Source organism: Streptomyces sp. NPDC002835, assembly GCF_053591995.1.
The window spans coordinates 1-57,671 of sequence record NZ_JBSFUW010000012.1; the positions used below are offsets into that span (position 1 = coordinate 1).

43 protein-coding genes (1 of these 43 running past the window's edge) are annotated in these 57,671 nt (G+C 70.5%); 21 read left to right on the forward strand and 22 right to left on the reverse strand.

Annotated elements, in window-relative coordinates:
- Window positions 1–378 precede the first annotated feature (378 nt).
- From ACWD01_RS15395 to thyX, 3 genes are all read right to left on the reverse strand, one after another.
- Window positions 379–2,064 (reverse strand): ribonuclease J, encoded by a 1,686-nt coding sequence (locus ACWD01_RS15395; RefSeq protein ID WP_451161936.1) that lies wholly within the window; start codon window positions 2,062–2,064, stop codon window positions 379–381.
- A 162-nt stretch (window positions 2,065–2,226) separates the two neighbouring features.
- Entirely contained in the window at window positions 2,227–3,126 is a 900-nt protein-coding gene (gene dapA / locus ACWD01_RS15400; RefSeq protein ID WP_451161938.1) for a 4-hydroxy-tetrahydrodipicolinate synthase, read from the reverse strand.
- A gap of 214 nt (window positions 3,127–3,340) precedes the next feature.
- Window positions 3,341–4,078, reverse strand: a complete 738-nt coding sequence (gene thyX / locus ACWD01_RS15405) for an FAD-dependent thymidylate synthase (protein ID WP_451161939.1) — start codon at window positions 4,076–4,078, stop codon at window positions 3,341–3,343.
- Between the two features lie 154 nt (window positions 4,079–4,232).
- Between thyX and ACWD01_RS15410 the strand changes: the two genes are divergently transcribed.
- Together ACWD01_RS15410 and ACWD01_RS15415 are read left to right on the forward strand one after the other, a co-directional pair.
- Window positions 4,233–4,472: a hypothetical protein gene (locus ACWD01_RS15410; protein ID WP_451161941.1), complete on the forward strand. Its 240-nt coding sequence runs from the start codon at window positions 4,233–4,235 to the stop codon at window positions 4,470–4,472.
- A 172-nt stretch (window positions 4,473–4,644) separates the two neighbouring features.
- On the forward strand, window positions 4,645–5,190 hold the full coding sequence (locus ACWD01_RS15415; RefSeq protein WP_451161943.1) for a hypothetical protein: 546 nt from the start codon (window positions 4,645–4,647) through the stop codon (window positions 5,188–5,190).
- A gap of 37 nt (window positions 5,191–5,227) precedes the next feature.
- On the opposite strand, the gene ACWD01_RS15420 is transcribed toward ACWD01_RS15415, so the two are convergent.
- The 6 genes from ACWD01_RS15420 to eccD all read right to left on the reverse strand — a co-directional run bounded on the left by ACWD01_RS15420 (window position 5,228) and on the right by eccD (window position 12,315).
- A complete protein-coding gene (locus ACWD01_RS15420; RefSeq protein WP_356899563.1) occupies window positions 5,228–5,680 on the reverse strand; it encodes a tetratricopeptide repeat protein in 453 nt (150 codons plus the stop codon).
- Window positions 5,681–5,688: 8 nt separating this feature from the next.
- Complete coding sequence (gene dapB / locus ACWD01_RS15425) at window positions 5,689–6,441, reverse strand: 4-hydroxy-tetrahydrodipicolinate reductase (RefSeq protein ID WP_451161945.1); 753 nt, start codon at window positions 6,439–6,441, stop codon at window positions 5,689–5,691.
- Window positions 6,442–6,460: 19 nt separating this feature from the next.
- Window positions 6,461–7,840, reverse strand: coding sequence for a M16 family metallopeptidase (locus tag ACWD01_RS15430; protein ID WP_451161947.1), 1,380 nt, complete (start codon window positions 7,838–7,840; stop codon window positions 6,461–6,463).
- The gene (locus tag ACWD01_RS15435) at window positions 7,837–10,053 is read right to left on the reverse strand and encodes a polyribonucleotide nucleotidyltransferase (protein ID WP_451161949.1); all 2,217 of its coding nucleotides are present in this window, start codon (window positions 10,051–10,053) and stop codon (window positions 7,837–7,839) included. Before ACWD01_RS15435 ends, ACWD01_RS15430 begins: the two co-directional genes overlap by 4 nt.
- A gap of 318 nt (window positions 10,054–10,371) precedes the next feature.
- A complete protein-coding gene (gene rpsO / locus ACWD01_RS15440) occupies window positions 10,372–10,659 on the reverse strand; it encodes a 30S ribosomal protein S15 (protein WP_451161951.1) in 288 nt (95 codons plus the stop codon).
- Window positions 10,660–10,815: 156 nt separating this feature from the next.
- Window positions 10,816–12,315 (reverse strand): type VII secretion integral membrane protein EccD, encoded by a 1,500-nt coding sequence (eccD, locus tag ACWD01_RS15445; RefSeq protein ID WP_451161953.1) that lies wholly within the window; start codon window positions 12,313–12,315, stop codon window positions 10,816–10,818.
- A gap of 274 nt (window positions 12,316–12,589) precedes the next feature.
- Between eccD and eccCa the strand changes: the two genes are divergently transcribed.
- The 8 genes from eccCa to ACWD01_RS15485 all read left to right on the forward strand — a co-directional run bounded on the left by eccCa (window position 12,590) and on the right by ACWD01_RS15485 (window position 26,093).
- On the forward strand, window positions 12,590–16,558 hold the full coding sequence (eccCa, locus tag ACWD01_RS15450; protein WP_451161955.1) for a type VII secretion protein EccCa: 3,969 nt from the start codon (window positions 12,590–12,592) through the stop codon (window positions 16,556–16,558).
- Between the two features lie 76 nt (window positions 16,559–16,634).
- On the forward strand, window positions 16,635–17,213 hold the full coding sequence (locus ACWD01_RS15455) for a hypothetical protein (RefSeq protein WP_451161957.1): 579 nt from the start codon (window positions 16,635–16,637) through the stop codon (window positions 17,211–17,213).
- A gap of 57 nt (window positions 17,214–17,270) precedes the next feature.
- Entirely contained in the window at window positions 17,271–17,765 is a 495-nt protein-coding gene (locus ACWD01_RS15460) for a hypothetical protein (protein WP_451161959.1), read from the forward strand.
- Between the two features lie 16 nt (window positions 17,766–17,781).
- The gene (locus tag ACWD01_RS15465) at window positions 17,782–20,058 is read left to right on the forward strand and encodes a hypothetical protein (protein ID WP_451161961.1); all 2,277 of its coding nucleotides are present in this window, start codon (window positions 17,782–17,784) and stop codon (window positions 20,056–20,058) included.
- A gap of 86 nt (window positions 20,059–20,144) precedes the next feature.
- On the forward strand, window positions 20,145–20,660 hold the full coding sequence (locus tag ACWD01_RS15470) for a hypothetical protein (protein WP_451161963.1): 516 nt from the start codon (window positions 20,145–20,147) through the stop codon (window positions 20,658–20,660).
- 182 nt (window positions 20,661–20,842) lie between these two features.
- Window positions 20,843–21,769, forward strand: coding sequence for a serine/threonine protein kinase (locus tag ACWD01_RS15475; RefSeq protein WP_451161965.1), 927 nt, complete (start codon window positions 20,843–20,845; stop codon window positions 21,767–21,769).
- A 2-nt stretch (window positions 21,770–21,771) separates the two neighbouring features.
- The gene (locus ACWD01_RS15480; RefSeq protein ID WP_451161967.1) at window positions 21,772–23,985 is read left to right on the forward strand and encodes a protein kinase domain-containing protein; all 2,214 of its coding nucleotides are present in this window, start codon (window positions 21,772–21,774) and stop codon (window positions 23,983–23,985) included.
- Window positions 23,986–24,008: 23 nt separating this feature from the next.
- The gene (locus ACWD01_RS15485) at window positions 24,009–26,093 is read left to right on the forward strand and encodes a serine/threonine-protein kinase (RefSeq protein ID WP_451161969.1); all 2,085 of its coding nucleotides are present in this window, start codon (window positions 24,009–24,011) and stop codon (window positions 26,091–26,093) included.
- A gap of 169 nt (window positions 26,094–26,262) precedes the next feature.
- On the opposite strand, the gene ACWD01_RS15490 is transcribed toward ACWD01_RS15485, so the two are convergent.
- The 7 genes from ACWD01_RS15490 to eccB form a co-directional block, all read right to left on the reverse strand.
- On the reverse strand, window positions 26,263–26,562 hold the full coding sequence (locus ACWD01_RS15490; RefSeq protein ID WP_451161971.1) for a WXG100 family type VII secretion target: 300 nt from the start codon (window positions 26,560–26,562) through the stop codon (window positions 26,263–26,265).
- A 69-nt stretch (window positions 26,563–26,631) separates the two neighbouring features.
- Window positions 26,632–26,979, reverse strand: a complete 348-nt coding sequence (locus ACWD01_RS15495) for a WXG100 family type VII secretion target (protein ID WP_451161973.1) — start codon at window positions 26,977–26,979, stop codon at window positions 26,632–26,634.
- Between the two features lie 101 nt (window positions 26,980–27,080).
- Entirely contained in the window at window positions 27,081–28,346 is a 1,266-nt protein-coding gene (locus ACWD01_RS15500) for a S8 family serine peptidase (protein ID WP_451161975.1), read from the reverse strand.
- A 25-nt stretch (window positions 28,347–28,371) separates the two neighbouring features.
- On the reverse strand, window positions 28,372–30,174 hold the full coding sequence (locus tag ACWD01_RS15505) for a hypothetical protein (protein WP_451161977.1): 1,803 nt from the start codon (window positions 30,172–30,174) through the stop codon (window positions 28,372–28,374).
- A 6-nt stretch (window positions 30,175–30,180) separates the two neighbouring features.
- Window positions 30,181–30,654, reverse strand: coding sequence for a hypothetical protein (locus ACWD01_RS15510; RefSeq protein ID WP_451161979.1), 474 nt, complete (start codon window positions 30,652–30,654; stop codon window positions 30,181–30,183).
- 193 nt (window positions 30,655–30,847) lie between these two features.
- Window positions 30,848–32,089, reverse strand: coding sequence for a type VII secretion-associated serine protease mycosin (mycP, locus tag ACWD01_RS15515; RefSeq protein WP_451161981.1), 1,242 nt, complete (start codon window positions 32,087–32,089; stop codon window positions 30,848–30,850).
- A gap of 14 nt (window positions 32,090–32,103) precedes the next feature.
- A complete protein-coding gene (eccB, locus tag ACWD01_RS15520; protein WP_451161983.1) occupies window positions 32,104–33,630 on the reverse strand; it encodes a type VII secretion protein EccB in 1,527 nt (508 codons plus the stop codon).
- A 182-nt stretch (window positions 33,631–33,812) separates the two neighbouring features.
- On the opposite strand from eccB, the gene eccE reads away from it, so the two are divergent.
- From eccE to ACWD01_RS15575, 11 genes are all read left to right on the forward strand, one after another.
- Entirely contained in the window at window positions 33,813–35,150 is a 1,338-nt protein-coding gene (gene eccE / locus ACWD01_RS15525; protein WP_451161985.1) for a type VII secretion protein EccE, read from the forward strand.
- Window positions 35,150–35,866 (forward strand): hypothetical protein, encoded by a 717-nt coding sequence (locus ACWD01_RS15530; RefSeq protein ID WP_451161987.1) that lies wholly within the window; start codon window positions 35,150–35,152, stop codon window positions 35,864–35,866. Before eccE ends, ACWD01_RS15530 begins: the two co-directional genes overlap by 1 nt.
- A 198-nt stretch (window positions 35,867–36,064) precedes the next feature.
- A complete protein-coding gene (locus ACWD01_RS15535) occupies window positions 36,065–36,298 on the forward strand; it encodes a DUF397 domain-containing protein (RefSeq protein WP_366707719.1) in 234 nt (77 codons plus the stop codon).
- 445 nt (window positions 36,299–36,743) lie between these two features.
- Complete coding sequence (locus ACWD01_RS15540; protein WP_451161989.1) at window positions 36,744–39,743, forward strand: SCO5717 family growth-regulating ATPase; 3,000 nt, start codon at window positions 36,744–36,746, stop codon at window positions 39,741–39,743.
- Window positions 39,744–39,942: 199 nt separating this feature from the next.
- Window positions 39,943–41,817, forward strand: a complete 1,875-nt coding sequence (locus tag ACWD01_RS15545; RefSeq protein ID WP_451161991.1) for an ABC transporter substrate-binding protein — start codon at window positions 39,943–39,945, stop codon at window positions 41,815–41,817.
- Window positions 41,818–41,820: 3 nt separating this feature from the next.
- Window positions 41,821–42,870 (forward strand): ABC transporter permease, encoded by a 1,050-nt coding sequence (locus tag ACWD01_RS15550; RefSeq protein WP_451161993.1) that lies wholly within the window; start codon window positions 41,821–41,823, stop codon window positions 42,868–42,870.
- Window positions 42,867–43,832: an ABC transporter permease gene (locus ACWD01_RS15555; RefSeq protein ID WP_451161995.1), complete on the forward strand. Its 966-nt coding sequence runs from the start codon at window positions 42,867–42,869 to the stop codon at window positions 43,830–43,832. Before ACWD01_RS15550 ends, ACWD01_RS15555 begins: the two co-directional genes overlap by 4 nt.
- On the forward strand, window positions 43,829–44,824 hold the full coding sequence (locus ACWD01_RS15560; RefSeq protein WP_451161997.1) for an ABC transporter ATP-binding protein: 996 nt from the start codon (window positions 43,829–43,831) through the stop codon (window positions 44,822–44,824). Before ACWD01_RS15555 ends, ACWD01_RS15560 begins: the two co-directional genes overlap by 4 nt.
- Complete coding sequence (locus tag ACWD01_RS15565; protein WP_451161999.1) at window positions 44,821–45,819, forward strand: ABC transporter ATP-binding protein; 999 nt, start codon at window positions 44,821–44,823, stop codon at window positions 45,817–45,819. Before ACWD01_RS15560 ends, ACWD01_RS15565 begins: the two co-directional genes overlap by 4 nt.
- A gap of 121 nt (window positions 45,820–45,940) precedes the next feature.
- Window positions 45,941–46,354, forward strand: coding sequence for a YciI family protein (locus tag ACWD01_RS15570; RefSeq protein ID WP_451162001.1), 414 nt, complete (start codon window positions 45,941–45,943; stop codon window positions 46,352–46,354).
- A gap of 1 nt (window position 46,355) precedes the next feature.
- Window positions 46,356–47,501: an RNA polymerase sigma factor gene (locus ACWD01_RS15575; protein ID WP_451162003.1), complete on the forward strand. Its 1,146-nt coding sequence runs from the start codon at window positions 46,356–46,358 to the stop codon at window positions 47,499–47,501.
- 670 nt (window positions 47,502–48,171) lie between these two features.
- On the opposite strand, the gene ACWD01_RS15580 is transcribed toward ACWD01_RS15575, so the two are convergent.
- From ACWD01_RS15580 to infB, 6 genes are all read right to left on the reverse strand, one after another.
- Entirely contained in the window at window positions 48,172–49,128 is a 957-nt protein-coding gene (locus ACWD01_RS15580) for a bifunctional riboflavin kinase/FAD synthetase (protein ID WP_451162005.1), read from the reverse strand.
- A gap of 41 nt (window positions 49,129–49,169) precedes the next feature.
- Window positions 49,170–52,559 carry a serine protease gene (locus ACWD01_RS15585; RefSeq protein WP_451162007.1) on the reverse strand — a complete coding sequence of 1,130 codons (3,390 nt, stop codon included), beginning with the start codon at window positions 52,557–52,559 and terminating at the stop codon, window positions 49,170–49,172.
- A 262-nt stretch (window positions 52,560–52,821) separates the two neighbouring features.
- The gene (truB, locus tag ACWD01_RS15590; protein WP_451162009.1) at window positions 52,822–53,721 is read right to left on the reverse strand and encodes a tRNA pseudouridine(55) synthase TruB; all 900 of its coding nucleotides are present in this window, start codon (window positions 53,719–53,721) and stop codon (window positions 52,822–52,824) included.
- The gene (gene rbfA, locus ACWD01_RS15595) at window positions 53,718–54,185 is read right to left on the reverse strand and encodes a 30S ribosome-binding factor RbfA (protein WP_451162011.1); all 468 of its coding nucleotides are present in this window, start codon (window positions 54,183–54,185) and stop codon (window positions 53,718–53,720) included. Before rbfA ends, truB begins: the two co-directional genes overlap by 4 nt.
- A gap of 27 nt (window positions 54,186–54,212) precedes the next feature.
- Window positions 54,213–54,506 (reverse strand): DUF503 domain-containing protein, encoded by a 294-nt coding sequence (locus ACWD01_RS15600; RefSeq protein ID WP_329462723.1) that lies wholly within the window; start codon window positions 54,504–54,506, stop codon window positions 54,213–54,215.
- 141 nt (window positions 54,507–54,647) lie between these two features.
- Window positions 54,648–57,671: the 3' portion of a translation initiation factor IF-2 gene (gene infB, locus ACWD01_RS15605; protein ID WP_451162014.1), read on the reverse strand. The gene runs 63 nt beyond the window's last position; 3,024 of the gene's 3,087 nt are visible here — the last part of the coding sequence; its start codon lies beyond the right edge, outside the window; it ends in the stop codon at window positions 54,648–54,650.

Below are 57,671 nucleotides of genomic sequence, written 5' to 3' on the forward strand. Positions count from 1 at the left end.
AGGAACGGACGCTTCCTTTGTACTCACCCTCAGGTCTCCCTGTGGGCTTTCCTCCGGGCGCTTCCCTTCGGTCTTGCGTTTCCGACTCTATCAGACTCTTTCGTGTCCGATTCCCGGCCGACGGGGTTCTGCTTTGCCTTTCAGGATTCCGCTTTCGCGTTTCCCTTTCCGGCGGCTCCGACTTTATCAGAGATTCTGAGTCGGAATTCCCCGCCCCCTCCGGGCATCACGACGCACACATGAGTGTGCGGGGTTCCCGTTCGGGCGGAGACGTAAACGTACTGGAGCGGGGCGCCCCGATGCAAATCGGGGGCCCCGCTCCGGTGTTGGCACTGCCTGAGCAGCGCCCGAGCAGCTTCGAGCAGTGCCCGAGCCGCGTCAGACCTCGACCACGACCGGCAGGATCATCGGACGCCGGCGGTAGGTGTCGGAGACCCACTTGCCCACCGTGCGACGGACCAACTGCTGCAACTGGTGCGGCTCGGCGACCCCGTCGGAGGCCGACCTGGCGATCGCGTCCTCGATCTTCGGCATGACCGCCGAGAACGCCGCGTCGTCGATGCCGGACCCCCTCGCATGGATGTTGGGTCCGCCGACGACCTTGCCCGTCGTGCTGTCGACGACGAGGAAGACGGAGATGATGCCCTCTTCCCCGAGGATGCGGCGGTCCTTGAGCGCGGGTTCCGTGACGTCACCGACGGACAGGCCGTCGACGTACACATAACCCGCCTGGACCTTGCCGACGATCCTGGCCTTGCCGTCGACGAGGTCGACGACGACGCCGTCCTCCGCGATGACGATGCGGTCCTTGGGGACGCCCGTCAAAGCGCCGAGCTCCGCGTTGGCGCGCAGATGGCGCCATTCGCCGTGCACCGGCATCAGGTTCTTCGGCTTGCAGATGTTGTAGAAGTACAGCAGCTCGCCGGCCGACGCGTGCCCGGAGACGTGCACCTTGGCGTTGCCCTTGTGGACGACGTTCGCGCCCCAGCGGGTCAGGCCGTTGATCACGCGGTAGACCGCGTTCTCGTTGCCCGGGATGAGGGACGAGGCCAGGATCACCGTGTCGCCCTGGACGATCCGGATCTGGTGGTCGCGGTTGGCCATCCGGGAGAGGGCGGCCATCGGCTCGCCCTGGGAACCGGTGCAGACCAGCACGACCTGGTGGTCGGGCAGGTCGTCGAGGGTCTTGACGTCGACGACGAGTCCGGCCGGAACCCGCAGGTACCCCAGGTCACGGGCGATGCCCATGTTGCGGACCATCGAACGCCCGACGAAGGCGACGCGCCTTCCGTACTCGTGCGCGGCGTCCAGGATCTGCTGGATGCGGTGGACGTGGCTGGCGAAGCTGGCCACGATGATGCGCTTCTGCGCGTTGGCGAAGACCGTGCGCAGCACGTTGGAGATGTCGCGCTCCGGCGGCACGAACCCGGGGACCTCGGCGTTCGTCGAGTCCGAGAGCAGCAGATCGATGCCCTCCTCGCTCAGCCGCGCGAAGGCGTGCAGGTCGGTGAGGCGCCCGTCCAGCGGCAGCTGGTCCATCTTGAAGTCACCGGTGTGCACCGCCAGGCCCGCGGGCGTGCGGATGGCGACGGCCAGCGCGTCGGGGATGGAGTGGTTGACCGCGATGAACTCGCAGTCGAACGGACCGATGCGCTCGCGATGGCCCTCGGTCACTTCGAGGGTGTACGGGCGGATGCGGTGCTCCTGGAGCTTGGCCTCGATCAGGGCGAGGGTCAGCTTGGAGCCGATCAGCGGGATGTCCGGCTTCAGGCGGAGCAGGAAGGGGACGCCGCCGATGTGGTCCTCGTGGCCGTGCGTGAGCACGATGCCGTCGATGTCGTCGAGGCGGTCCCTGATGGTGGTGAAGTCCGGCAGGATCAGGTCGATGCCGGGCTGCTCCTCCTCGGGGAAGAGGACTCCGCAGTCGACGATGAGCAGTCGGCCGTCGTACTCGAAGACGGTCATGTTCCGGCCGATCTCACCGAGACCGCCGAGCGGGGTGACGCGCAGGCCGCCCGTCGCCAGCTGGGGCGGGGCGCCGAGTTCAGGATGCGGATGACTCAAAAGACTCTCCTCACCATGTACGCCTCCGGCCATGGGGCACGTGGCGTACATGACATTCATGCCACTTGCTGTTGTCTTGTCCGGCCGGGTCCGTCGGCCGACCGCTGAGGGTCGGCCGGTGTCGCGTCGGCCGGTCTTCGCCTATTCAGTTGTGAAGTCTGGTCAGAGCTGGACGCCGCCGGCCGCCAGGTCGAGCTTCAGCTGCGCGGTCTCCTCGGGGGAGAGCTCGACGAGGGGCAGCCGCAGCGGGCCGGCGGGCAGCCCCTGGAGGGTCAGCGCCGCCTTGGTGGTGATGACGCCCTGCGTGCGGAACATGCCGGTGAACACCGGGAGCAGCTTCTGGTGGATCTCCGTGGCCTTCTGGACGTCTCCGCCCCGGTACGCGTCCAGCAGTGCGCGCAGCTCGGGGGTGACGACGTGGCCCACGACGGAGACGAACCCGCAGGCGCCGACGGAGAGCAGCGGCAGGTTGAGCATGTCGTCGCCGGAGTACCAGGCGAGACCGCTGCGGGCGATGGCCCAGCTGGCGCGGCCCAGGTCGCCCTTGGCGTCCTTGTTGGCGACGACCCGCGGGTGGTCGGCCAGCCGGACGATCGTCTCGGTGTCGATGGGCACACCGCTGCGGCCGGGGATGTCGTAGAGCATCACGGGCAGCTCGGTCGCGTCGGCGATGGCCGTGAAGTGACGGAGCAGGCCCTCCTGCGGGGGCTTGTTGTAGTACGGGGTCACCGCGAGCAGGCCGTGCGCGCCGGCGCGCTCGGCGGCGCGGGCGAGCTCGATGCTGTGGCGGGTGTCGTTGGTGCCGATTCCGGCGACCACGTGGGCCCGGTCTCCGACCGCTTCCAGGACCGCCCGTACGAGCTGGTCTTTCTCCGCGTCGCTGGTGGTGGGCGACTCGCCGGTGGTGCCGTTGACGATCAGGCCGTCGTTGCCTGCGTCCACCAGATGGGCGGCCAGCTGCTGGGCGCCCGCGACGTCAAGTGCGCCGTCCGCCGTGAAAGGCGTGACCATGGCGGTGAGGACCCGCCCGAAGGGGGTCTGCGGAGTGGAGATCGGAGCCATGGGTAACACGCTACTCGCTGCTCAGCGCCGGATGTCCCCTCGGGGGACGTGACGTACGACGTGGCATGCGGAGCCCGGCACTGCCTGCTCGGGGGTTCAAGCAGTGCCGGGTCCGTTTGATCAGCCTAGATGAACTTCTCGAAACGCCGCAATACGGACACTTCACCGCGCCCGCCGTACATCTGTGCCCTACGAGGCCAGGCGCGCCTGCACCCTATGGGGCGATTCGTCCGTTGGCGTTGAACGCGGCGTACGTGAGCGGCATGAGCTTCGCCCAGTGCTGCTCCATCTGCTCGCCGACCATCTCGATCTCACGTTGTGGGAAGGACGGGACCTTCGCCAGCTCGTGCTGGGTGCGCAGCCCGAGGAAGTGCATCAGCGACCGGGCGTTGCACGTGGCGTACATCGAGGAGTACATGCCGACGGGGAGGACGGCCCGGGCCACCTCGCGGGCGACGCCCGCCTCGAGCATCGCGAGGTACTGCTCGTACGAACGGCGGTACGAGTCCTCCATGGCCTCGGTCACCACCTGGTGCTGCTTCGGGTCGCCCTGGACGAATTCGTACTTGCCGGGACGCCCCTGCTGCACGAGCTTCCGGTCCTCGCCCGGAACGTAGAAGACGGGATCGAGCTGCCGGTAACGGCCGGACTCCTCGTTGTACGACCAGCCCACCCGGTGCCGCATGAACTCGCGGAAGACGAAGATCGGGGCGCTGATGAAGAAGGTCATCGAGTTGTGCTCGAAGGGGCTGCCGTGGCGGTCCCGCATCAGGTAGTTGATGAGCCCCTTGGAGCGCTCGGGGTCCTTCGAGAGCTCGTCGAGGGACTGCTCGCCCGCGGTCGAGACACGAGCCGCCCACAGGACGTCCGAGTCGCTCGCAGTGTGCTTCACCAGTTCGACGGTGACGTCGCTGCGGAACTTCGGTTTGTCAGTCTGGGGTGTGTCGGTCACCGACGGGTCCTTCCAATGGCTGCGCTCCGGGCGGCGACCACTCTAGACCAGATTCCGCGGCGCTCTTTGCGCGGAAATGGCACCAACCAGCGGCTTCGTACGTCTGTATCTGTAGTAGTCGTACCCGTCACGATCTCTCGAGGAGAATCACCTGATGTTCCACCGGCGAGAAGCCGTCCCCTTCGCGTTCGTCTCCGAGGCCGACGCCTTCCGCAGCAACGTCACTCCCCCGCCCCGCGTACGTGCCAGCCGTTCACAGCTCCTGGGCAGTGTGCTCGTCGGGCTGATCGTCGTGGGCGGGCTGGCCGGGTCGCTGCTCTTCGGGCTGCCCGCGCTGGAGACGGACCGGACGCCGGGGCACTCCCAGACGTCCGAAGCGTCCCAGCGCCGCTGACGTCGCCATGAGATATACGGACCGTCTGACGGCCCATCGCATGCCGCCGGCGCCGCACGACGGCTCCCGAAGCACCCCCATGGCCCCCCTGGGGTGGTAGGCAACCGGCCGCCTCGGTAGCCTCACCCGGGCACAGCCCAACCGAGTGTGCTGGTGAGTGAGGATCAGAGTCGTGCCCCTGCCCTTTCTGACGGCCGACCGTGCTTTTGACACGCAAACGGACGACGTCGCGCTGCCTTTCGACGATCACGACCAGTGGCGGCGACCGTACCGCCCCGGGCCGTGGCGGGTGGCGGCCGCCGCACTGCTGCTGCTGCTCGCCTCGTTCGTGCTGATCGCGGCGATGATCATCGCCTTCGCCGGGGCCATGCCCGCTGCCGGCGCGTGCTTCCTGCTCGGCTTCACGGTGATCGTGGCCGCGCTGAGGCTGCTGCGCATGGGTGTCTGGGTCAGCCGGCACGGACTGCGGCGCGTCGCCTTCTTCATGACGAGCACGACGCAGTGGCGTCGTACCTCGGAGCTCCGCACGGTGCAGCAGCCCGTGCGCTGGCTCGGGCTGCCGCGCACGGTGCAGGGTCAGGCACTGGTGCTGGCCCGGCACGGCGAGCCGCTCACCCTGCTCACCGACCACAACGCCGACTTCCTGTCGCGCCCCGAGGCCTTCGACCGCGCCGCGGACACCATCGAGGCGTGGGGCGCCGAGTACCGCAACAGCTGACCGGCACCCGCCCCGGGAGCCCGCGCGGTCGACGGCGTCAGCTGGGGACGGGCCTGCCGTCGTGCAGGGCGATCGCCCGCTGCATCGCCCGCCGGGCCCGCGGCGTGTCACGCGCGTCGTGATAGGCGACGGCCAGCCGGAACCAGCAGCGCCAGTCGCCCGGCGAGTCCTCGGTCTCCGCACGCCGCTTCGCGAAGACGGCGTCCGCCGAATCACGGTCGATGCGCCCGCCGGGCGTCCGGACCAGCTCGTCGACCGGCAGCCCGCCCTCCGCCTCCAGTTCCGCGGCCAGCCGGTTGGCCCGGCTGACGAACTGGGTGTTCTTCCACAGGAACCAGCCGCCGATCACCGGCAGGATCAGCACGGCGAGCCCGAACGTGACCGTGAGCGCGGTGCCCTGCTTCAGCAGCATCACGCCCCGGCTGCCGACCAGGACGAAGTAGACGACCAGGACGGCGGCCGTAACGAAGTAGGTGATCTTTGCGCGCATGGTCCGTCTCAGCCGAGGTCGAGGAAGTTCTCCAGGCCGAACGTGAGGCCGGGAGCGGACACCACGCGGCGGACGCCGAGCAGGATGCCGGGCATGAAGCTGCTGTGGTGCAGGGAGTCGTGGCGGATCGTGAGCGTCTCGCCCTCGCCGCCGAGCAGGACCTCCTGGTGGGCCAGCAGACCGCGCAGCCGCACCGCGTGCACCGGGACGCCGTCGACGTCCGCGCCCCGCGCGCCGTCCAGTGCGGTGACCGTGGCGTCGGGCTGCGGCGCGCAGCCGGCCTCCGCGCGGGCGGCCGCGATGAGCTGCGCCGTGCGGGTGGCGGTGCCGGAGGGGGCGTCCGCCTTGTTCGGGTGGTGCAGCTCGACGACCTCGACCGACTCGTAGTAACGAGCGGCCTGCTGGGCGAACTTCATGGTGAGGACGGCGCCGATGGAGAAGTTGGGCGCGATGAGCACACCGGTCCGCGGGGAGGCCGCGAGCGCGGTGTTCAGCTGCGTGAGCCGTTCGTCCGTCCAGCCCGTCGTCCCGACGACCGCGTGCATTCCGTGGCGTACGCAGAAGTCCAGGTTGGCCATGACGGACGCCGGGGTGGTCAGTTCGACGACGACCTGGGCGCCGGACTCCACGAGGGACTCGAGCTCGTCGCCGCGGCCGAGCGCCGCGACGAGTTCCATGTCCTCGGCGGCCTCGACCGCTCGTACCGCCTCGGAGCCGATCCGGCCCTTGGCGCCGAGAACGGCCACACGCAGCTTGCTCATCGCTTCGTTTCCTTAGGGGTTAGGAGACCGCTTCGTGGAGGCGGTCCGCCTGCTTGTCCTTGAGCGGGCCGATGACCGACAGCGACGGGCGCTGCCCCAGTACGTCCGCGGCCACCGCGCGCACCTCGTCGGGGGTGACCGCCGAGATCCGGGCGAGCATCTCGTCGACCGACATCTGGGAGCCCCAGCACAGCTCGCTCTTGCCGATGCGGTTCATCAGCGCGCCCGTGTCCTCCAGGCCGAGGACCGTGGAGCCGGAGAGCTGACCGATCGCGCGGCCGATCTCCTCGTCGGGCAGCCCTTCAGAGGCGACCCGGTCGAGCTCGCCGCGGCAGATCTTGAGCACGTCGTGGACCTGGCTGGGCCGGCAGCCCGCGTACACGCCGAAGAGGCCGGTGTCCGCGAAGCCCGAGGTGTACGAGTACACGCTGTAGGCGAGGCCGCGCTTCTCCCGGACCTCCTGGAAGAGGCGTGAGGACATCCCGCCGCCGAGGGCCGTGTTCAGAACGCCGAGGGCCCAGCGGCGGTCGTCGGTGCGGGCGAGGCCCGGCATGCCGAGCACCACGTGCGCCTGCTCCGTCCTGCGGCCCAGCAGGTCGACCTTGCCGGCCGTGCGCAGCACGCGGTTCCCGCCGCGGGGCGACGTGGGCACGGCGTCCGTACGGGAGAGGGCGCCGGCCTTCTCGAAGGCGCGGCGGACCTGGCGTACGACCGTGGCGTGGTCGACGTTGCCGGCGGCCGCGACGACCAGGTGGGTCGGGTCGTAGTGCTTCTTGTAGAAGCGGCGGACGCGGTCCGCGGTCAGCGCGTTCACCGTGTCGACGGTGCCGAGGACCGGGCGGCCCAGGGGCGTGTCGCCGAACATGGTCTGCGCGAACAGGTCGTGGACGCAGTCGCCGGGGTCGTCCTCGGTCATCGCGATCTCTTCGAGGATGACGCCGCGCTCGGCGTCGACGTCCTCCTGGAGGATCAGCGAGCCGGTGAGCATGTCGCACACCACGTCGATGGCGAGCGGCAGATCGGTGTCGAGCACCCGCGCGTAGTAGCAGGTGTACTCCTTGGCGGTGAACGCGTTCATCTCGCCGCCGACCGCGTCGAGGGCGGCGGAGATGTCCAGCGCGGAACGCTTCTTCGTGCCCTTGAAGAGGAGGTGCTCGAGGTAGTGGGTGGCGCCGCCCAGCGACGGCGTCTCGTCGCGCGAGCCGACGTGCGCCCAGATGCCGAAGGTGGCGGACCGTACGGAGGGCAGGGTCTCCGTGACCACGCGCAGCCCGCCGGGGAGGGTGGTGCGCCGGACGGTGCCGATGCCGTCCTTGCCCTTGAGGAGTGTTTGGGTACGGGCGACGGCCCGCGCCTCCGAGGAGGTGCGGGCCGTCGCCTGCGAACTACGGGACGTCACTGGTCGGTGTCGTCCTTCGTGTCGTCGCCCTCTTCGCCCTCGACCACGGGGATGAGGGAGAGCTTGCCGCGCGAGTCGATCTCGGCGATCTCGACCTGGACCTTGGAGCCCACGGCGAGCACGTCCTCGACGTTCTCCACGCGCTTGCCGCCGGCGAGCTTGCGGATCTGCGAGATGTGCAGCAGGCCGTCCTTGCCGGGGAGCAGGGACACGAACGCGCCGAAGGTCGTCGTCTTCACGACGGTGCCCAGGTAGCGCTCGCCGACCTCCGGCATGGTCGGGTTGGCGATGCCGTTGATCGTGGCGCGGGCGGCCTCGGCCTGCGAGCCCTGCTGGGCACCGATGTAGATGGTGCCGTCGTCCTCGATCGTGATGTCGGCGCCGGTGTCCTCCTGGATCTGGTTGATCATCTTGCCCTTGGGGCCGATGACCTCACCGATCTTGTCCACGGGGATCTTGACGGTGATGATCCGCGGGGCGTTGGGGGACATCTCGTCCGGGACGTCGATGGCCTCGTTCATCACATCGAGGATGTGGAGGCGGGCGTCGCGGGCCTGCTTCAGCGCGGCGGCCAGGACCGAGGCGGGGATGCCGTCGAGCTTGGTGTCGAGCTGGAGCGCGGTGACGAAGGTCTTCGTACCGGCGACCTTGAAGTCCATGTCACCGAACGCGTCCTCGGCGCCGAGGATGTCGGTGAGGGCCACGTAGTGCGTCTTGCCGTCGATCTCCTCGGAGATCAGGCCCATGGCGATACCGGCGACGGGGGCCTTGAGCGGCACACCGGCGTTCAGCAGCGACATGGTGGAGGCGCAGACCGAGCCCATGGACGTCGAGCCGTTGGAGCCGAGAGCCTCGGACACCTGGCGGATCGCGTACGGGAACTCCTCGCGCGTCGGCAGCACCGGCACGATGGCTCGCTCGGCGAGCGCGCCGTGGCCGATCTCGCGGCGCTTGGGCGAGCCCACGCGGCCGGTCTCACCGACGGAGTACGGCGGGAAGTTGTAGTTGTGCATGTAGCGCTTGCGGGTCACCGGGGAAAGGGTGTCCAGCATCTGCTCCATGCGCAGCATGTTCAGGGTGGTGACGCCCAGGATCTGGGTCTCGCCACGCTCGAACAGGGCGGAGCCGTGCACGCGCGGGATCGCCTCGACCTCGGCGGCGAGCGTACGGATGTCCGTGATGCCGCGGCCGTCGATGCGGACCTTGTCCTTGATGATCCGCTCGCGGACGAGCTTCTTGGTCAGCGCGCGGTAGGCGCCCGAGATCTCCTTCTCGCGGCCCTCGAAGGCCGGGAGGAGCTTCTCGGCGGCGAGCTCCTTGATGCGGTCGAGCTCGGTCTCGCGCTCCTGCTTGCCCGCGATGGTGAGCGCCTGGGCGAGCTCGCTCCTGACCGCGGCGGTGAGCGCCTCCAGGACGTCGTCCTGGTAGTCGAGGAAGACCGGGAACTCGCCGGTGGGCTTGGCAGCCTTGGCGGCGAGGTCCGACTGCGCCTTGCACAGGACCTTGATGAAGGGCTTCGCGGCCTCGAGACCGGCGGCGACGATCTCCTCGGTCGGCGCTTCCGCGCCGCCCTTGACGAGCTCGATCGTCTTCTCGGTGGCCTCGGCCTCGACCATCATGATCGCGACGTCGCCGTCCTCCAGGACGCGACCGGCGACCACCATGTCGAAGACGGCGTCCTCGAGCTCGGTGTGCGTCGGGAAGGCGACCCACTGGCCCTTGATCAGCGCGACACGGGTGCCGCCGATCGGGCCGGAGAAGGGCAGGCCGGCCAGCTGCGTGGAGCAGGAGGCGGCGTTGATCGCGACCACGTCGTACAGGTGGTCGGGGTTGAGAGCCATGATCGTCTCGACGATCTGGATCTCGTTGCGCAGGCCCTTCTTGAAGGAGGGGCGCAGCGGCCGGTCGATCAGGCGGCAGGTGAGGATCGCGTCCTCGGAGGGCCGGCCCTCACGGCGGAAGAACGAGCCGGGGATCTTGCCGGCTGCGTACATCCGCTCCTCGACGTCCACCGTGAGGGGGAAGAAGTCGAGCTGGTCCTTGGGCTTCTTGGAAGCGGTGGTGGCCGACAGCACCATGGTGTCGTCGTCCAGGTACGCCACGGCGGAACCGGCGGCCTGCTTGGCGAGGCGGCCCGTCTCGAAGCGGATGGTGCGGGTGCCGAAGGCGCCGTTGTCGATGACGGCCTCGGCGTAGTGGGTCTCGTTCTCCACTATGGGTTTCTCCTACGTGTTCGTCTTTTCGTCCGTCGGCCCGTGTGGCCGGGGACGGTGGTGGAGGAGAAGCGCCCTGTGTGCGGGCCGGTCTTCGATCGAAGCACCCGGGGATGTGTCCGGGGGCCACTACCGAGGACCGGCGGCGAAGAGGCGGCCTCTCGCTCATGAGTGTGTCGTTGTGCGACCAGACTAATTGGCGTCCGGCACATCGCGCACGTACAGCGGCGTGCGCGACGGGTACTGCGGGTCCGGAAGGTCCGGCGAGTACGGCAAAGGGAGCGGCCCCATCGCGGGAACCGCTCCCTTCACGGCGACTTACTTGGCGCCGGCCGCACCGCGGCGGATACCGAGCCGGTCGACCAGCGTACGGAAGCGCTGGATGTCCTTCTTGGCCAGGTACTGCAGCAGACGGCGGCGCTGACCGACCAGGATCAGCAGACCACGACGGGAGTGGTGGTCGTGCTTGTGGGTCTTGAGGTGCTCGGTCAGGTCCGAGATACGGCGGGAGAGCATCGCGACCTGAACCTCGGGGGAACCGGTGTCGCCCTCCTTGGTGCCGAACTCGTCGATGATCTGCTTCTTCGTAGCGGCGTCGAGAGACACTCGGTACTCCTCTTGGTGTTTCGATGCGCCCGCGAGTGCCCCTGGTCTCTGTCTCAGGGGAGCTTCCGTGACTCGGAGGCGAAGGCCGATGGGCGCTGCACCCGGGGTGATCCGGGGCGCGTACACAGACGGCCGTCACACAGCGTACCAGTCCGTTTAAGACGTCAGCGCACGGATGGAGTGGTAGACGTCGAAGACGGCGAGGCACAGCGGCACGAGGGTCAGCAGCACGAAGGTCTCCGCGATCTCCAGGAAGCGTCCCCAGAACGGGGTGACTCCCTTGCGCGGCACGATCAGCCCGATCGCGACGATCAGTGCGGCGACCCCGGCGATCGCCGCGGTGAGCCAGACCGTACGGATGTCCAGCGCCCCGGAGTCTCCCTGCAGCGCGTCGCGGAACAGGGCGGTGGGCGGGTTCAGCGTGAGCCCCAGGCCGAGCAGCACGAGCGCGCCGAGTCCGGCCGCGAGAGCGCAGCCGACCTGCGCCGTGTAGCGGAACAGATGGGCCCGCATCAGCATGGCGACGCCGGTGGCCAGGGCCAGCAGCTGCCCCCAGACGTTGTCGGAGAAGCCCAGCACCGCGGCGGAGCCCACGGCCACGAGCGCGCAGCCCCCGACGAGACCGAGCAGCAGTTCGTGGCCGCGCCGGGCCTGGGCAGCGATCCGCCTGGCGTCGACGGGCCCCTGGGGCGCGGGGTCGTCCCCGTAGTCGCCGACCGTCGTGCGGGGCGGTTCGAAACCGATGGGGAGGCGGGCGAAGCGGGTCGAGAGCCCCGGCAGGAAGGCGAGGGAGCCCACGGAGAGCGGGGCGCACACCGCGGCCGTCTCGCTCGGGGTCATCCCCGTCATGATCGCGACGAAGGTCACCAGCAGCCCGACGGCGGAGGCGAAGACGAATGCCACGAAGGGGCCGTCTCCGCCGGGAGAGACGATCACGAGGATCACGGAGACGACCAGGACGGCCGCGCACGCGAGCAGGAACTGCAGCTTTCCGATGCCCTGCCCCTCGGCGAGCGGCAGGAGCCCGGCCCCGGCGACAGCCGCGTTCGCCATGGCACCGGCGCCGAGGGCGACGGCGGAGTCGCGGTCGTCGTAGACGCGGGCCCGTACACCCGCGAGCGCCAGCAGCATCACTCCGGCCACGGCGGCCAGGATCCCGGGCAGACCGTGCATGTCGTGGCGGGGGTCGGCGTTCCACAGCACGAAGGCGAGCAGCACCAGCAGCACCGACCCGCCCAGCAGGCCGGAGGCCCGCATCAGGCCGTCGCTCCACAGGGTCCGGTCACGGGCGACGGCGGATGCCACGGCGTCCGCGACGTCGTCGAAGACGGCCGGCGGCAGCGACTCGGAGAAGGGGCGCAGGGACAGCAGCTCACCGTCGAGGATGCGCTGGGCGGCCAGCGAGCGGGACCCGTCGAGGACGCTGCCGTCGCGACGCACGAGGTGGTATCCGACAGGGGCGCCCGGCGAGGGGCTCTGCCCCGAAAGCCGCAGGATCTCCGGGTAGAGGTCGGCGACGGGAATGTCCTCGGGCAACGCGACGTCGACGCGACCGTCCGGTGCGACGACCGTGACCCGGCAGAAGCCGGTTCCGCCGCCGGACGGAGCCGTGGGAGCGGGCCGGCCGGTTCCGGTGGCCGCGGCTGGGGCCGTCATACTCACCTGCTGCTTCCCCTCGTGGTTCTCGGCGATCCTGGGCCTGGGAGGTGCATCGCACGGATCGTAGGCCAGGCAGTCGGATCGCAGGCAGTGGCGTTGCGCTCCGAATGACCGTTTTTTTGCGGTAGTTCATCGCTACGCAAACACGTCGCGCCACCCTACCGCCCGCCCGTCACCCCCTACGCAAGTAGGATCCCTCCCCGCGGATGGAACCCGTCGCCACGGGGGCGCCGATAGGAACATTTCCGTCCGGCAAGGGAATTGGTGAGCTGTGAGTCAGATCGTCGTCAAGCGCCCACCACGGGCCCTGCCGTCCGAAGTGCCCGGCGAGCAGGTGCAACTGCAACCCCCTCCCGAGCTGCCGCGAGGCCAGCAGGAGGGCGCGCTGATGCAGCTGCTGCCGATGCTCGGTATGGGCGGTTCGGTCGTCTTCTTCTTCATGACCCCGAATCCGATCATGCGGATCATGGGCATGGTGATGATCGCGTCGACGGTCGCGATGGCCATCGCGATGCTGGTGCGGTACCGGCGCGGCACACAGGGCCAACTCGCGGACCTGCGGCGCGACTATCTGAAGTATCTCAACCAGACCCGCCGCACCGTGCTGAGGACCGCGCGCCTCCAGCGGGACGCCCAGTTCTATCTGCATCCCTCGCCGGAGCAGCTGTGGGCTCTCGTCGCGGAGGGCAGCCGCGTGTGGGAGCGCCGGATCGCCGACGACGACTTCGCGCAGGTGCGGATCGGCCTCGGCAGCCAGCAGCTCGCCACCCCGCTGATCGCCACCGAGACCGCGCCGGTCGACGACCTCGAACCGCTCACGGCGGGCGCGATGCAGCACTTCCTGACAGCGCACAGCACCCTGGACGGCCTGCCGATGGCCGTCTCGCTGCGTGCCTTCTACCACCTGACGGTCAGCGGCGACGCCGAGTCCGTACGATCGGCCACCCGGTCGATGGTCGGCTCTCTCGCCTCGCTGCACTCCCCCGAAGACCTGGTCATCGCCATCGCCGCAGGCCGGGACGAGGTCTCGCAGTGGGAGTGGGCGAAGTGGCTGCCCCACGTCCAGGCGCCCGGGCCGGGCGACGGCGCGGGGAGCAGGCGTTTCATCACCACCGACTCACGCGACCTGCAGGACATGCTCGCGACGCGCCTCGAAGGCCGGCCGCGTTTCCAGGGCGGCAACCACCCGCTCCTGGACCAGCCCCACATCGTCGTCGTGCTCGACGGCCAATCGGTCCCTCCCATGTCGGCGCTCGCCGCGGCAGAGGGCCTTCAGGGCGTCACGCTCATCGAGGTCGTACCCGGCGAGCTCACCGGAGCGCGCGGCGGGCTGTCGGTGGTCGTCCATCCCGACTCCCTGCAACTGGAATCCGGACACGGCCTCGTCTACGACGGCTCCCCCGACCGGCTGAGCCTCGAGGCGGCGGAAGCACTCGCCCGGCAGCTCGCCCCGCTCCGCGTGGCCACCGGCGGGGACGACGACGAACCCCTGCTGGCCAACCTCGAGTTCACCGACCTCCTGAACCTCGGAGACGCCGCGTCCGTCGACGTCAGCCGCACATGGCGGCCCCGCTCGCAGTCCGAGCGGCTCCGTGTGCCGATCGGCGTCGGCGAGGACGGCGCGCCGGTCATGCTGGACCTCAAGGAGGCCGCCCAGGAAGGCATGGGCCCGCACGGGCTGTGCGTGGGCGCCACCGGTTCCGGCAAGTCGGAACTGCTGCGCACCCTCGTCCTCGGCCTCGCCGTGACGCACTCGTCCGAGACGCTCAACTTCGTCCTCGCGGATTTCAAGGGCGGCGCCACCTTCGCCGGCATGTCCCAGATGCCGCACGTCGCCGCGGTGATCACCAACCTCGCGGACGATCTGACGCTGGTCGACCGTATGGGTGACTCGATCCGTGGCGAGCTCAACCGGCGGCAGGAGATGCTCCGCGACGCCGGCAACTACGCCAACATCCACGACTACGAGAAGGCGCGCGCGGCGGGTGCCGCGCTGCAGCCCATCCCGTCCCTCGTCCTGGTCATCGACGAGTTCAGCGAACTGCTCACCGCCAAGCCGGACTTCATCGAGATGTTCGTGCAGATCGGCCGCATCGGCCGGTCGCTGGGCGTGCATCTGCTGCTCGCCTCGCAGCGCCTCGAGGAGGGCCGGCTGCGCGGCCTGGAGACGTATCTCTCGTACCGGGTCGGTCTGCGTACGTTCTCCGCGGCGGAGTCACGCGCCGCCATCGGTGTGCCGGACGCGTACACCCTGCCCAACGTCCCCGGTTCAGGGTTCCTGAAGTTCGGAACGGACGAGATGGTCCGGTTCAAGGCGGCCTACGTCTCCGGGGTGTACCGCTCCACCACCCACCGCGGCGCGGACTCCGGCGGGCCCCTCCCCGTCGACCGCCGGCCGGTTCCGTTCACCGCGGCGCCGGTGCCCGTGCGTTACATCGAGCCGACCACACGGACCCGCGTCCCCGACGCCCGCAGGGCGGAGGACGACGCACTCGCCGACACCGTCCTGGACGTGATCGTGCGCAAGCTGGAGGGCCGCGGCGCGGAGGCCCACCAGGTATGGCTGCCGCCGCTGGACAACCCGCCGTCGCTGGACGAACTCCTGCCCGGACTCAGCGGCGTGGCGGGCCGGGGCCTCACCCAGCAGGGCTATGAGGGCGCCGGTCGGCTCATCGTGCCGCTGGGTGTGGTCGACAAGCCCTTCGAGCAGCGCCGGGACACCCTGTACCGGGACTTCTCGGGTGCCGCCGGCCACATGCAGATCGTCGGTGGCCCGCAGTCGGGCAAGTCGACCCTGCTGCGTACGCTCGTCGCGGCCTTCGCGCTGACGCACACACCGCACGAGGTCCAGTTCTACGGTCTGGACTTCGGTGGTGGCGGCCTGTCGGCGGTCGCGGACCTGCCGCACGTGGGCGGAGTCGCCTCACGCCTCGATCCCGAGAAGGTGCGGCGCACCGTCGCCGAGGTGTTCGGCATCATGGCCCGCCGCGAGGAGTACTTCCGCAGCGCGGGCATCGACTCCATCTCCACGTACCGCCGGTTGCGGGCACGCGGTGACATCTCCCTCGAGGAGCAGCCCCACGGCGACGTGTTCCTGGTCGTCGACGGCTGGGGCAACTTCCGCGCGGATTACGAGGGTCTCGAGCAGGCTGTGGTGGACATGGCGGCACGTGGCCTCGGCTACGGCATCCATGTGATCGTCACGGCTTCGCGTTCGATGGAGGTCCGCTCCAACCTCAAGGACCACCTGATGAACCGGCTCGAGCTGCGGCTGGGCGACACCATGGACTCCGAGGTGGACCGCAAGGTCGCCGTCAACGTCCCGAGCGGTGTGCCCGGCCGGGGTCTGACGCCGGAGAAGCTGCACTTCATGGCGGCCGTGCCGCGCATCGACTCCATCAACTCCGACAGCGACCTCTCCGAGGCCACTGCTGCGATGGGGCAGGAGATCAATCGCCACTGGACCGGCCCGACCGCCCCGAAGGTGCGTCTGCTGCCGCGCGAGCTGCCGGCGCAGAGCCTTCCGCCGGGGTTCGCGGAGCCGCGGCGCGGAGTGGCGTTCGGCATCGACGAGGACAATCTGGAACCGGTCTTCGCCAACTTCGACCGCGACCCGTTCTTCCTGGTGTTCGGTGAGAGCGAGTCCGGCAAGTCGAACATTCTGCGGCTTCTCATCAAGCAGCTGACGGAGAGGTACGACGGGAACGCCGCCAAGTTCTTCGTGATCGACAACCGGCGTGCGCTGCTGGACGTCACCCCGGCCACGCACCTGGCCGAGTACGTCCCCATGTCCAACAACATGGATCACCACGTGGACGCGCTCGCGGAGCTCATGCAGCGCCGCACACCGTCCGCGGACGTCACGGCCCAGCAGCTGCGCGACCGGAGCTGGTGGCAGGGCCCGTACGTCTACGTCGTGGTCGACGACTACGACCTGGTGTCCACGTCGAGCGGCAACCCGCTGGCCAAGCTCACGGAGCATCTGCCGTTCGCCCGTGACGTGGGCGTCCGCTTCATCATCGCCCGCAACAGCGCGGGGGCGAGCCGCTCCGCGTACGAACCCTTCATGCAGCGCATGACCGAACTCGGCGCACAGGGCCTGCTGCTCTCCGGCGACCCGCACGAGGGCGAGGTGCTCGGCGCGCGGATGAGGCCGATGCCTCCGGGCCGGGGATTCTTCCTCTCCCGGCAGCGGGGCACGCCACTGGTGCAGACGGGATGGCTGGGGGACCCCGAGTGAGCGGCTGCTTGCTATTCGGGCCCTTGTTTCGGCAGGGTTCTCCGATACCGAAGACGCGTGCGGGGAGGCAGGCGGCATGAAGGCGCTGGCCCTCTTCATGGCGGTGTTCGGCCTCGGGTTCGTGGCACTGGGGTTCGCCAACCACCGTGCGATCTGGTGGCGCTTCCAGGCGCGCCGGTACGCCGACCCGGCGGCCCACGAACCGTCGGACGCCGGCTTCGCCGTCCATCGGGTCCTGTGCTTCGCCGTCGCGGCCATGGCGTTCTGGGGTTCCTTCTCCGCGTACCGCCTCGTCACACCGGACCGGATTGACCACGACGAGCTGCTCGAACGGGTCCGTTCGGTGGCCGAGACGCTGGACGGCGCGACGAAGTCGCCACTGCCGGGCGAGGAGGACGGGTCGTGGGACGACTACATCGACCCTGAACTCCGTGGCCCTGAACGGGACGACCCCACCGCATGGCTGGCATCGCGGTCGACCGCGCTGAACCCGGACGGCAACGTGGAGCGCTACGAGGTGAGCGGCGAGGACGCCACCGTCTGCCTGACGGTGACGGCAAAGCCCTCCCGGGACCAGCCTGTTCCGGATTACATGGGACCTGTCTGGTTCGATCTGCGGGCGGAGGTCGCGGACGAGGAGTGCACGGAAGAGTGACAAAGGCCTTGTCGGGTGCCGTTCCGGCACCCGACCTACGAGGGGAAAGGCGAGCACATGGCTTGGGACGAGTGGGAACAGCTCAAGACACAGTCGGCTGAGCAGCAGTCGTCGACGCAGATGCAGCTGAACGGCGTGCCGGAGGAGGACCGACTGAACGCCGGCAGCCCTCAGGGCGACCTCACGGTGAACCAGAAGGATCTGGCGGCCATCGGCGACGAGGCGTTCAAGCTGTACAACCGGCTCTGGAAGGAAGCGCGAGTCGCGGACACGTACGCCACGGGCAGCGATCTGGCGAGCCAGGGCTTCGCTCTCGGCGGCGCCTTGACCCATGTGTCCTCGCGCTGGGACAAGCAGCTCGGTTCGGTCATGGACGCCTGCGCGCTGATCTCGAACCACATGGACTTCACGAAGAACGCGCATGCCGGCGACGAGATCTTCATCGAGCGTCACGTGAGCAGCATCTACAGCCTCGACAAGGGATTCGACGAGTCATACGCACCGCCGGGCGAGAAGAACCCGATCTACGGCGAGAAGGAAAAGAAGGACTAGGGGCTAGGGACGACTGATGGACTTCGAAGACCTTCACTCCGCCAAATTCGCGCTGCTCGACGACCTGGTCACCGACTGGTCGAGCATGCTCACCAAGTTGAAGACGCTCGAGACCGACGCCAAGGACGGCCTGCAGGGCAAGGCGCTCAAAGCGAACTGGACAGGCTACAACGCGACCGTCTCCCGCGAGTTCATCATCAAGTCCGCCGGTGAATTCGGTGACGCACATACCCAGGCGACGTCGATCCACAACATCTTGCGGGACACACGCGACGAGCTGAAAACGCAGCAGCGCCTGCTGAAGGAGGCCATCGAGCGTGGGCGGGGCAAGAACCTGACGGTCACCGCGAACGGTGGCGGCTTCACCGTACGGGAGAACCCCGACAAGAAGGCGCCCAATGGCGAGCAGGATGTCACCGGTCTCCGTGACGAGCTGCAGGGCATCCTCAACACGGCCACCGAGATCGACAACTCCGCGTCGACAACACTCAAGGCGCTCGTCGACCTCACCGACTACGGCTTCTCCGACGCCAAGTACAAGGACCGCGACACCGCCGACGCCGCACTCAAAGAAGCGGAGAAGCTCGCCGCTCTGGCGAAGAAGAAGCCGGAGGACCTCACCCCAGCCGACTTCGACGCACTCAACGCAGGGCTGAGGAAATACTCCGGCGACGAACTCTTCGCCGAACACTTCGCCACCACGCTCGGTGCAAAGGGCACGCTGAACTTCTGGGCGGGCATCAACAACCCGCACATGGCATACGACTTGGGCTCCCAGCGCGTGGACCAGTACGGCGATCTCCAGAAGCACCTGAGTCTCACGCTCGCGACCGCCACGCAGGCGGACACGACGGAGATGTGGTCCTGGAAGGGCGAGATGGTTCGCGCCGGGGACCAGCCCATCTCCAAGAACAGCCCCACCATGGGATTCCAGGTCATGAGCAACCTCATGCGCTGGGGCGACTTCGACGACCAGTTCCTCAACAGCTACGGCACCAAACTCATCGAAACGGAGAAGAGGCTCACGGCCAACGGGAGCCACTCTCCGTTGGCTTGGCAGCACATGGGGATGGACCCCCTGCTGAACCGGACAGGAACGGACTCGGGGTCCGACCCGATGACGGGTTTCATGAAGGCCCTGTCGAACAGCCCCGATGCGGCGACCGATTTCTTCAACGCCGACTTCGTCACAAAGGACGAGGACCACGAGTTCGAAGAGGACGCCGACGGCAACGGCAAGAACGAGAAGAGAGAACTCAGCAACTTCGACTACCTCTTCGAAGAGCGGGACTGGCCGCAGGACCGGACCGACAAGGGCGACGACAGCATCGCCGGCCGCAACTACATGGCACTGGCCCTGGAGGCGGCGACGACTGGCCACCCGGCGGGTGAAATGCCGACCCAGTACACGGAGCCTCACAACGAGGGCCAGGCCAGACTCATGTCGGATCTCGTCGCGTCGGTGTCGGACGACCCGAAGAGGCTCACGGACCACGCCTACATGTCCGACAGCGTCGGGCAGATCACCTCCGAGTACCTACCGGACATCAACCGCGCGCTCGCGGACGACCCGCACGGGAACACCGACAAGCTCTTCCCTCTGGCGGGCACCCAGGCCCAGCTCGACCACAAGGACGTGACCGCCCTTCTGGTCACCGTGGGTCAGAGCCCCGACGGGAACGCGGCCGTCGAAGTCGGCCAGAAGGCCTACATGGCCAGCCTCATGGACTACCACCTCAATCCGGACCTGCCTGCGGACCAGCGTTATCCGCACTCCCCCGAGGAAACGGTCCAGGCGATCGCCCGGCGTTCGGGCGAAGTGAGCGGATCGCTCGCCATCGGCATGCAGGAAGCCGTCCTGGGCTCGGCCTCGAAGGAGGCGAAGGAGTTCTCGGACTCGATCGCCCAGCAGAAGAACGCGTGGTCCGGGGCCATCGGAACCGGCGTCGGCGTCGGCGTGAGCTTCATCGCCACGCCAGTGGGCGGAGCAGTCGCCGGCGGAGTCGCCGGAACTGTCAGCAGCATGGTCCTTGAGCACATCTTCCAGCAGTCTGAGACGGATGTGTTGACGCAGGCCAGCAAGGAAGCGGGCGGTCTCTGGGAGAAGAACAAGGATTTGAGCGCGGAACACGGTCAAATGGCGGCCATCAACGCGGCCAAGGCTCACGGGCTGCCTTACGAGGACCAGGTGGCGGACTGGACCCTGGAAGGGCGCGACGACGGTTTCAACGACGCGGCCACCAATGCCCAGCGCATGGCGGACCATCTCACCACGGAGGTTCCCGCAGCATGACACCTGCTCGTTTGCCTGCTGCCCCCGGACAGGGTGTGCCTGCTCCGGGACAGCGGAGAACACGACTGCTGCTTTCCGGTCTCCCAGTGGCCGCCCTCGCACTGGCCCTCACCGCCTGCTCGCAACCGGAGGAGAAGCGGTCCTTCACCGTGCCACCAGACCTGTGCGGCACCCCTGTGCCCACTGCTGCGCTCGACGCGATTCTGCCCAAGAGCGGCAAGACCCTGGAGACAAAAGCGCGGTCACGAGAGGTGGGCTATACCCACTGTCAGGTCAACGTCGACGGGTTTACAGTGATCGCCGCCTTCTCCGAGTGGAAGGACGAGCCCTCTGTGAGCAAGGTGGCTCGCAGCAACCCGTACCTCGACCTCGACGACCACACCAGCGAGGACGGGACCTACATGTGGTCCGAACGAGGCGGTGCACGCCGCATCCCCTGCCCGGTGGCCGCCAAGGCCAAGCAAACCGACCTGAACCAACTCTTCATCAGGATCCTCATCCACGACGAGAAACTCGCCGACGCCGACGCAGCCAAGGACCTGCTGCTCGCCTACTCCGAGTCCGTCGCCGAGTCGAAGGCGTGCACCGGGGCAGGGTCATAGGCCGGGCCGCGTGTTCTGCGCCTGAGCGAACGGCGAGGCCCCAGGGTGCCGCCTGTGCGGCTGTTCAGGGCTCGGCGCACGAATACGCGCCCCGCACCTTCCACACAACCCATCGCCTCGCCCTCCCTGACACCCCGATAGGATTGTCCGGTTGCCGTCAGAGGCAGACAGGGGTTCGGCAGATGGAGCAGGCGCATGCGGAACGGCCGCGTACCAGCGGGCCGCGCCGGATCGGCCCCTACCGGCTGATCGCACGTCTCGACTCGACCGGCCCTGGCCTGCCGCCCGTGCCGGAGCACCGGTTCATCGCCCGCGGCACGGACGGTGACCGTACGGTGTTGGTCAGCGCGCCTCTCGACGGCATTGCCCCCGGACGGTTCCGCGTGGAGGCGCAGGCGGCACAGGGGATGACCGTGCCATGGGTGCTGCACGTGACGGAGGTGTCGCCGAGTCCGGCCCCCGCCTGGTACTCGACGCCGTACGTGCCGATGCTGCCTCTACCAGTCGCGCTTGCCGTGCACGGCGGGCCCTTGCCGGAGCTCACCGTGCGCGCCCTGGGCGTCGCTCTTGCCGAGACACTCACGGCCGCGCACGCGGCGGGCGTGACCCATGCGGGCCTGTCCCCCGCTGCCGTCCTTCTCGCGTGGGACGGACCGCGGTTGACCTGCTACGGCGCGCTTCGCGCGGCCGCGCCGGACGGCGAGCGGCGCGGCGACCGTCCCGGGCTGGAGCTGGGAAGCCTCGCCCCCGAGGCCGCGGCCGGAGGCCGACCCCGGCCGCCGGGCGACATCCACGGCCTCGGCGCCGTGCTCGCGTACGCCGCTACCGGCCACACGGTCCCGGACTCGGCCGAACTCCCTTCATCTCTACGGCCCTTGATCACCAGCTGCCTGTCCCGTGACGCGGCGGCCCGCCCGACGGCCTCCGAGCTGCTGCTCGCTCTCCCGCCGGCCTCGTCCGCACCGTCGGCCACGGTTCTGGACTCCGCCGCTTCGCTGCTGTCCCCCGGCTGGCTGCCGCCCCGGGTCGTCGCGGCACTCGCCCGCCAGTCGGCCCAGGTCCTCGCGGCCGAGGTCCGCCCCCACCCGAACGCGACCAGGACCCGATGACGATGCTCGCCCCATTGACCCACGACGACCCCGGCGAGATCGGTGGCCATAGGCTCCTTGCCCGCCTCGGGCACGGTGGCATGGGCACTGTCTACCTTGCGCGCACCGCCGGTGGACGCACCCTCGCTCTCAAGACCATGCACGCCCGCATAGCCGCCGATCCGGCTGCCCGGAGCCGCTTCCGCCTGGAGACGGACGCCGCGCGCATCATCGGCGGCCATCACGGAGCCGCCGTCGTCGACGCCGACCCCACCGCCGAAACGCCCTGGCTCGCCACCGAGTACGTGCTGGGCCCGCCCCTGGACGACGCCGTCGAACTCTGCGGCCCGCTCCCCGAAACCACTGTCCGAGCCCTCGGCGCGGCCCTCGCCGGAGCCCTCTCCCAGCTCCACGCCTCCGACGTCGTCCACCGCGACCTCAAGCCCTCGAACATCATGGTCACCGCCCACGGACCCAAGATCATCGACTTCGGCATCGTCCGCGCCGCCGGTGACGACCGCCTCACCCGCACCGGTACCGCCGCCGGCACCCCCGCCTACATGTCCCCCGAACAAGCCACCGGGCAAGAACACACCCCCGCAGGCGACGTCTTCGCCCTCGCCGGTGTGCTCGTTTTCGCCGCAACCGGGCACGGCCCTTTCGGCGGCGGCCAAGCTGCCGACCTTCTCTACCGCGTCCGCTACAGCGAGCCCGACCTGACAGGGGTTCCGACGGGTCTCGTGCCACTGCTCAGCAACTGTCTCAGCAAGAACCCGGCTGGACGACCGACGACCGACGAGGCCGTCGCCCAGTTCCACACCGGCCGCGGAGACTTCGCGGAACACCTCCCCGACCTGCTGCTCACCGACATCGCCCGCCGGGCCACGGCGGTCTGGCAGCACGACCCGCTGCGGCTCCCCGAGCCCCCTGCCCAGCCTGCTGACTCTGCGGCGTCAACGGCATCCGGCCCTCGCACATACAGCAGGCGCGGCCTGCTCGCCGTCGGAGGCGCGAGCCTTGCCGGTGCTGCGGCGCTCGGCGGAGGTGTCTGGGCCTGGGCGAACGCCGGAGGGACCGGCGACCGCCCGGACGGCAAGAGCAAGTCATCCGCCCCGACGGCCGCGAAGGGGGACTGGCTGTGGGAACTTCCGCTGCGCCTCGAGGGTGCTTCGCTGGCCCCGCCGGTCCCTCTCTCATTCGGTCCGATCCTCGCCATGGCTGACGACGACGGGGTACGGACCATCGACATCAACGCAGGCAGCGTCATCAATCCCGCGCTGCTGAAGGGCCCGGCCCACCGGTGCGTTGACGACCAGAACTTTGACACAGCCAAGGTGTACTCCTCTGAAGTCCTGTCACGCAGGAAGCATCCCCTGACCATCTCGTCGGTCGCCTTCAGCCGCGAACCGAAACCGGAGACCATCGAACTCAAGGACTACAACGGAGCCCTCCCGGCCACACAGCTGCTGAGCGCATACGCCAACGTCGTCTTTGTGGTGGCGGGGCAAGGTGAGCGCTCCACCACGGAATTCGGCTACGCCGAAGACCAGAAGTGGTACCTGCTGGCCGTCGACGTGCGCACCGCCAAGGTGCTCTGGCGGCAGGCCCTTCCCTCCCGGCCGAGAACGTCGAGCCGACTGCACTTCCTCGCTGCGCGTGCTGTCAAGGACCATCTGGTCGTCGTGCAGGAGCTGCTTGACGGCAGAGTCTTCCTGGCAGTCCACGACTCGCGTCGCGGGAAGGAGTTGTGGCAGCAGGAGCTCGGCGTGCCGGAACCTGAAGCGATCCGAGGTTTGCTCGAGGCCAACGACTTGTACGTCTTTCCCCCGGTCGGCCGTCTGCGCGCGCTCGCGCTCAAGGACGGCAAGGAGGCTTGGGCCTTCGGGCCTGGGCGCGCACAGGCGCGGACGGGACCGCCCTCATGGGGGCACGACGTGTTCGTCGTTGAGGAGGGAATCGGTCTCGTCTGCCTCGACTGGGTGACTGGGGACGTACTCTGGCGGACCTCTGACCCGAAGGCCACCGACCTCGACGCGACGCTGCCGCCAGCCCCAGGAGGCGGCTTGTTGTACGCCTACAGCAGAGAGTCAGGCCTACTGCGATCGTTCTCGACTCGTACAGGACAGGCGAGTGCCACCCGCAAAGCCCGGGGAGACCGTTTCTACGGCTATCACGGCATCCCGGAGGCGATCGTCGCCATCGGCGAGGACTACTTCGCCGCCTATCCATACGACTGACCGATCCAACAGAAAGCGTCCTCGTGAAACCGCTCAGCACCGGCGACCCTCTCCGACTCGGACCGTACCGGCTCTTCGGCGTTCTTGGAGAAGGCGGTATGGGCAAGGTTTACTTCGGCCATGACTCCTCCGGCAGCAGGGCTGCGGTGAAGGTGCTCCGCCCCGAACTGACCCATGACCAAAGCCTGGCGCAACGCTTCGTCCGCGAGGCGCAACTGGCGCAGTCCGTCACCAGCACGGGCGTGGCACGGGTGCTCGGCACACACACCGACGGCGGGCGGCCCTGGATGGCCACCGAGTTCCTGACCGGCCCGACGCTGGACGATGCCATTCGCAGTCACGGGCCTCTGGACGAGCCGACTCTGCGCGCCCTGGCCTCTTCTCTGGCCCGGACACTGGCCGACATCCATGGTGCCGGGCTGGTCCACCGCGACCTCAAGCCCGCCAACATCGTGATGACCTCGGCCGGACCTCGCGTCATCGATTTCGGCATCGCCCGGCCGGAGCACGGGCTCACTCTCACGACGACGGGTCAGGTCCCCGCCACCCCCGGCTTCGGTGCTCCCGAGCAGGTGCTGGGGCGGCGTGTCGGGCCGGCGGCTGATGTCTTTTCCTTGGGGGCCGTGCTGATCTACGCGATCACAGGTGCCCAGGCGTTCACCGGAACCCACATCGCGGCGGTGCAGTACGAGGTCGTGCACGGAGAGCCTCGTATGGACCGGGTTCCGCCGCATCTCGCGCCCCTGATCGGCCCCTGTCTCGCCAAGGACCCGGCACACCGGCCGACGCCCGATCAATTGGCAGCGGTGTTCGCGCCTGTCCGTGGCGGGCGGCAGGTCTGGGGTCACGGGCCGCTGGCGGCTGACATCAAGGAGCGGGAACGCACGATCAACCACGTGACCGCTGTGCTCGCCGGCTCAAGTGCCGGTGGCATGTCACGACGGCGCCTGCTCACCACTCTCGCGGTGGTCGGCGCAGCGGTCGCAGCAGGGGCGGGGGCCACGGCTTGGTGGCTGAGCGATCGGGGTGACCCGGGCCCCTACTCCCTGCCGCCGGCAGCGGACACCCCGACGGCCGACCCGGTCGGAGTGACGGCAGGGGACCCCAAGCCGCTGTGGGGCCCCGTGGAAGTGCTCGACGAGGCGAAGGGCGGACTCGTGCCAGTACGCGATGTCCTGCTCGCCATCGGCGTGCCGGAGGGTGGACTGGCTGCCCACAACGTCGTCGACGGCAAGCGCCGCTGGCACGCCCCCAGTGCGGTCGCGGAGGCCGGCGTCGTCACCCTGTCGGACGCGCTCGTCGCAACCGTGGACAAGAAGGGCGATGTGGTGACGTTCGTCGCCTCGTCGGGCGAGCCGCGCTGGTCGGTCCCCGCCTCCGCGAAGTACCTCCTCGCCGCCGACGAATCGGCCGTGTACGTCATCACCGAGAACGACCGGCTCCGCGGCATCAGCCGCTCCGACGGCAGCGTCCTCTGGACCGTCCGCCCCAGGGTCTTGCTGAACGCCGAGACCCGTCCGCGCAGTGTGGCCGGGGGCGGCCGACTGGTGATCGCGACGGCCAAGGGCCGCGTCCTGGCTGTCGACACGGCCGACGGGCAGGAGGTGTGGAACATCGACGACCAGTCGCCCACCGGACAGGCCGGCCTCGGCCCCGTGCTGCACGAGGACATGGTCCTGATCAACGGTGCCACGCTGACCGCTCGGGCTCTTTCGGACGGCGGCGAACGGTGGGCGAAGACCATGACCACCGACGGCAAGGTGCAGCCCTCAGGCCCCCCGCTCGTCCGCGACGGCTTGGTGTACTGCACCCGGGGGCCCTACGTACTGGCCTTCGATGTCACGGACGGCGCCGAAGTATGGACATCCTCGAAGGGTGCCTCCATGGAGAGCCCCGTGGCAGTACAGGGCGACGCGGTGGCCGCCATCAGTCCCGAAGCAGGCGGTGGAGAAGGCTGGGAGATCCATGCGATGTCGCGCCGCGACAACAGGCACGTCTGGAGCCGCCCACTGCCGAACGACGCCGGCTCCTACTGGGTGCACGGGGACGGCAACCGTTTCTTCGTAAGGGCGGGGGCGGAGGTGGTGGCTCTGCCGGTGTTCACGTAGGGAACTTTGCGGCGAGGAGCGGAGCACTCATGGCCCAGCCGGCGTGTCGGTCCAGGCCTCGCATCAGGCAGCCGGTTACCTCGGACGGACCGGCTCTCCGCCTCGGCGCAGCAGTGGGTGGGCACCCCTCGCGCGTGCCCACCCACTTGGTTCCGTACTGCTCGCGCTGCTAGAGGAAGTAGCTGGCTGCCCTCTTGTCGCCACCCATGTAATCGCCGCCCGCATTGGCAACGATCTTGCCGATCTCCCTCAGGGCCTGGGTGATATCGCCGGCTTCCCTGGTCCACTGCTCCTGTTCCTGGACATAGGCAGTGTGCGCTTCACCCTCCCAGCCGGCGGCGACGGCGTCCATAGCCGACTTGATGGCCCGCAAATCCTCTTCAAGCTTCTTGGCCTGATTGCCCAGTACGGTTGCCGTCGCGTCGAGCGCGCCATACTTGACGACTAGCCCGTCGTAGTTCGTGGTCATGATTCCCTCATCTCCGCTGTTGTGGTCTTTCAGCTCTCGGCTCACCGAGAGCGGTTCCGCACAATTGCCCTAAAGGGCACTGAGGTTCGACTTTGCCGTGGTACCCACACCGAGGTCTACGTTGATCCTCTGCACAGCGGCACGAACGTCGTCCTCGGTGCCGTCCTTGATCTTCCTCGACTGGCTCGTCGCCTCGAGGAACTTCGCCAGGATGTTGCCCAGGTTCACCATCGAGGAGTTGATCTCCGCCTGCTTCGTGTTGAAGGCCCCGGCGCCGATACCCTTCCACTGGCCCTCAAGGCTGTCGATCGTGCCCTGGATCTGCTGGAGCTGGCCCTTGATCGATTCAAACTTCAGGTACAGCTCCTGCTGGAGCTTGCCTACTTGCTCGTCTGAAAGCCGCTGGCCCTGTGACACAGTTGCGGTTCCTTTCTGAATGCCGTTGTGAGTGGCTGGGTTGTGCGCCACCCGGCGTTGGCGGGTGGCGACCGACTGGAAACGAAGATCTGTTGGTCAGGTCAGGCGCTTCGACGCTTCCGTACGACGGCGAACGCGACTCCCGCGAGGACGACAGCAGCGGCCGCCCCGCCGATGACGAGGCCCAGTTGGCTGTCGGCCTCAGTTTCCGTACTGGAGCCTGCCACAGTGGCATCGGCTCCGGGCTTGCCCTCAGGAGCCTGTGACGAAGCTGACGCAGAGGGCTTTGAGGGGGCTGCCGACGAGGAGTCGTTACCGGTCGGCTGGTTGGTGAGCGGGCTGATGTTCGCGTCACCGGGCTTGCCGAGGCCGCGGTTGATGTGGGCGCCGGGGCGGACGACTCCGTGGCCGTAGTAGTTGCTCAGCGTCTTCTTGTTGCCGTCCTTGCCCGCGCCGGCGGACTCGAACATGACCCGTAGGACCTGGTTGGCGGTCCACTCGGGGTGGGCGGACCAGATCAGCGCGGCGGAGGCGGAGGCGATTGCGGTCGCGGCGCTGGTTCCACCGTCGCCGTCGCAGTAACGGGTGAAGGTCTCGTCGCACCACTTGGGGATGTCGCCACCGGGAGCAGCCAGATCTACGACTTGGCCGTGCTGGGAGTAGTCGTCCACTTTACCCTCGGGGCTTGCGGAGGCCACACCCACTACTTCCGGGTACTTGGCGGGGTAGGACGGCTTGTTGTCCATACCGCCATTGTTCCCAACACCGGCGATGAGCAGCTTCCCTTTCTCCTGCGCGTACTTAATGGCCGCATGTTCCGCATCGTCCTTGAACTCACTACCGAAGGACATGGAGACGATGCGAGCGTCGCTGTCGGCGGCGGCACGGATGGCCGTCGCGATGCTTGCCTCGTTCACGTTCTTGGGCTTAAAGCCCTTACCGACAATGCGCATGGGAATGATCTCGGCCCCTGGCGCAAGACCGTGGAGCCCACCTCCCTTGCCGCTGCCGGCGATGAGTTCGGCCATGGTGGTGCCATGCCCCGTGTAGTCGTCCGTGACTTCACCCGCAGCATCAGTGGCATCGAGACCGTCGAGCACCTTGCCTTTGAGTGAAGGCGTGTCGGGATTCACTCCCGAGTCAATGACAGCGACCTTGATGCCTTCTCCGGTCGTGGTCTTCCAGATCTTCTCCACGTCCATGGCATCGAGATACCACTGCTTCGACCGCATGTCCTCTGCGGCCGCCGGTGCGGCGAAGCCGACAACACCAGCGCTCCAGACCATTGCCGTGGCCAGGGCGCAGAACGCGCCCCGACGAATGCCGGAGACGCCGAGGCCTCCCACCCGGTTCTTCCTTGACGTCATCCCGACTTCCGAACCTTTCGTGTGCTCACTCGATCACCGGGGGCGCGGCAGGACGGCGCCTGGCCGCCCACGTCCTTTCCTCTTCGGTCAGGTAGTCCGGCCGCGTGGCGTCCGCGTTGTCCTGGTCGTCCTCGGGGCGGCGCTGGTCGCGTCTGCCGCCAAGGACAGCCGCTCCGCCCGTCGTGTATCCGCCCGCACCGGGACGCGGGCCCCGGCCCGTGTCCCGGGATGCTCCTACGATGCCACCGCGACCGGAAGGCCCCGGCCTCGCGGGACGCTGCCCGGACTGGGCCCCGGATCCACCGACCACGCCGGCCTGACCGGGCCTCGCGACCGCTGGACGGCCCTGCGTCGGGCCGTCGGCGCCAATGACGTTTCCTCGTGGAACTCTGGAGCCCGACGAAGCCGTTGTTGCTCGCTGCGGAGTCCCGCCGACGATCCCATCGGCACGGCCTCGCGGACCCGCGGCCCCCGGGGCACCCGCACGCCCGACCCCGGGCTGTCCCGTGGCTGTGGGGCGCCCTGTCATGGGTCCCTGACCCGTGGGACCGGGCCCGCCCGCTCGGCCGGCAGGACCGCCGCCGGTTGCTGTCGGACGGCCCATCATCTCGCCGGAACGACCAGTCGCCGTAGGACCGGTGCCGGGTATTCCAGGGCGACCGCCGGTCGCTGTCCGGCCCATCGGTGGTGTACCACCGTGCGTCTGGCCGGTGCGTCCCGTGGCTGTGGGGTTCGGGCCTCCAGGAATACGAGGGGCTCCTGATTTGCCCGTGGCCTTGGCAGTGCTCTTGACCGAGTTCGGTGGAATACCAGGCAGCACAGGCGGCATGGTGTTCGTCTGTCCCGTCGGTCCCGTGACAGGCGGAGCGGTCGTCGGGCCTGTAGGCGCCGGCGGCGACTGGGGCGGCGCCACGCTGTCGATCACCATGGACGTCTCGGAGGCCCGGGGTGGCAACACGGACCTGACGGATTCATGGGCCGCCTGGCCTCGGAACCCAGCTTCCTCCGGGCTTGTGGAGTAAACGTCGGGGGCAACGGGCCGCGACGACTGCGAGCTTGCGTGCCCTTCCCCAGAATTGGGATCGTACCAACCGGGCGTAGGCCGCGGCACCGCCGCCTTCAACCCCTCCGGGAGCTGCGGCTCCGGCTGGCTTGCCAGCGTCCCGCGGGAGACCGCGTAGTAGGACGCCAGGCGGTTCATCAGGTTGATGGCCTCCTGGCGGTCCTTCTCGACCGCGACGGCCTTCTGGTACTCCGGGTTGTCCGGGGTCCGCTCCGCCTCCGCGAAGTGTTGCGGCCGCTTCTCCACGGCCCGGCTGTCTCGCGGGGGCTTGGAGTTGCGCACGGTGGTCAGGCCCGTGCTGGCCACCTTCATCTGGGCGCCGACCGTGTTCGCGTACTTGCTGACTTCCCAGGCATGCTGGACCAGGCCCGTGCTGTACTCCTGGAAAGCGGTCGCCCCCTCGCCTGTCCAGTCGGTCTTCCTGACGAACTCGTCGAGCTCCTTGGCCGCCTTGTTGAGTGCCTCGTTCGCCTTCTGCAGCGCGTCGCCGGCGTTTTCCAGCTCGCTCGGTACCGCGCTGTCGAGGATGTCGAGCATGCGGTTGAGGTCGGTGTTCTCGAAACTCGAAGAACCGAAGAAATTCCCGCCGTTACGGTTGAACCCGAACATCGAGGGGAGATTGTCGACGACCTTGACGACGGTATCGGTTGATTTGAGCCTCTCCTTCACCTCATTCGCCGACTCCTGTTGCGCCGCGATGTGCTCGGCAGGGGTCGACGGCGGCTTCTCCGCGGGCGGTGGTGTCGGCTGCTTCTCGTCACTCATGAAACGTCACCCCATGTCCGTGGGCAGGGACTTGTCGTCGTCGCGGGGCTGCTGCTGCCCGTTCGGCTGGTCCTTCTCGCGCCGCTCCTGCTGCTGTTCCCGCTGCTCGTCCAGGCTTGCCTTGATGGAGTGGAACCGCTGGCGGAGGTCTTCCTCGAGGTTGCCGTACCCGACGTCGGCACCGTGGACGGCGATGCTGAGGATCTCGATCTGGTCGCCCAGTTGCTTGGACAGTCTGACGATCGACTGATGGACCCGCTGGTACTCGGAGTAGAAGTCGTCCGCCTCCGGGAAGCCGCCCGCGCCCGAAGGGACACCGAACGAAGCGCGGGTGACGGTCGCCTGGGCGACCTTCGTGCTGCTTCCGGGGCTGCCTTCCAGCTCGCTGAGGAGCGTGGTCACCTTCTTGTGGAAATCCTTCAGCGCGCCCAGTCCGCGCTTCAGGTCGCCTGCCCCGCCCCCACCACCTGCGTCGAGCACGATGCCCGTACCTCCCCGTTTGCCCCAGCCTGGTCACACATTGCGATCGTGGTGACTCGCTGTCCTGGCGATTGCGTTGCAACCACTCTAGTCACTGGCTATGACAGGCCCAAGTCCCTTATCCCCTACAGGGATCCCTGCCTGAGACGCCGACTCCGGCCTGTGCGGTTGCAACCGGAGGGCGTGGTTCTCGTCACGGTGCGCCACCTGTGGCCGCCCGCCGCGACCGCCGCCGTGAGTCGCGCAGGGCAACCGCTCCGCCGGCGATGGCCGCGACGAGGACGCCGCCGCCCACGAGTACATACGTCGCGAGGCGGGCATTGCGTTCGTCCGGCGTCTCACCCAGATGCAGCTTCGCCGGGGTGGGGGCCTCGACGTTGGTCACGCCGCCGCCGGCGACCGGCTTGTCGATCGGCTTGTCGTCCTCCGTCAGGGCGCGGACCGGGTCGACGACGCCCCAGCCGACCAGCCGGTCCGGGCCGGCCGTTGAGCGCTCCGCGGTCTGCTGGAGCTGGGCGACGATCTGCTCCTGCTCCCAGTCCTTGTGTTTGCTCTTGACGAGGGCGGCGACCGCCGCGACGTAGGGAGCGGAGAAGCTCGTGCCGTTGTCGGCGCAGTGGCCGCCGCCGGGCACCGTTGTGATGATGTCCACACCTGGTGCGGCGATGCCGACGAAGTCGCCCGACTGGGAGAAGGCGGCACGTTCGTTGTTGCGGTCGGAAGACGCGACAGCCAGTACGCCGTCGTACGACGCCGGGTAGGTCTTCTTGACGTTGCCTCCGAGGCCGTCGTTGCCCGCCGAGGCCACGATCACGACCTCCTCGGCGAGAGCCCTGTCGACGGCCTTCTTGAGCAGGGCCGTGGGCTCGACGGCGTTGGCCGTGTCCTGGGAGATGTTGATGACCGACGCCTCCTGGTCCACCGCGTAGTCGATGGCCTCGGCCAGGGTCTTCGCGGTGCCGTGCCCGTCGGCGTCGTTCTGCTGGATCGGAATGATCGTGGCGTCGGGAGCGAGCCCCACGAAACCGGTGCCCTTCGCAGGACGGGCGGCGATGATGCCGGCGACCTTCGTGCCGTGGCCCACGGTGTCCGTGGTGCCGTTCTCCTTGCCGCGCTCGATCTTGTTGCCGTTCTCGTCCTTCAGGTCCTTGGGGAGCAGGTTCGTGCCGCTCCCGGCGTCGACGGCGGGACGGAGCTGGGGGTGCTTGGTGTCGACGCCGGTGTCGATGACGGCGACCCTGACGCCCTTGCCCGTGGACTGCTTCCACAGCTCGTCGAGGAGGACGCGCTGCAGCGCCCAGGGCCGGCCTTCGTACTTCTCTCCGGGATAGGTGCACTGGCCAGGGGCGGCGACGGCGGGTGCGCTCGGCAGGCCGATGAGGGTGATCGCCGTGGCGGCCGCGGCCGCGGTCAGGCGCCTTTTGGTGAAGGTCACGTCTGCCTCAGTCCTCACGAGCCCTGCGGCTGGCGGGCGGCGCCGGTCGACAGGCGGGGCCCGGTCGGCAGGAAGGACGACCAGGCTGCGGGCACGGGGACCGGGTCGACGTCCTTGTAGCCGAGGCGGCTCTGTGCCTGCTTCGCCTCCTGGAGCCGCCGGCTCTTCTCCTCCGCCGAACCGGAGGCGCCGATGCCGGAGTCGTCGGTCGCGGTGTCGCCGTTGGACTGCATCGCGTACCGCAGCCCGGTGTCGGTGACCAGGAAGAGGAAACCGGAATCGGTGGTGGAGCCCTTGAACTGCCGGAAGAGCTGGCCCGATCCAGGCGTGACGTAGGCGCTGCTGGACCCCGTCGGAAGGGGCGCCGGGAAGCCGGTCCCGGCCCAGGTGCTGAGGGTGGTGGCGCCGGTCTTCCCGTCCACCTCGCGCAGCACGTTGCACACGGTGTTACGGCTGCCGTCCGCGGTGCTCGCCGAGTTCACGGGCTCCGGGGCGAGTTGCGGCCACTTCTTGTCCTGCCCGAACGCCTTGCCCGGCTGGAAGGCGGCGGCGCTCACCGACATCGCCCGGCCGGCCTGGCCGAGGTCGATGAGGTCCTTGCTGTTGAGCAGGAGTTTCGCGGTCAGGTCGGAGACCGGGGCGACCCGGCCGGGCAGGACGACGTACTGCTGGTTCTTGGTGCCGTCGGTGGCGGTGAGGACCATCCCGACCCGGTTCGCCTCGGCCGCGAGGTCACCCGGTACGCCGGCGGCCTCGCCGGGCACGCCGGGGATCTTCGGGAAGGTGATTCTGTCGCCCTTGTGCAGGGTGTCCAGCCACGCCGGGGAGACCCGTTGGGGCACCCGGCCCTGACCGACGAGCTGGCGCAGGAGCAGTTCGTCGTCCGCGACCGGGTACGCGGTCCCCGCGGCGTCGATCACGTGACGGTCCTTGTCCTGTCCCTCGACGTAGATCAGCTCGCCGCCGCGCAGCCGGTTGGTCCCCTCGGTCTTGTTCTGCTCACGCTCGGCGAATACGAAGGCCGCCTTCTGGATGGCCCGGCCGCCCTCGCCCGGCCGCTCGCACACCGCCCACCGTTTCGCGGCTCCTGCCTGCTTCGCGTCGGGAAGCCGGTCGGGCGCGTACGGAATGCCCAGGGTGGCGCCGTGGGGGATTTTGCCGTTGTCGAGCACCGACTCGTCGACGTTGATGACCTTGCCCTTGTCAGGGTCGAGCAGGAGCTTGGCGGAGGACATGTTCAGCACCGGGTGGAGCTGAGTCTTTCCGTCAGTCTTCAGAACCACGTAACGGGTCGTCGATTTGCTGGCGATGATGACGTTCTCACCGGGCGCGTTCCACTGCTTCGGTGCGACGGGCTTGAACATTCCCCAGGCCCCGAAGACCGCCAGAATCACGACGCCGACGATGGCGCCGGGGACCACGGCACGCAGCGGGCGCGGGGCGCCCTCCTCGGATCCTGTCGCATTCGGCTGGAGGAACTGCGCGACAAGCCTTCGCTTCGCGAAGGTGTAGGCGTTGAGTTCGTCCCGTCGTGATGCCATCTGTCCGCTGTCCCTCTCCCCCACTGGGCGACCAGGTTCCCACACTCATCGAGACGGCCTGCCGTCCTACCGGCCCCCTACTATGCCTGCTGGCGCTTGCGCCCCACTGCTCAGGTAGGGTGATCGCCCGGTCAACGTCCAATGGATTCTGGTAATTACGGACACGAGGGGGCAACGCGGCGATGAGTACCGCGACTCGCACGCGAAGTGGGCGGACTCCCGCTCGAGCCCCCGGCAATTCCCGACGGCAACGCCGCAATGGAGCCCCTTCCACCACTGCGCCGCAGGCCGTTCCGGCGACGACCACCCTGCGTCCTCTCTCCCGCACCAGCCGCGTGGGACCCTTCGAACTGCGGCAGCTGGTGCTCGTCGAGGCGGGACTGGCGCTGGCGGCCGTGGGAGTCGCACTCGGTGGTCTCTGGCTGATCCCCACCTGCTCGGTGGCGTCCGTGCTGGTACTGCTGGCGGTGATACGCCGACGCGGTCATGCCCTGCCGGACTGGCTCGCCACGGTGGTGGCCCTCCGTTCCCGCAAGCGAGCCTCCGCGCCTTCCGCGGCGGACGTCGACGCCTCGCTCGCCCCCGTCGTGGAGGGGGTGCCCGGGATCCGGCCGTTCCCCTACGTCGACCGCGAGCGCCGCACCGTCGGAATGCTCGGTGACGGCACGTTCCTGACCGCGGTGGTGCGGGTGGAGGCGAGCGGGGCGGCACTGCGCCCGGCCTCCGGAGCCCGCGCGCTGCCGCTGTCCCTGCTCGGCGACGCCCTCGAAGTGGACGACATCGCGCTGGAGTCGGCGCAACTGGTCCAGCAGGTGCGTTCGGCTCCCGCGCCGCATCTGCCCCAGCAGTCGGTGGCCCGGCTCTCCTACGCGCCGCTCCAGGAGCGGACCGGCGCACCGGCACTGCGGATGACGTGGGTGGCGGTCAAACTCGACCCGGAGCTCTGCCGGGAGGCGATCGAGGCCCGTGGCGGCGGCGTCGCGGGCGCCCAGCGATGCCTGGTTCGCATGGCGGACCACGTGGCGAGCCGTATCACCGGCGCCGGCTTCCAGGCGGTGGTACTGGACCAGGAGGAGCTGAACTCCACCATGGCGACTGCCGCGTGCGCGAGCCCCCGGCTGACTGCCCGCCCCGGCGGTCCCGACACGGCACCGCAGCGGCGTACCGCGGAGACGGCACGCGTCTGGCGGTGCGACGACCGGTGGCACACCACCTACGCGGTGGGACGTTGGCCGGACCTGGGCCGTGGCGCGACGCCGCTGCCGAAGCTGGCGTCGCTGCTCACCGCGGCTCCGGCGTACGCGACGACCTTCAGCCTCACGGTGCGCCGTGGCGTACGACAGGGGACCATCGACGTGGGTGGGCACGTGCGTGTCACGGGGGGCTCCGACACCGAACTGGTCGGTGTCCGGCGGGTGCTGGAGCAGGCGGCACGGTCGGCGAAGGTCGGGCTGGTACGCCTCGACCGGGAACAGTTGCCCGGCGTGCTGGCGACCATGCCGCTGGGAGGTGCCCGCTGATGGCCCGGTCCGCAACGAAGCGAGCTCTTCGGGGAGTCCTCGGCCCGCGTCACCCCGGACACACGATGGCCGCCGATCACCTCGGTGCGCTCTCCCTGCCGGTCGGGGACGACGGCGTCGTGATCGGTGACGACGCGGAGGGCCGCCCCCAGATCGTCGGCTTCCACCGTTCGGCTCCGTACGAGGTGCTGCTGATCGGCGGTCTGTGGACGGCCCAGGTGCTGGCACTGCGCGCGGCAGGCACGGGCGCTCGGGTGGCCGTGGAAACAGGCCGCCCCCAGGAGTGGACCACCCTGGCGCAGGCCGCGGGTGCCGGTCTGCAGTGCATCACGCTCCACGACGTGGGCCGCGTCCCGCCGATGGGTGCGACGGTGGGAAGCCCTGTGGTCGTGGTGCGGGACTGTGGCATGCGGCCACCGCGCGGCCGCGTCGTCTCCTCACCGTGGCAGTCCGTGCTGACGCTGCTGCCGTACCTGAGCCCGGTGGCGCCCCGGCTCCTGCGGGACTCGACCATGGTCGGCGTCCAGCGGGTCTCACCGCAGGAAGCCGCCCAGATCGGACGGATTCTGGGGCTGTCCAAGGGCGAGAGCGACGCCCTGCCGACTCTCGCGGACGGTGTGACCCTGTGGTGCTCCGGACGTGAACGCCAGTGGGTGCTGACAAGCGGTACGGACGCGGAGACCGGTCTCCTCGGGGTCGCCCGCCGGATGGACTGACTGCCTTGCCCGCGTACGGGCAGGGCAGCCCGGTTTTCCTCGCGTCACCCCCCAGGTGGACAGTCCGGTGGACGCCCGCCCCCGGCGGCTGAGCTGGCCTAGGATGCCGTAGGCGAAGGCGCGGGACACTCCGCTGTCCGCCGCCCCTTCGGCGTATGGGGCACGTCATCTCGGCTTTTACCGAAAGGAAGTTGAACCATGGGGAGCCAGCAGGAGAAGGACGAGCTGTACGCGCTCGACATCTCCGGAGTCGAGTGGCACGGCGCCCCCGGCACGAGCCCGGACGAGGAGCGCGTGGAGATCGCCCACCTTCCCGGCGGCGCCGTCGCGATGCGGTCGTCCCTGGACCACGACACGGTCCTGCGTTACACGGAAGCCGAATGGCGCGCTTTCGTGCTCGGCGCTCGCGACGGCGAGTTCGACCTGCGCTGAGGCGCGGATCAGAGCGCGTTCACCTTCGATCCAGGTCGGCGCCCGATGGCCCGGGGGCACGGTTCCCGGCCTCGCCGATCCCGGCCGTGCGCGTCGTCATGCGGTACGTGACGACCGACGCCGAGACCGGATTGTTGGGCAGCGCCCGGCGGATGGACTGAGCGGGGCGGTTCCGTACGAGGTTGTGCCGGTTTGCCCCGGCGGATTTCTTGCGCTCCGGTGTACCCGGGTCACCTGGGGGCAAGGCGTGATGTACGGGACAGTAGCCGACGGCAGGACGGGCCTGCCGTAGTGGTGTGGTCGGCGATTAGGGTGGGTCGGGGCACGGCGGAAGAACCTGCGGGCGTACCGGCCGCGTCCCAGGGGGAGAGCCGGGCCGATCCGAAGAAGGCGGTGGCCCCCACCCACGACGGCACAAGGGTGCTCGACCACACCAGGAGGCAAAGTGAACGGCGATCGGGACGACATCCACGGGGGCTGGAACATTCCCGTCGACGAGTCCGACGCGGAGCCCGCAGAGATGACGGGTGAGTTCACCATCGACTACACCCCGCCTGCCTGGTACACGCAGAACGCGTCGGGCGACACCTCTGGCGGGGGCTCCGGACAGGCGCCCACGCCGCCGCCCCCGCCGCAGGGTGCGCCCGTGGCCGTGCCGGGGCTGCCCTCGGGGAGCGGCTACGAGCCCAACTGGGCGGCCACACCCGCTCCGTCCGCGCCGCAGGAACCGGCGCCCGCCTCACCTCCGGTCGTGCCGGCGCCCTCGCCCGCACCGGACGACGCGCAGGCGTCCGGGCCGGCCGCCGCTCCGGAGCCCGCGGCCGCCTCCGCCGAGCCGGACGAGTCCGAACTGTCGTGGCAGTCCTTCGGGGGCGGCAGCGATGTGGAGAGCGGCGCCACCATGCGCTTCTCCCCCGCCGCGCTGCAGCGTGAGATCGCCGAGCGGGCCGCGGCGGAGGCCGGCGGGGCGGATGGCCCCTCCGCCGAGTCCGCCGAGCCCTCGCCCCGGGAGGAGCCGGAGGCAGGCCCGGAGCTCCCCGCGGCGGACGACGCCGCGCCGGAGGACGGCAACGCGGACGGGGACGCCGAGCCCGGCGACAGCACGTTCGGCAGCACGGCCGAAGAGCCCGCCCCCGCCGGCACGTCTGCCGAGGACTCCACCGACGACCAGGACGCCGGCACCGACAGCACCGACTCCGACGACCGCGCCGACGAGCCCCAGGACGCGGGCCCGTCCGCGGACGACGAGCCCTCCGACGCCGCACCTGCCCCGGCCGCCGCCGCTCACAACGCCCCGCCGGCTCCCGCAGAGCCGCAGGACTCCCCCGCGGCCGGTCAGCCCTGGGCGCCGACCGCGCAGGGCGGCGGACTGCCGCCGCTCCCGCCCGAGTTCCAGCCGGCCGCACCGGCGGCGGCCCCGCAGTGGCCCGCGTCCCAAGCACCTGGCGCGGACCTCTCCGCGCTGGCACCGGGACAGCCGGCCGGCTACGGCTTCCCGCACCCGGGACAACCGCAGCCCGGACAGCCGCAGCCGGGCCAGCCCGCCGCCCCTGCCCCTGCGCCGGCCCCCACGCCGCAGGGCGGGTACGGCTTCCCGCAGCAAGGCGCCCCCGGCCAGGCACCCCAGAGCGGTTACGGGTTCCCCCAGCAGGGCGCCCCTGGACAGCCCCAGCCTCAGGGCGGCGGTTACGGCTTCCCGCAGCCGACCCAGCCGCACGCGCAGCCCGCGCCCGGCGCCCCCGGCCAGGCACCCCAGAGCGGCGGCTACGGCTTCCCCCAGCCGGGCCAGCCGCACTCCGGACAGCCCGGCCCGGGCGCGCCCGCGCCGCTCCTCCCGCAGGCCGCCCAGCCGCCGCACGCACAGCAGCCCCAGGCCCAACCGCCGCACGGCCAGCAGCCCCAGCCCCAGCCCCAGCAGGCGCCTCCCCAGCAGGGCGGGCCCCAGAACCAGAACCAGCCCGGGTACGCGTACCCCCACCAGCCGCCCGGTCCGCCCGTCGACCCGCGTACCGCGGGGGCCTGGCCCACGCCGGTCACGCACGACCAGCGTGAGCGTTCGGTGCCGGGCGCTCCGCTCGGCTACACGGCGGCCGTCGAGCTGTCCTCCGACCGGCTGCTGCGCAACAACAAGCCGAAGCCCAAGTCGAGCCGGAATCCCTCCGGCGCCAACCGCTTCAAGCTCGGCGGCAAGAAGGAGGAGGCCGAGCGGCAGCGGAAGCTCGACCTGATCCGTACGCCGGTGCTGTCCTGCTACCGGATCGCGGTCATCTCCCTCAAGGGCGGTGTCGGCAAGACGACGACCACCACGGCGCTGGGCTCGACGCTCGCCACGGAGCGGCAGGACAAGATCCTCGCGATCGACGCCAACCCGGACGCCGGCACGCTGGGCCGCCGGGTGCGCCGTGAGACCGGGGCCACCATCCGAGACCTGGTCCAGGCGATCCCGTACCTCAACTCGTACATGGACATCCGCCGCTTCACCTCGCAGGCGCCCTCCGGTCTGGAGATCATCGCCAACGACGTGGACCCTGCCGTCTCGACGGCGTTCAACGACGAGGACTACCGGCGCGCGATCGACGTGCTGGGCAAGCAGTACCCGATCATCCTCACCGACTCCGGCACGGGCCTGCTCTACAGCGCGATACGGGGAGTGCTGGACCTGGCCGACCAGCTGATCATCATCTCGACGCCGTCCGTCGACGGCGCGAGCAGCGCGTCGACCACGCTGGACTGGCTGTCCGCCCACGGGTACGCCGAGTTGGTGCAGCGTTCGATCACGGTCATCTCCGGGGTGCGCGAGACCGGCAAGATGATCAAGGTGGACGACATCGTGCAGCACTTCCAGACGCGCTGCCGCGGCGTAGTGGTCGTGCCGTTCGACGAGCACCTCGCGGCGGGCGCGGAGGTCGACCTCGACATGATGCGGCCGAAGACGCGTGAGGCGTACTTCAACCTCTCCGCGCTGATCGCCGAGGACTTCGTGCGCGCCCAGCAGCAGCAGGGGCTCTGGACGGCGAACGGCAACCCGCCGCCGCAGGCCGCCCCGCCGATGCCGGGCCACGGCCAGGGACCGTGGCAGGGCCAGCCGCAGCCGGGGCAGCCCGCACCCGGGCACCAGGGACAGCCGCAGCCCGGCCAGCCGGGCCCTGGCCACCCGTACCCGCCTCAGCCACAGCACCCCCAGGCACCGCACCAGCCCCAGCCCCCGTACGGCGGACCCCAGCAGGGATACCCGCCACAGGGCCAGGCCTGGCAGCAGCAGGCTCCCCCCGCCCAGCAACAGCCCCCGGCCCACCAGGCCCACCCGGCCGGTCCGCAGCCCCCCGGGGCCGGCGGACCCGAAGCTCAGGGGCAGGTGCAGGGGCAGGTTCCGCCCGGTCATTTCCCGCCCGCCGGATGGCCGCAGCAGCAGCCCCCGCAGCCGCCGCCAGCCCCTCAGCAGTAACGCGACAGAGGTCTGAACCAATGAGGGCCCGCACCGACTCCCCGGTGCGGGCCCTCGTCGTATTCCCGCAGCCCACACGGTGTTTGAGGGGCCGTTGACGCGGCATGACCACCCTGATAAACCTTCGCTTCACCAGCTGGCGAACCAGAGATCACCAACCCGCCCTCTCCGTGCGAGTAATGACGCGAGGTCACTGTCCATGGTTACAACGGCATCACCCCAGAGCACCCGGCAACGTCCCCGCTTCCGATTGGTCCTCGCCACTGGCGTCGTGGCCTCCGCACTGGTGACGGCAGGCGCCGTGGTCCCCCAGGCCCAGGCACAGCCCCGGACGCAGGCCCCAGCGCAGGCACAGGCCGCCGACGACGACGGCAAGCAGGTCCTCACCGTCGCCGTGTCGCAGAGCATCGACTCGCTGAGCCCGTTCCTGGCCCAGCGGCTGGTGAGCACCTCCATCCACCGTCTGGCCTACGACTATCTGACGAACTACGACCCCAAGGACGGCCACACCGTCCCGGGTCTCGCCACCGAGTGGAAGTCCTCGGCGGACAAGCTGACGTGGACGTACACCATCCGCGACGACTCCGAGTGGTCGGACGGCAAGCAGGCGACCGCCGAGGACGCAGCGTGGACGTTCAACAAGATGATGAGCGACCCGAACGCCGCCACCGCCAACGGCAGCTTCACCGCCAACTTCAAGAAGGTCACCGCGCCCGACCCGAAGACGCTCGTCGTCGAGCTGAAGAAGCCCCAGGCCACGATGACGGCGCTGGACGTGCCGATCGTGCCGAAGCACGTCTGGGAGAAGGTCGGCGACTTCTCGAAGTTCAACAACGACAAGCAGTTCCCGATCGTGGGCAACGGCCCGTTCGTCATCACGGACTTCAAGGTCGACCAGTACGTGAAGCTGGCGCCGAACAAGACCTTCTGGCGCGGGACGCCCAAGTTCGACGAGCTGGTCTTCAAGTACTACAAGGACGGTGACGCCGCGGTCGCCGCCCTCCAGAAGGGTGAGGTGTCGTTCGTCCAGGGGCTGACCCCGGCGCAGGCGAACGCCCTGAAGAGCGCCGAGAACATCAAGGTCAACGACGCTCCCGGCCGCCGCTTCTTCGCGCTCGCCACCAACCCGGGCGCGCAGTCCAAGGACGGCAAGAAGTTCGGCAACGGCCACAAGGCGCTGCTCGACCCGGCGGTGCGCAAGGCGCTGTTCCACGCCACCGACCGCGCGACCATCGTCGACAAGGTCTTCCAGGGCCACGCCGTCGAGGGCGAGGGGTACATCCCGCCGCGCTTCGGGTCGTACTTCTGGAAGCCGGCGGCGGGCCAGAAGATCGGCTACGACCCGGCGGAGGCCGCCCGGCTTCTCGACGAGGCCGGCTACAAGAAGAACGGCAGCGGCAAGCGCGTCGGCAAGGACGGCAGGGCGCTCGACTTCCGCATCCTGTGCCACGCCACGGACCCGAACGACAAGGCGATCGGCAAGTACCTCCAGGAGTGGTGGGGCGAGCTCGGCATCGGGCTGAAGGTCGAGTGCCTCGACAACGTGTCCGACCCGTGGCTCAAGGGGGACTACGACCTGGCCTTCGACGGCTGGTCCGTCAACCCCGACCCGGACTTCGTCCTGTCGATCCACACCTGCGCGGCCCTGCCCGCCACCCCCAAGGACACCGGCGCGACGGACAACTTCATCTGCGACAAGCAGTTCGACGACCTGTACGCGAAGCAGGCCGTCGAGTACGACTCGGCCAAGCGCGCCGATCTGGTGAAGCAGATGCAGTCGCGGCTGTACGACACGGGCTACATGAATGTCCTCGCGTACCCGAACGCCGTCGAGGCGTACCGTACGGACCAGATCAAGTCCATCACGACGATGCCGGAGGCGGCCGGCAACATCTACGGTCAGGACGGCTACTGGAGCTGGTGGTCGGCCGAGCCGGCCGCGGCCGGCGGCAGCTCGGACACCGGCTCCTCCGCCGGTGTGGTGGTCGGCGTCGGCGCGGCCGTCGTCCTCGCCGCCGCACTCGGGCTGTTCGTCGCGATGCGTCGCCGTTCCACCGCGGAAGACCGTGAATAGTCGATGAGCACGACAAGCACGACCGGCACGACCGCTGTGGCGCGGGCCCACGAGGCCCGCGCCGCGAGCGGGAACGTACGCGCCTATCTCCAGTACGTGGCGGGCAAGCTCGGCGGCGCGGCGGTCTCGCTGCTCGCCGTCCTGGTCACCAGCTTCTTCCTCTTCCGGATCATCCCCGGCGACCCGGTGAAGGCCATGACCCACGGCGCGCCGACGTCGGCCGAGCAGATGGCCACGCTGCGGCGGCAGTTCGGGCTGGACAAGCCGATGTGGCAGCAGTTCACCGACTACTGCGGGAGCGCTCTGACGGGCGACCTCGGCATGTCGTACCAGTTCCACGCCCCCGTCGGCGATCTGATCGTCCAGAAGGTCCCGGCGACGCTGCTGCTCACCGGGGTCGCGGTCGTCATCTACTCGGCGATCGGCCTCTGGCTGGGCACCCGTTCCGCCTGGCGGCACGGCAGCCTCGGCGACAGGGTCAACACGGGCCTCGCCCTGACCCTGTGGTCCGTGCCGGGCTTCTGGCTCGGGCTGCTGCTCATCATCACCTTCTCGGTCGGCGTCGGACCCATTCCCGGGATGTTCCCGACCGGCGGCATGGAGTCGGGCGACGAGACCGGCTTCGCGTACGTGCTCGACGTGGCGCACCACATGGTGCTGCCGGTCCTCACCCTGGTCGCCGTGGGATACGCCCAGACGCTGCTGGTCATGCGCTCGTCGCTGCTCGACGAGATGGGCAGCGACTATCTGACGACGGCGCGGGCCAAGGGGCTGCGCGACGACATGGTGCGGCGCCGCCACGCGGTGCCGAACGCGCTGCTGCCGACCGTCACGATGGTCTTCATCAACCTGGGCCATGTGGCCGCCGGTTCGATCCTCGTGGAGACGGTCTTCTCCTGGCCGGGTCTCGGCGGGCTGTTCTACCAGGCGCTCAGCGTGCCCGACCTGCCGCTGGTGCAGGGGTTGTTCGTGGTCTTCGCCGGCGCGATGATCGCGATGAACCTCCTCGCCGACCTGCTGTATCCGCTGCTCGATCCCCGGGTGGGCCGATGACGACGACACCGACGCCGCCGACGAAGACGACACGGCCCGCGCACGGCACCGGGCCGGACGCCGGGCGCGCCCGGACCGCGAGGTCCCTGGCCCGGGAGCGGCGCCGCCACTCCGTGGCCCGCTTCTGGCGCTCGTACCGCGGCCACCGCGCGGGACTCTTCGGACTCGCGGCACTGGCGCTCATCGCGCTGACGGCGCTCACGGCGCCGCTGCTCGTCGGCGGCGACGTGCAGAGCGTCACCAACGCGCCCGGCACGGCCATGGAGAAGCCGAGCGGTGAATTCCCCCTCGGCACCGACCAGTTCGGCCGTTCACTGCTCGGGCTGCTGGTGTGGGGAGCCCGTATCTCGCTCACCGTGGGGCTGCTGGCCGCCGCGCTGTCCGTGGCCATCGGCACGCTGGTCGGGATCATCGCGGGCCACTACGGCGGCTGGCTGTCGACCGTGCTGATGCGGATCACCGACTGGTTCCTGGTCATGCCCACGCTGGTGCTGGCGATCGTGCTGGCGACGGTGATGTCCCGCAACATCTGGACGGTGATCATCGCCATCGGCGTCGCCAGCTGGCCCACCACGGCACGGCTCGTCCGGGCGCAGACCATCGCCGTGGAGTCCCGGCCCTACATCGAGCGCGCCAAGGCCCTCGGCGGCGGACACGGCCACATCATGAAGCGCCACGTCCTGCCGAACGTGATGCCGCTGGTGCTCGCGCAGACCACGCTCGGCATCTCCAGCGCGATCCTGACCGAGGCGACGCTCGCCTTCCTCGGCCTGGGCGACCCGACCGTCGTCTCCTGGGGCGGCATGCTCCAGGACGCGCGGGAGGCGGGCGCGGTGTCCTCCGGCCACTGGTCGTACCTCGCACCGCCCGGCATCGCCATCGCGCTCGTGGCGCTCGCCTTCACCCTGTGCGGGCGGGCCATCGAGTCCGTACTCAACCCGAAGCTGGGAGTGGCACGTTGAGCCAGCTCGAGGTCAAGGACCTGCATGTGACCTACGGCTCCGGGACCCGGGCGGTGCCCGCCGTGCGCGGCGTCGATCTGTCCCTGGCGGCCGGGCAGAAGCTCGGCGTCGCCGGCGAGTCCGGCTGCGGCAAGTCGACGCTGGCCCTGGCACTGCTGCGGCTGCTGCCCGCCTCCGCGAAGCTGACCGGCGAGATCCTGCTCGACGGCGAGGACGTCCTCGCCATGAAGTGGGGCCGGCTGCGGGCCGTACGGTGGGCGGGCGCGTCCATCGTCTTCCAGGGCGCGATGCATTCGCTCAACGCGGTGCACCGGGTCGGCGACCAGATCGCCGAGCCGATCCTGCTGCACCGCCGGTCCACCCCGGCGGAGGCGAAGCGGCGCGTCGGCGAGCTGCTCCAGCACGTGGGGCTGCCCGCGGCCCGCGCCGACGCCTATCCGCACGAGCTGTCCGGCGGACAGCGGCAGCGCGTCATGATCGCCATGGCCCTCGCCTGCGATCCGCGGCTGATCGTCGCCGACGAGCCGACGACCGCGCTCGACGTCATGATCCAGGCGCAGATCCTGCGGCTGATCGAGCAGTTGGTCGCCGAGCAGGACATCAGCCTGCTGATGATCAGCCACGACCTGGGGGTCCTCGCCGACACCTGCGACCGCCTCGCGGTGATGTACGCGGGCCGGGTCGTCGAGGAGGGCCCCGCCCGCGCGGTGTACGACCGCGCCGAGCATCCCTACGGGCGGGCGCTGTCCGCCGCGTTCCCCCGTATCGGCGACCCCGCGTCGCGCCGGGCCCCGCGCGGGCTCCCCGGCGACCCGCCGGACCCGTCGTCGCTGCCGAGCGGCTGCACCTTCCACCCGCGCTGCCCGGTCGCCCTCGACACCTGCTCCGAGCAGGACCAGGAACTGGTCGCGACGGCCGAGGGACACCGGGCGGCCTGCGTGCTGGTCGGGGCGGCAGCCGGTACGGGCGCCCGGACGGAGAAGCAGCTGTGACACAGGAGCCCCTCGTGACCACCTCTCCCCTGCTGTCGGCCGCCGGGCTGCACGTCACCTTCCCCGGCCGCCGGGGCGACCCGTCCGCGCGGGCCGTCGACGGCGTCGACCTCGACATCGGCTCCGGCGAGATCGTCGCCCTCGTCGGCGAGTCCGGCTGCGGCAAGACCACCCTGGCCCGCTCGCTCCTCGGCCTGGTGACGCCGACCTCCGGACGCGTCACCTTCGGCGGGGAACCCCTCGGCCACGGCTCCCGCGCGCTGAAGGCGTACCGCAAGCGTGTGCAGCTCGTGCTCCAGGACCCGAGCGGGTCGCTCAACCCGCGGCACACCGTCTACGACGCCGTGGCGGAGGGCCTGCGGATCCACGGTTACGCGGGCGACGAGCGCGCGGCGGTCGCCGAGGCGCTGTCCCGTGCCGGTCTGCGCCCGCCGGAGCGCTTCTTCCTGCGCTACCCGCACGAGCTGTCCGGCGGTCAGCGGCAGCGCGTCGTCATCGCGGGCGCGCTGGTCCTCGAGCCGGAACTGATCGTCGCCGACGAACCGGTGGCCTCGCTCGACGCGTCCGTACGCGGCGAGATCCTGGCGCTGCTGCTGCGCCTGCGGGACGAACTGGGCCTGTCCGCGCTCGTCGTCACCCACGACCTGGGCCTCGCGTGGAACATCGCGGACCGGGTGGCGGTGATGTACCTCGGGCGGATCGTGGAGTCCGGGCCGGTGGAGGACGTCCTGACGTCGCCGCAGCATCCGTACACCCGGGCGCTGCTTTCGGTCCTGCCGGAGTCGGAGGGCGACCCGGTGGTCCTCACCGGCGAGCCGCCGGACCCGTCCCGCATCCCGGATGGCTGCCGATTCCACGCACGCTGCCAGGTCCTCGCCTCCGGCGAGGCGGACCGGACGGACGTCGCCGACCTGTGCCGCACCCGCGACCTGCCGGTCCTGCCGAACGCGCACGCCCCGCAGGTCGCCTGCCACTGGGCGACGGCATCCCCCTGAGAATCCGGCTCGAAAAAATCTTCCGGAAAACTTCGGCGGCGATGTCGAGAACCGGCGACCGGCTCCGTCCCCGCTGTGAACGCGACGAGAATGGGTCGCACCAGCACAGAGGAGAAACATCATGGCCAAGTACCTGCTGCTGAAGCACTACCGCGGCGCGCCGGCTCCGGTCAACGACGTCCCCATGGACAAGTGGACGCCCGAGGAGATCTCGGCCCACGTGCAGTACATGAAGGACTTCGCGTCCCGGCTCGAGGCGTCCGGCGAGTACGTCGACGGTCAGGCGCTCGCCCCGGAGGGGACGTTCGTCCGGTACGACGGCGAGGGCCGCCCGCCGGTCACCGACGGCCCGTTCGCCGAGACCAAGGACCTCATCGCCGGCTGGATGGTGATCGACGTCGACAGCTACGAGCGCGCCGTCGAGCTGGCCGGGGAGCTGTCGGCCGCCCCCGGGGCGGGCGGGAAGCCGATCCACGAGTGGCTCGAGCTGCGCCCGTTCCTGGCCGCGCAGCCCAACATCGCGGAGTGCCACTGACGTGGACGAGGTCCTTCTCCGGAGCCTCACCCCGAGCGTGCTCGGAATCCTCGTCCGCCGCGGAGCCGACTTCGCGGCGGCCGAGGACGCCGTCCAGGACGCCCTGGTCGAGGCGGTCCGCGTCTGGCCGGCCGAGCCCCCGCGGGACCCGAAGGGCTGGCTGGTCACCGTGGCCTGGCGCCGGTTCCTCGACGCGGCCCGGGCGGACGCCGCCCGCCGCCGGCGTGAGGACCTCGTCGACGAGGAACCGGCCCCCGGGCCCACGCCCCCGGTGGACGACACCCTCCAGCTCTACTTCCTGTGCGCCCACCCGTCCCTGACGCCGTCGTCCGCGGTCGCGCTCACACTGCGCGCCGTCGGCGGGCTCACCACGCGCCAGATCGCCCAGGCCTATCTGGTGCCCGAGGCGACCATGGCGCAGCGGATCAGCCGGGCCAAACGCACGGTCTCCGGGGTGCGGTTCGACGAGCCCGGCGACGTCGCCACCGCGCTGCGCGTGCTCTACCTGGTCTTCAACGAGGGCTACTCCGGCGACGTCGACCTCGCCGCCGAGGCCATCCGGCTCACCCGGCAGCTCGCGGCCGCGATCGACCACCCCGAGGTGGCGGGCCTGCTCGCCCTCATGCTGCTCCATCACGCCCGGCGCGCGGCCCGGACCACGCCGGACGGCAGCCTGGTGCCGCTCGCCGAACAGGACCGCGGCCGGTGGGACACCACCTTGATCGCCGAGGGCGTCGAGATCCTTCAGGCGGCCCTCGCCCGCGACCGGCTGGGCGAGTTCCAGGCCCAGGCCGCCATCGCGGCGCTCCACGCCGACGCGCCCACGGCCGCGGAGACCGACTGGGTGCAGATCGTCGAGTGGTACGACGAGCTCGCACGCCTGACCGACAGCCCGGTCGTCCGCCTCAACCGCGCGGTGGCCGTCGGCGAGGCCGACGGCCCGCGCGCCGGCCTCGCGGCGCTCGCGACGCTGGACGACTCCCTGCCCCGCCACACCGCGGTGGCTGCGTACCTCCACGAACGCGACGGCAACGTCCCGAAGGCGGCCCGCCTCTACGCGGAGGCGGCCCAAAAGGCCCCCACCGTCCCCGAACGCAACCACCTCACCCGCCAGGCCGCCCGCCTCAACACCACGCGCCGCGCTTGACGCTTCGCGACCGGGCCGCGCCCTGCCGCGTCACCGGATCGGCGCCGAGCACCCGCCCGGATCCCGGAACGTCCACGCCCGGCGGACGCCCGCCCAGCGGCCCGCTACAGAACCCCGCGCGGGCGCGGTGACCGGGGCCCGTGACCCGCACGGCCGCCCTGGCCGCGCCGCTCTCGGAGTCTGGGGCCGAGTCCCCCAAAGCGCCGCGCAAAACACGATGGACGGCCGGGAGCTGGGGCGAAGTCCCGATTCCGGGCCCGCACGACCGCCCTGGCGCACCTCCCCGGGGTCTGGGGCGGAGCCCCAAAAGCACCGCGCGGAACGCGATGTACGGGACAGCGCCTGGCGCGAAGCCCCGGTTCGGGACTCGCACAGCCGCCCTGGCGCACCTCCCCGGGGGCCGGGGCGGAGCCCCAGTTTCGGGAAGGGGCGGGGTGGGGGACTTCTCCCACCTGCACACGCCCACCGGAGGGGGCGAAACGGCCGCCCCGGGGCAGGGGGACGCGCAGGGGGCGTGTTCGGGACGTAAGGCGTCGTCGGATAGGGACCGGCAAGTACGGGAAAGCAGTCCCGGACATGCCCCCGGAGCGGCACCCGGACGCAAGCGCACAGGACCGGGCCACGCCCGGACGCGCGGCGGGCCGGACCCACCGGGCCACGCCCGGACGCGTCAGCGAGACGCGTCGTACGCCGCCGTCAGCTCGCGGCACTTCTTCACGTCGTCCCCCATCGCCACCAGCAGCGACTCGATCGTGTCGAACTTCTCCTGCCCCCGCACGTACGACAGGAAGTCCACCGTCACGTGCAGCCCGTACAGATCGAGCCCGACGCGGTCGATCGCGTACGCCTCGACCGTGCGCTCGGTGCCGTCGAACTGCGGGTTCGTGCCGACGGAGATCGCCGCCGGCATGCGTTCGCCGGCGGCCGTCAGCCAGCCCGCGTACACGCCGTCCGCGGGGATCGCGGTGTGCGGCAGGGTCTCGACGTTCGCCGTCGGGAAGCCGAGCTCGCGCCCGCGCTGGGCGCCGCGCACCACGACGCCCTCGACGCGGTGCGGGCGGCCGAGGACCTCGGCCGCGCCCTCGACGTCGCCCTCGGCGATCAGTCGGCGCGTCAGGGTGGAGGAGAACGGCTCGCCACCGCCGGCCTCGCCCCGCACGTACAGGTCGACGACCTCGACGTCGTAGTCGTAGGTCGCGCCGAGTTCGGCGAGGAAGTCGACGTTGCCGGCCGCCCGGTGGCCGAAGCGGAAGTTGGGGCCTTCGATGACGGCGCGCGCGTGCAGCTTGTCGACGAGGACCTTCACGATGAAGTCGGCCGGTGAGAGCTTCGAGAACTCGGCGGTGAAGGGAAGCACGAGCACCGCGTCCACGCCGAGTTCGGCCATGAGGTCGGCGCGCCGGTGGTGGGGCGCGAGGAGAGGGGGGTGGCTGCCGGGGCGGACGACCTCGCTGGGGTGCGGGTCGAAGGTCACGACGACGGACGGCACGCCCAGCTCGCGCGCCCGCTCCACGGCACGTCCGATGATCAGCTGGTGTCCGCGGTGCACACCGTCGTAGGAGCCGATGGTGACGACGCTGCGTCCCCAGTCCTGGGGGATGTCCTCCAAGCCACGCCAGCGCTGCACTGTGACCGCTCCTCGCCCGAACCCGTGTACGTGATTGCCGGTTACGCAGGTCTAAGACTGCCATGCCCCGCGCTCCCGGTCGGCATCGGCACCGGTCCTGCCCGGGTGCCGAGGGACCGGCAAGCCGTCACGGCGGCCCATTCCTGCGGGTCGGCGGCCGGCCAGCGGTCGATCAGCGCGGCGAAGGCGGGCACGTCGCGGGCGAGCTCGGTGAGCCGCCGGTCGAAGCAGGCGGCGCCCTTGGCGGTCCGGACGAGCAGCAGGCCGGTGCGGCACACCAGGGCCCGGGTGCGTTCCTCGTCCTGTACGGCGCTGTTGTGCGCGGCGGCGTGCAGCAGGGCGTCGAGGACGGCGAGGTCGCGGGCCTCGTACTGCTCGTACCGCAGCAGTACGTCGAGCAGCTCGGCCCGCAGCGGCCGGGAGGCTGGACTGCCGACCGCGGCGAGGACGGGGGCGAGGGCGCTGCGGACGCGGGCGGGGCGGCCCCGTACGAGGTGGGTGACGAGGGGGAAGAGCACGTCGCGTCCGTCGGGCGCGTGCTCGAGGCGGTGGTGGACGTAGGCCGCGGCGTGCGCCGCGCCGTCGGGGCGGTGGTCGACGTACTCGCACACGAGGGCGGCGGCCCGGCGGGCGGTGGCGGGGCCGTCGGCGGCCCCGGCGAGTGTGGCGAAGATCTCCTCGGCGTCGGCCACGGGGCCGGGCCTCAGCAGTCGGGCCCGGAGCGCGGCGAGGACGGGGCCGGGGTGGGTGGCCACGGCGTCGGTGAGCGCGCCGACGGGCAGCCGGGGGTCGCCCGTCGCGACGAGGTGCAGGGCCCTTTCCAGGTGGCGCGGCCTGCTGACCGGGTCGCGGACGAGGACGGTGAGCGCGGGCCCGTAGGCGTCCCGGGTGCCGGCGAGCAGGGCGAGCGCGGCGCGCCGGAGCAGTGCCCGGTCGGCTTCGTCCGTGGGCCTGATCAGCGGGACGTGGGCGGCGGCCGCCGCCCGTCGCGCGGGCCGCGGGTCGCGGGCCCAGCGGTCGACGGCCCGGCACATCGCGGCCGGTTCGTCCTCGGCGAGCGCGCGCAGCAGTTCGGCGGCCCGGGGGTGCGGGGTGGCGGCGAGGGCTTCGGTGAGGTGGTCGGTGGCGAGCCCGCGCCGGGCGTAGAGCAGTGCCTGCGCGGCGGCGGCCACGGTGGGGCGTACGGCGGCGGCGGGCCCCGCGGTCAGTGGTGTCTCGTCGTCGAACCACCGGCACAGCAACGGCTGTACGGCCCGGGGGTCGGCCGTCAGCCGCGCGTCGGCGAGCTCCAGATACCGGGGCGCGGCCGGTGCGCCGGCCACGGAGAGCGGTGGCGCGGGGTCGGCGGGGACGAGCCGCCGCAGCAGGTCGAGCCTGCTCGGGTCGCCGAGCGGCAGCCGGGCCCAGAAGCCGGGTGCGTACTCGCCGCCCGGCCGTGCCGCGACGCGGTGCAGGACGGGGAGGTACGGCTCGGCGTCCGGTACGCGTCCCAGCACCTCGCGCAGGAGCGCGGACGCCCACCAGCGGGCCTCGTCCGGGGCGCGCGGGTCGTCGAGCGCGTCGACGAGGCCCAGGAGCCTGGGGACCAGTCGGTGCGCGCCGGGCTCGCGGTCGAGCCGCAGTAGCCCGTGGACGGCGGGGCCGATGCGATGGCGGGGTACGAGGGGGCCGTCCTCACCGGGTGCGCGGTGCGCGAGGGCGCGCAGTGCCGCGTCGAGGTCGAGGTGTCCGCCCTGGATCCAGTCGGACAGGTCCTCGTGGGCGAAGCGGTAGCCGTCGCCCGCCGGGACCAGCAGTCCTTCGGCGAGGACGGCGGACGCCCAGCCGCCCGCCCAGGGGAAGAGCTCCTCGAACACCGCACGGTCGAGCTGTCCGTGCCCGGGGCCCAGGCAGCGCCGGGCGGCCTCGTGCGTCCGGCCGGCGACCGCGGCGGCGAGCCTGCGGACGGCCGTGCCGCGGCTCGGTGACCCCGTCCCGGCGGTGATGCGGACCGCGATCCGCAGGCAGAGCAGGTCCAGGTACGCGCCGTAGACGTCCTGGCGCCCCGGCCTGCCGGGAGGTGTGCCGGGCACGGCCGCGCGCACCTCCGCGAGCAGGCGGAGGGTGAGCGGATGCCGTTCGTCCACGGCCGCGACCGCGCCGGGCCCGATGCCGTACCGCTCACGCGCCTGCCGGGCCTGTTCGACGGTGAGGTCCCCGAGGCGCAGCGCGGGCGGGAACGGCGGCTCGGCCGCCGCTTGCGGCCCGCCGGCCACAGGTGCCGCGTCCGCCGCCGGACGGTGCAGCGTGCCGGGCGGGTAGAGCGCCCCGGCCTCGTCCCACTGCTCGGGGCGGCAGGACACCACCAGCGCGGTTCTGGTGGAACGCAGCCACTCGGCCGTGGTCGGCGTCCACTCCGGCAGGCTCTGCGCCACGTCCGGAGTCGTCTCCTCGAGACCGTCCAGGACGACGAGCAGCGACCGCCCCGCCTCGGCGGCCAGTTGGGCGACGAGGTCCGGGCTCAGGGGCCGCTCCGGTACGGCGAGGATGCGGGCGGCGTCGCGCAGGCCGCGGGCCACGGCGTCGGCGACGGACGTGTCCCCGGCCCGCAGGTCGGCACCGCGCAGCCAGAGGGTGGGGGCCGGTTCCGGGCCGTGGGCGCGGCGGGCGGCCAGGGCGCGCAGTTCGGTCGTCCGGCCGGTCCCGGGGGCGCCGACGAGACCGAGCACCGGGGCACCGCCGGCCCCGGTGAACGCCGCGAACTCGCGCTCCACCTCGGGCCGCCGGACCGGCTGCGGCCGGTCGCCGTCGGGGTCGCCCGCCCGGCCGAGCGTGACGGCCGTCAGTTCGAGGACCGCCGCGAGATTCAGGTCCTGCCCGTACGCGGGGGCGGTGGCCGCGTTCCTCCGCAGGAGGGCGGCGTGCGGTGCGGACCGGGCCGGGCCCAGGGCCCGTGCGACGGCCGCGGTGGGGGCGTCGGGCGGGGGCGGGGGGCCGAGCACGGCCAGGACGGCACCCGTCACGGCGTCGAGCACCGGCCCGCCGGTGGCGGTGCCCGCCGAGCGGAGGGCGTCGCTGCCGTCGGTACCGATGGCGAGCTCCAGCACGCCGCGGTCGGCGGCGAGCACCCGCGCCTCGCGCCAGCCGCCCGCCGCGAGGCGCACATACGTGCCCGGCTCCACGCGTTCGCGTGCGCCGATGGGCAGCGGCGGACGCCGCAGTCCGTCCGTGTGCACGAGGGCGAGACCGCTCTCGGGCAGCAGGGTGACGGTGTCGGCCTCGACGGCGGGCCCGTCGCCGTCCAGCGGCAGCAGAAAAGGACGGGACAGCGCGTCGACCACGTGAAGGCCGGTCACGACCGTGCCGAGGTCGTCGGCGACGAAGCCGGTGCCGTACGTCCGACCGGCCGGATCGCAGATCCGTACCAAACTTGCCAGGCCAGCGCGTCCCATGCCGACGACGTTAGGTCGAAGATGATCAGCGGGAAAAGTCCGCATCACGAACGCGCCCCCCAGTGCACCCCCGTTCACTCCGAGCGCCTGCTCAATCGGGTGAATACGGGGTCCGCGATGGACAGACCCTCTTCGGGGGAACGGAGGGGGGACCGCGGGGCGGCCGGTGGGGGCCGGCCGTCCCGCAACGGATGACACGGCACCGATGACACGGGACGGGCGTCACGGGACGGCCGGGCGCGCGCCGGCCGAAGACAGCGCGTCAGCCGAAGACCGCGAGGCTCTTCGCCTTGCCGCCGCGCTCCTCCACGAGCGCGAGGAAGCGGCCGTCCGGCCCGAAGACCGCGACGGGCGCACGGTCGTGGGCCGGCATGTCGAGCCGTACACCGTTGGTGAGCAGCTTGGCCCGCCGCTCGTCCACGTCCCAGCGGGGGAACGCCGCGGCGGCGGCCTCGGCGATCGGCATGACCGTGAGCTCCTCCTGGAGCTGGTCCAGCGTCTTGGCCGCGTCCAGGCCGTACGGGCCGACCCGGGTGCGCCGCAGCGCCGTCAGATGCCCGCCGACGCCCAGACCGGCGCCCAGGTCGCGGGCGAGCGCCCGGATGTAGGTGCCGGAGGAGCAGACCACGGACACGACCAGGTCGACGACGGCGAGCCCGTCCTCCGTGGTCGTCGCGCGCACGTCGTACACGCGGAAGGCGGACACGGTCACCGGCCGGGCGGGGATCTCGAAGTCCTCGCCGCCGCGCACCCGCGCGTACGACCGCTTGCCGTCGATCTTGATGGCGCTGACCTTGGACGGCACCTGCATGATGTCGCCGGTGAGCTCGGCGACGCCCGCGTCGATCGCCTCGCGGGTGACGCCGGAGGCGTCGGCGGACGAGGTGACCTCGCCCTCCGCGTCGTCCGTGACGGTGTTCTGCCCCAGCCTGATGGTGCCGAGATACTCCTTCTCGGTCAGCGCGAGATGGCCGAGCAGCTTGGTGGCCTTCTCGACGCCGAGCACGAGCACACCGGTGGCCATGGGGTCGAGCGTCCCCGCGTGTCCGACGCGCCGGGTCCTGGCGATCCCGCGCATCTTGGCGACGACGTCGTGCGAAGTGAAGCCCGACGGCTTGTCGACGATGACAAGTCCGTCGGGCGTGACGGTGCGCTGCGTCATTCCGAGGCTTCGTCCCCATCCGCGTCGGCGGACACGTCGTCGGTCTCGGGCTTGCGGTACGGGTCGGGCTCGCCGGCGTACGTCGCGCCGGAGGACACCTCGCGGACCTTGGCGTCCGAGGCACGCGCCTTGTCGAGGAGGTCCTCGATCGTCTTGGCGTTCTCCGGGAGCGCGTCGGCCACGAAGGTGAGGGTCGGTGTGAACTTGGTGCCCGCCGCCGCGCCGACCGCGGAGCGCAGGACGCCCTTGGCGCTCTGCAGGCCGGCGGCGGCGCTGGCCCGGTCCTCGTCGTCGCCGTAGACCGTGTAGAAGACCGTGGCCTCCCGCAGGTCGCCGGTGACGCGGGTGTCCGTGATGGTCACGTGCGAACCCAGGCGGGGGTCCTTGATGCCACGCTGCAGCTTCTCCGCGACCACCTCCCGGATGAGGTCCGCCAGCTTCTTCGCCCGCGCGTTGTCGGCCACTGGTCCGTCTCCTTCTTTGCCTTGCATTCAGTCTTCGTCGCTGTGGAGTCTGCGCCGAACCGACAGCAGTTCCACCTCGGGCCGGGCGGCGACGAGGCGCTCGCACCGGTCGAGTACGTCAGTGAGGTGCCCGGTGTCGCCGGACACCACGGCCAGGCCGATCTCGGCCCGGCGATGGAGGTCCTGGTCGCCCACCTCCGCCACGCTCACGGCGTACTTCCGCTGGAGCTCGGCGACGATGGGGCGGACCACGGAACGCTTCTCCTTCAGCGACCGTACGTCGCCGAGAAGCAGGTCGAAGGACAGTGTCCCCACATACATGTATGTCCGGATGTCCCGCCGGTTCGGGGTCTGGGGCCCCGCCGCGGATGCTTGGCAGGGACACCCAAACGGTACACGCAACGCCGGGGCCGATCGACGGAAATACTTCCGCCGACCGGCCCCGGTCGGGATGCCCGCGGATCAGCCTCGCGGCTTCTCGCGCATCTCGTACGTCGCGATGACGTCGTCGACCTTGATGTCGTTGAAGTTTCCGAGGTTGATACCGCCCTCGTAGCCTTCGCGGATCTCGGTGACGTCGTCCTTGAAGCGGCGCAGACCCTCGATGTTGAGGCTCTCCGCGATGACCTTGCCGTCGCGGATGAGCCGGGCCTTGGTGTTGCGCTTGACCTCGCCGGACCGGATGAGAACACCCGCGATGTTGCCCAGCTTGGACGAGCGGAAGACCTCGCGGATCTCCGCCGTACCGAGCTCGACCTCTTCGTACTCCGGCTTGAGCATGCCCTTGAGGGCCGCCTCGATCTCCTCGATGGCCTGGTAGATCACCGAGTAGTACCGGACGTCGACGCCCTCACGGTCCGCCATCTGCGAGGCACGGCCGGCCGCGCGGACGTTGAAGCCGATGACGATGGCGTCGGAGCCCATCGCCAGGTCGATGTCCGACTCGGTGACCGCACCCACGCCGCGGTGCAGCACGCGGATGTCGACCTCTTCGCCGACGTCGAGCTGGAGCAGCGAGGACTCGAGAGCCTCCACCGAACCGGACGCGTCGCCCTTGATGATGAGGTTGAGCTGCTGGACCTCGCCCGCCTTGAGCACCTTGTCGAGGTCCTCGAGGGACACCCGGCGGGTGCGCTTGGCGAACGCGGCGTTGCGCTCACGGGCGGCACGCTTCTCCGCGATCTGACGGGCCGTACGGTCCTCGTCGACGACCAGGAAGTTGTCGCCCGCGCCCGGGACATTGGTGAGACCGAGCACGAGGACCGGGGTCGACGGACCCGCGATCTCCACGTTCTCGCCCTTGTCGTCGAGCATTGCGCGGACACGGCCGTACGCGTCACCGGCGACCATCGTGTCACCGACACGCAGCGTGCCTCGCTGGACGAGGACGGTCGCGACGGCGCCGCGGCCCTTGTCCAGGTGGGCCTCGATCGCGATGCCCTGCGCGTCCTGCTCCGGGTTGGCCCGCAGGTCGAGCGAGGCGTCCGCGGTGAGGACCACGGCCTCCAGCAGGGAGTCGATGTTCAGACCCTGCTTGGCGGAGATGTCGACGAACATGGTGTCGCCGCCGTACTCCTCTGCCACCAGACCGAACTCGGTGAGCTGACCGCGCACCTTGGTCGGGTCGGCACCCTCGACGTCGATCTTGTTGACCGCGACCACGATCGGCACCTCGGCCGCCTTGGCGTGGTTCAGCGCCTCGATCGTCTGGGGCATCACACCGTCGTTCGCCGCGACCACGAGGATCGCGATGTCGGTGGACTTCGCACCACGGGCACGCATGGCGGTGAACGCCTCGTGACCCGGGGTGTCGATGAAGGTGATGGCCCGCTCTTCGCCGTTGACCTCGGTCGCGACCTGGTACGCACCGATGTGCTGCGTAATGCCGCCGGCCTCGCCCGCGACGACGTTCGTCTTGCGGATCGCGTCCAGCAGTCGGGTCTTACCGTGGTCGACGTGACCCATGACGGTCACCACCGGCGGACGCGAGACCAGGGCCTCGTCGCCGCCCTCGTCCTCGCCGAACTCGATGTCGAAGGACTCGAGAAGCTCGCGGTCCTCCTCCTCCGGGCTGACGATCTGGACGGTGTAGTTCATCTCGTCGCCGAGCAGCGCCAGCGTCTCGTCAGAGACGGACTGGGTCGCGGTGACCATCTCGCCGAGGTTCATCATGACCGCGACGAGCGACGCCGGGTTGGCGTTGATCTTCTCCGCGAAGTCGGTGAGCGAGGCACCGCGCGACAGGCGAATGGTCTCGCCGTTGCCGCGAGGCAGCATCACACCGCCGACCGACGGGGCCTGCATGGCCTCGTACTCCTGGCGCCTCTGCCGCTTCGACTTGCGGCCACGGCGCGCCGGACCGCCGGGACGGCCGAAGGCGCCCTGCGTGCCACCACGGCCGCCGGGGCCGCCGGGACGGCCACCGAAGCCGGGACGACCGCCGAAGCCGCCGCCACCACCGGGACCGCCGGGACGACCGGCGAAGCCGCCGCCGCCACCACCGGGACGACCGCCGCCGCCGGGACCGGCGGGACGGCCTGCGAAGCCGCCGCCACCGGGACGACCGCCGCCGCCACCGGGACGGCCTGCGCCGCCACCGCCACCGGGACCGCGACCGCCGCCGCCGGGACCGCCACCAGGACGGGGACCGGCAGCAGGACGCTGCGGCATCATGCCGGGGTTCGGACGGTTGCCCGCGGGGCCGCCGCCGGGACGGGGCGCCTGCGGACGGGGCATGCCGCCCGGCGTCGGACGGGCACCGCCCTGGCCCTGCGGACGCGGAGCGCCGCCGGGACCGCCCTGCGGACGGGGAGCACCCGGAGCGGAGCCGCCGCCGGGACCGGGGCGTGCGCCACCGGGGCGGGGCGCCTGCGGGCGCGCCATGCCGGTGGAGCCACCGGACGTGAACGGGTTGTTGCCCGGACGGGGACCCGACGGACGGCCACCGGGGCGCGGGGCGCCCTGGCCGCCGGCGGGACGCGCCGGACGCTCGCCACCACGGCCGCCGTCACGCTGACCGCCGGCCGGAGCCGGACGGGCAGGGCGCGGACCGGGGGTGGCACCCGCGGGACGCGGGGCCTGCGGTGCGGCGGGCTGGGCGGGAGCCGGGGCCGAGAACTCGGCAGCGGGCACCGGAGCCGCCGGAGCGGGCTTGGCCGGTGCGGGCTTGGGACCCGGCGTCGGACGCTGGCCGGAGGCCGGCGCCGCGGGAGGGGTGCTGCTCGCCGGGGCCGGCTTGGGGGCCGGTGCGCCGGGCTTGGGGGCAGCGGGACGTGTCGCCTGCGCCGGGGAGGTGTCCCCGGGCTGCGCCGCGGAGGGCGCTGCGGGCTTCGAGGGCGTCGCCTTGCGGGGCGCGCCAGGCTTTGCTGCGGACTTGCCGGCGTTGCCGCCGGGCCCCTGCAGCGCGTCAGTCAATTTGCGTACAACCGGCGCCTCGATCGTCGAGGACGCCGAACGGACGAATTCACCGAGTTCTTGGAGCTTGGC

What these genes read in the sequence shown, in the direction of transcription:
- dapA (WP_451161938.1), bottom strand. Translation starts at nt 3,126, where the DNA reads ATGGCTCCGATCTCCACTCCGCAGACCCCCTTCGGGCGGGTCCTCACC.
- ACWD01_RS15410 (WP_451161941.1), top strand. Translation starts at nt 4,233, where the DNA reads ATGTTCCACCGGCGAGAAGCCGTCCCCTTCGCGTTCGTCTCCGAGGCC.
- ACWD01_RS15420 (WP_356899563.1), bottom strand. Translation starts at nt 5,680, where the DNA reads ATGCGCGCAAAGATCACCTACTTCGTTACGGCCGCCGTCCTGGTCGTC.
- dapB (WP_451161945.1), bottom strand. Translation starts at nt 6,441, where the DNA reads ATGAGCAAGCTGCGTGTGGCCGTTCTCGGCGCCAAGGGCCGGATCGGC.
- eccD (WP_451161953.1), bottom strand. Translation starts at nt 12,315, where the DNA reads ATGACGGCCCCAGCCGCGGCCACCGGAACCGGCCGGCCCGCTCCCACG.
- ACWD01_RS15455 (WP_451161957.1), top strand. Translation starts at nt 16,635, where the DNA reads ATGAAGGCGCTGGCCCTCTTCATGGCGGTGTTCGGCCTCGGGTTCGTG.
- ACWD01_RS15460 (WP_451161959.1), top strand. Translation starts at nt 17,271, where the DNA reads ATGGCTTGGGACGAGTGGGAACAGCTCAAGACACAGTCGGCTGAGCAG.
- ACWD01_RS15465 (WP_451161961.1), top strand. Translation starts at nt 17,782, where the DNA reads ATGGACTTCGAAGACCTTCACTCCGCCAAATTCGCGCTGCTCGACGAC.
- ACWD01_RS15475 (WP_451161965.1), top strand. Translation starts at nt 20,843, where the DNA reads ATGGAGCAGGCGCATGCGGAACGGCCGCGTACCAGCGGGCCGCGCCGG.
- ACWD01_RS15480 (WP_451161967.1), top strand. Translation starts at nt 21,772, where the DNA reads ATGCTCGCCCCATTGACCCACGACGACCCCGGCGAGATCGGTGGCCAT.
- ACWD01_RS15490 (WP_451161971.1), bottom strand. Translation starts at nt 26,562, where the DNA reads ATGACCACGAACTACGACGGGCTAGTCGTCAAGTATGGCGCGCTCGAC.
- ACWD01_RS15500 (WP_451161975.1), bottom strand. Translation starts at nt 28,346, where the DNA reads ATGACGTCAAGGAAGAACCGGGTGGGAGGCCTCGGCGTCTCCGGCATT.
- ACWD01_RS15505 (WP_451161977.1), bottom strand. Translation starts at nt 30,174, where the DNA reads ATGAGTGACGAGAAGCAGCCGACACCACCGCCCGCGGAGAAGCCGCCG.
- eccB (WP_451161983.1), bottom strand. Translation starts at nt 33,630, where the DNA reads ATGGCATCACGACGGGACGAACTCAACGCCTACACCTTCGCGAAGCGA.
- eccE (WP_451161985.1), top strand. Translation starts at nt 33,813, where the DNA reads ATGAGTACCGCGACTCGCACGCGAAGTGGGCGGACTCCCGCTCGAGCC.
- ACWD01_RS15530 (WP_451161987.1), top strand. Translation starts at nt 35,150, where the DNA reads ATGGCCCGGTCCGCAACGAAGCGAGCTCTTCGGGGAGTCCTCGGCCCG.
- ACWD01_RS15535 (WP_366707719.1), top strand. Translation starts at nt 36,065, where the DNA reads ATGGGGAGCCAGCAGGAGAAGGACGAGCTGTACGCGCTCGACATCTCC.
- ACWD01_RS15545 (WP_451161991.1), top strand. Translation starts at nt 39,943, where the DNA reads ATGGTTACAACGGCATCACCCCAGAGCACCCGGCAACGTCCCCGCTTC.
- ACWD01_RS15550 (WP_451161993.1), top strand. Translation starts at nt 41,821, where the DNA reads ATGAGCACGACAAGCACGACCGGCACGACCGCTGTGGCGCGGGCCCAC.
- ACWD01_RS15555 (WP_451161995.1), top strand. Translation starts at nt 42,867, where the DNA reads ATGACGACGACACCGACGCCGCCGACGAAGACGACACGGCCCGCGCAC.
- ACWD01_RS15570 (WP_451162001.1), top strand. Translation starts at nt 45,941, where the DNA reads ATGGCCAAGTACCTGCTGCTGAAGCACTACCGCGGCGCGCCGGCTCCG.
- ACWD01_RS15585 (WP_451162007.1), bottom strand. Translation starts at nt 52,559, where the DNA reads ATGGGACGCGCTGGCCTGGCAAGTTTGGTACGGATCTGCGATCCGGCC.
- truB (WP_451162009.1), bottom strand. Translation starts at nt 53,721, where the DNA reads ATGACGCAGCGCACCGTCACGCCCGACGGACTTGTCATCGTCGACAAG.
- ACWD01_RS15600 (WP_329462723.1), bottom strand. Translation starts at nt 54,506, where the DNA reads ATGTATGTGGGGACACTGTCCTTCGACCTGCTTCTCGGCGACGTACGG.